General features: G+C 67.2%; 48 protein-coding genes (2 of these 48 cut by a window edge). 23 read left to right on the forward strand and 25 right to left on the reverse strand.

Annotation, left to right across the window (positions count from 1 at the left end; all coding sequences use genetic code 11):
• Positions 1–699: the 5' end (the start) of a bifunctional 2-methylcitrate dehydratase/aconitate hydratase gene (locus tag R5H19_RS10260; protein ID WP_318158892.1), read on the reverse strand. Its footprint begins 753 nt before the window's first position; only the first 699 of its 1,452 coding nucleotides appear in the window; the start codon lies at positions 697–699; its stop codon lies beyond the left edge, outside the window.
• Positions 700–983: 284 nt separating this feature from the next.
• Here R5H19_RS10260 and R5H19_RS10265 point away from each other — a divergent pair, with 284 nt between their 5' ends.
• Entirely contained in the window at positions 984–1,673 is a 690-nt protein-coding gene (locus R5H19_RS10265; RefSeq protein ID WP_318158893.1) for a TerC family protein, read from the forward strand.
• Between the two features lie 66 nt (positions 1,674–1,739).
• Here the strand turns inward: R5H19_RS10265 and R5H19_RS10270 are convergent, their stop codons facing one another.
• From R5H19_RS10270 to prpB, 7 genes are all read right to left on the reverse strand, one after another.
• The gene (locus R5H19_RS10270) at positions 1,740–3,134 is read right to left on the reverse strand and encodes a transporter (RefSeq protein WP_318158894.1); all 1,395 of its coding nucleotides are present in this window, start codon (positions 3,132–3,134) and stop codon (positions 1,740–1,742) included.
• A 64-nt stretch (positions 3,135–3,198) separates the two neighbouring features.
• Positions 3,199–3,627 (reverse strand): hypothetical protein, encoded by a 429-nt coding sequence (locus R5H19_RS10275; RefSeq protein ID WP_318158895.1) that lies wholly within the window; start codon positions 3,625–3,627, stop codon positions 3,199–3,201.
• 95 nt (positions 3,628–3,722) lie between these two features.
• The gene (locus R5H19_RS10280) at positions 3,723–4,427 is read right to left on the reverse strand and encodes a C39 family peptidase (protein WP_318158896.1); all 705 of its coding nucleotides are present in this window, start codon (positions 4,425–4,427) and stop codon (positions 3,723–3,725) included.
• Complete coding sequence (locus tag R5H19_RS10285; RefSeq protein WP_318158897.1) at positions 4,424–4,792, reverse strand: hypothetical protein; 369 nt, start codon at positions 4,790–4,792, stop codon at positions 4,424–4,426. The genes R5H19_RS10280 and R5H19_RS10285 overlap by 4 nt, the downstream gene beginning before the upstream one ends.
• A gap of 149 nt (positions 4,793–4,941) precedes the next feature.
• Positions 4,942–5,901, reverse strand: coding sequence for a hypothetical protein (locus R5H19_RS10290; protein ID WP_318158898.1), 960 nt, complete (start codon positions 5,899–5,901; stop codon positions 4,942–4,944).
• 438 nt (positions 5,902–6,339) lie between these two features.
• Entirely contained in the window at positions 6,340–7,485 is a 1,146-nt protein-coding gene (gene prpC / locus R5H19_RS10295; protein WP_318158899.1) for a 2-methylcitrate synthase, read from the reverse strand.
• A 126-nt stretch (positions 7,486–7,611) separates the two neighbouring features.
• A complete protein-coding gene (prpB, locus tag R5H19_RS10300; RefSeq protein ID WP_318158900.1) occupies positions 7,612–8,496 on the reverse strand; it encodes a methylisocitrate lyase in 885 nt (294 codons plus the stop codon).
• A gap of 153 nt (positions 8,497–8,649) precedes the next feature.
• Here prpB and R5H19_RS10305 point away from each other — a divergent pair, with 153 nt between their 5' ends.
• The 3 genes from R5H19_RS10305 (at position 8,650) to ahpF (ending at position 12,460) form a co-directional block, all read left to right on the forward strand.
• Positions 8,650–9,966 (forward strand): dicarboxylate/amino acid:cation symporter, encoded by a 1,317-nt coding sequence (locus R5H19_RS10305; RefSeq protein WP_318158901.1) that lies wholly within the window; start codon positions 8,650–8,652, stop codon positions 9,964–9,966.
• Positions 9,967–10,117: 151 nt separating this feature from the next.
• A complete protein-coding gene (ahpC, locus tag R5H19_RS10310; protein WP_318158902.1) occupies positions 10,118–10,681 on the forward strand; it encodes an alkyl hydroperoxide reductase subunit C in 564 nt (187 codons plus the stop codon).
• A 180-nt stretch (positions 10,682–10,861) separates the two neighbouring features.
• The gene (gene ahpF / locus R5H19_RS10315) at positions 10,862–12,460 is read left to right on the forward strand and encodes an alkyl hydroperoxide reductase subunit F (protein ID WP_318158903.1); all 1,599 of its coding nucleotides are present in this window, start codon (positions 10,862–10,864) and stop codon (positions 12,458–12,460) included.
• Positions 12,461–12,533: 73 nt separating this feature from the next.
• On the opposite strand, the gene prpE is transcribed toward ahpF, so the two are convergent.
• The 3 genes from prpE to R5H19_RS10330 form a co-directional block, all read right to left on the reverse strand.
• Positions 12,534–14,429 carry a propionate--CoA ligase gene (gene prpE, locus R5H19_RS10320; RefSeq protein ID WP_318158904.1) on the reverse strand — a complete coding sequence of 632 codons (1,896 nt, stop codon included), beginning with the start codon at positions 14,427–14,429 and terminating at the stop codon, positions 12,534–12,536.
• Positions 14,430–14,583: 154 nt separating this feature from the next.
• The gene (locus R5H19_RS10325; RefSeq protein ID WP_318158956.1) at positions 14,584–15,570 is read right to left on the reverse strand and encodes a malate dehydrogenase; all 987 of its coding nucleotides are present in this window, start codon (positions 15,568–15,570) and stop codon (positions 14,584–14,586) included.
• Positions 15,571–15,661: 91 nt separating this feature from the next.
• Positions 15,662–16,861: a pyridoxal phosphate-dependent aminotransferase gene (locus R5H19_RS10330; protein WP_318158905.1), complete on the reverse strand. Its 1,200-nt coding sequence runs from the start codon at positions 16,859–16,861 to the stop codon at positions 15,662–15,664.
• Positions 16,862–17,022: 161 nt separating this feature from the next.
• Here R5H19_RS10330 and R5H19_RS10335 point away from each other — a divergent pair, with 161 nt between their 5' ends.
• On the forward strand, positions 17,023–17,277 hold the full coding sequence (locus R5H19_RS10335; protein ID WP_318158906.1) for a GlsB/YeaQ/YmgE family stress response membrane protein: 255 nt from the start codon (positions 17,023–17,025) through the stop codon (positions 17,275–17,277).
• A 23-nt stretch (positions 17,278–17,300) separates the two neighbouring features.
• Here R5H19_RS10335 and R5H19_RS10340 read toward each other — a convergent pair whose 3' ends face one another.
• The 3 genes from R5H19_RS10340 to R5H19_RS10350 form a co-directional block, all read right to left on the reverse strand.
• Positions 17,301–17,726 carry a YidB family protein gene (locus R5H19_RS10340; RefSeq protein ID WP_318158907.1) on the reverse strand — a complete coding sequence of 142 codons (426 nt, stop codon included), beginning with the start codon at positions 17,724–17,726 and terminating at the stop codon, positions 17,301–17,303.
• A gap of 162 nt (positions 17,727–17,888) precedes the next feature.
• The gene (locus R5H19_RS10345; protein WP_318158908.1) at positions 17,889–18,398 is read right to left on the reverse strand and encodes a peptidylprolyl isomerase; all 510 of its coding nucleotides are present in this window, start codon (positions 18,396–18,398) and stop codon (positions 17,889–17,891) included.
• A 75-nt stretch (positions 18,399–18,473) separates the two neighbouring features.
• The gene (locus R5H19_RS10350; protein ID WP_318158957.1) at positions 18,474–20,264 is read right to left on the reverse strand and encodes a 3-hydroxybutyrate oligomer hydrolase family protein; all 1,791 of its coding nucleotides are present in this window, start codon (positions 20,262–20,264) and stop codon (positions 18,474–18,476) included.
• A 152-nt stretch (positions 20,265–20,416) separates the two neighbouring features.
• Here R5H19_RS10350 and R5H19_RS10355 point away from each other — a divergent pair, with 152 nt between their 5' ends.
• Both R5H19_RS10355 and R5H19_RS10360 read left to right on the forward strand, forming a co-directional pair.
• Positions 20,417–21,076: a response regulator transcription factor gene (locus tag R5H19_RS10355; RefSeq protein ID WP_318158909.1), complete on the forward strand. Its 660-nt coding sequence runs from the start codon at positions 20,417–20,419 to the stop codon at positions 21,074–21,076.
• A 282-nt stretch (positions 21,077–21,358) separates the two neighbouring features.
• Positions 21,359–22,399, forward strand: coding sequence for a cytochrome-c peroxidase (locus R5H19_RS10360; protein ID WP_318158910.1), 1,041 nt, complete (start codon positions 21,359–21,361; stop codon positions 22,397–22,399).
• 188 nt (positions 22,400–22,587) lie between these two features.
• On the opposite strand, the gene R5H19_RS10365 is transcribed toward R5H19_RS10360, so the two are convergent.
• The 3 genes from R5H19_RS10365 to R5H19_RS10375 form a co-directional block, all read right to left on the reverse strand.
• A complete protein-coding gene (locus R5H19_RS10365) occupies positions 22,588–25,896 on the reverse strand; it encodes a PAS domain-containing hybrid sensor histidine kinase/response regulator (RefSeq protein ID WP_318158911.1) in 3,309 nt (1,102 codons plus the stop codon).
• A 148-nt stretch (positions 25,897–26,044) separates the two neighbouring features.
• Positions 26,045–27,067 carry a PHB depolymerase family esterase gene (locus tag R5H19_RS10370; RefSeq protein WP_318158912.1) on the reverse strand — a complete coding sequence of 341 codons (1,023 nt, stop codon included), beginning with the start codon at positions 27,065–27,067 and terminating at the stop codon, positions 26,045–26,047.
• 163 nt (positions 27,068–27,230) lie between these two features.
• Entirely contained in the window at positions 27,231–29,453 is a 2,223-nt protein-coding gene (locus R5H19_RS10375; RefSeq protein ID WP_318158913.1) for a TonB-dependent receptor, read from the reverse strand.
• 198 nt (positions 29,454–29,651) lie between these two features.
• Between R5H19_RS10375 and R5H19_RS10380 the strand changes: the two genes are divergently transcribed.
• Both R5H19_RS10380 and typA read left to right on the forward strand, forming a co-directional pair.
• The gene (locus R5H19_RS10380) at positions 29,652–31,049 is read left to right on the forward strand and encodes a GntP family permease (RefSeq protein WP_318158914.1); all 1,398 of its coding nucleotides are present in this window, start codon (positions 29,652–29,654) and stop codon (positions 31,047–31,049) included.
• 217 nt (positions 31,050–31,266) lie between these two features.
• Positions 31,267–33,093: a translational GTPase TypA gene (gene typA / locus R5H19_RS10385; protein ID WP_318158915.1), complete on the forward strand. Its 1,827-nt coding sequence runs from the start codon at positions 31,267–31,269 to the stop codon at positions 33,091–33,093.
• A gap of 205 nt (positions 33,094–33,298) precedes the next feature.
• Here the strand turns inward: typA and R5H19_RS10390 are convergent, their stop codons facing one another.
• On the reverse strand, positions 33,299–34,237 hold the full coding sequence (locus tag R5H19_RS10390) for a LysR family transcriptional regulator (RefSeq protein ID WP_318158916.1): 939 nt from the start codon (positions 34,235–34,237) through the stop codon (positions 33,299–33,301).
• Between the two features lie 263 nt (positions 34,238–34,500).
• On the opposite strand from R5H19_RS10390, the gene acnA reads away from it, so the two are divergent.
• A complete protein-coding gene (gene acnA / locus R5H19_RS10395) occupies positions 34,501–37,251 on the forward strand; it encodes an aconitate hydratase AcnA (RefSeq protein WP_318158917.1) in 2,751 nt (916 codons plus the stop codon).
• Positions 37,252–37,457: 206 nt separating this feature from the next.
• Here the strand turns inward: acnA and R5H19_RS10400 are convergent, their stop codons facing one another.
• Positions 37,458–37,901, reverse strand: a complete 444-nt coding sequence (locus R5H19_RS10400) for a hypothetical protein (protein ID WP_318158958.1) — start codon at positions 37,899–37,901, stop codon at positions 37,458–37,460.
• Between the two features lie 142 nt (positions 37,902–38,043).
• Here R5H19_RS10400 and R5H19_RS10405 point away from each other — a divergent pair, with 142 nt between their 5' ends.
• Positions 38,044–39,729 (forward strand): long-chain-fatty-acid--CoA ligase, encoded by a 1,686-nt coding sequence (locus R5H19_RS10405; protein WP_318158918.1) that lies wholly within the window; start codon positions 38,044–38,046, stop codon positions 39,727–39,729.
• Positions 39,730–39,793: 64 nt separating this feature from the next.
• On the opposite strand, the gene R5H19_RS10410 is transcribed toward R5H19_RS10405, so the two are convergent.
• On the reverse strand, positions 39,794–40,162 hold the full coding sequence (locus R5H19_RS10410; protein ID WP_318158919.1) for a PilZ domain-containing protein: 369 nt from the start codon (positions 40,160–40,162) through the stop codon (positions 39,794–39,796).
• A gap of 961 nt (positions 40,163–41,123) precedes the next feature.
• On the opposite strand from R5H19_RS10410, the gene R5H19_RS10415 reads away from it, so the two are divergent.
• The 4 genes from R5H19_RS10415 to arsC are packed head-to-tail and all read left to right on the forward strand — an operon-like array spanning position 41,124 to position 44,647.
• Positions 41,124–41,975 carry a ScpA family protein gene (locus R5H19_RS10415; protein ID WP_318158959.1) on the forward strand — a complete coding sequence of 284 codons (852 nt, stop codon included), beginning with the start codon at positions 41,124–41,126 and terminating at the stop codon, positions 41,973–41,975.
• Positions 41,976–42,025: 50 nt separating this feature from the next.
• Positions 42,026–42,847 (forward strand): SMC-Scp complex subunit ScpB, encoded by an 822-nt coding sequence (gene scpB, locus R5H19_RS10420; RefSeq protein WP_318158920.1) that lies wholly within the window; start codon positions 42,026–42,028, stop codon positions 42,845–42,847.
• Positions 42,844–44,271 carry a pseudouridine synthase gene (locus R5H19_RS10425; RefSeq protein WP_318158921.1) on the forward strand — a complete coding sequence of 476 codons (1,428 nt, stop codon included), beginning with the start codon at positions 42,844–42,846 and terminating at the stop codon, positions 44,269–44,271. The genes scpB and R5H19_RS10425 overlap by 4 nt, the downstream gene beginning before the upstream one ends.
• A 31-nt stretch (positions 44,272–44,302) precedes the next feature.
• Positions 44,303–44,647: an arsenate reductase (glutaredoxin) gene (gene arsC / locus R5H19_RS10430; protein ID WP_318158922.1), complete on the forward strand. Its 345-nt coding sequence runs from the start codon at positions 44,303–44,305 to the stop codon at positions 44,645–44,647.
• A 110-nt stretch (positions 44,648–44,757) separates the two neighbouring features.
• On the opposite strand, the gene R5H19_RS10435 is transcribed toward arsC, so the two are convergent.
• From R5H19_RS10435 to R5H19_RS10445, 3 genes are all read right to left on the reverse strand, one after another.
• Positions 44,758–45,558: an amidohydrolase gene (locus R5H19_RS10435; RefSeq protein WP_318158960.1), complete on the reverse strand. Its 801-nt coding sequence runs from the start codon at positions 45,556–45,558 to the stop codon at positions 44,758–44,760.
• Between the two features lie 2 nt (positions 45,559–45,560).
• Positions 45,561–46,703, reverse strand: a complete 1,143-nt coding sequence (locus R5H19_RS10440; RefSeq protein ID WP_318158924.1) for a pyridoxal phosphate-dependent aminotransferase — start codon at positions 46,701–46,703, stop codon at positions 45,561–45,563.
• Between the two features lie 61 nt (positions 46,704–46,764).
• Entirely contained in the window at positions 46,765–47,739 is a 975-nt protein-coding gene (locus R5H19_RS10445; protein WP_318158925.1) for a LysR substrate-binding domain-containing protein, read from the reverse strand.
• A gap of 114 nt (positions 47,740–47,853) precedes the next feature.
• On the opposite strand from R5H19_RS10445, the gene R5H19_RS10450 reads away from it, so the two are divergent.
• Both R5H19_RS10450 and R5H19_RS10455 read left to right on the forward strand, forming a co-directional pair.
• A complete protein-coding gene (locus R5H19_RS10450) occupies positions 47,854–48,438 on the forward strand; it encodes an FMN-dependent NADH-azoreductase (protein ID WP_318158926.1) in 585 nt (194 codons plus the stop codon).
• A gap of 136 nt (positions 48,439–48,574) precedes the next feature.
• Positions 48,575–50,242, forward strand: coding sequence for an amidohydrolase (locus R5H19_RS10455; RefSeq protein WP_318158927.1), 1,668 nt, complete (start codon positions 48,575–48,577; stop codon positions 50,240–50,242).
• Positions 50,243–50,299: 57 nt separating this feature from the next.
• Here the strand turns inward: R5H19_RS10455 and R5H19_RS10460 are convergent, their stop codons facing one another.
• Positions 50,300–51,085 carry an SDR family oxidoreductase gene (locus R5H19_RS10460; RefSeq protein ID WP_318158928.1) on the reverse strand — a complete coding sequence of 262 codons (786 nt, stop codon included), beginning with the start codon at positions 51,083–51,085 and terminating at the stop codon, positions 50,300–50,302.
• A 210-nt stretch (positions 51,086–51,295) separates the two neighbouring features.
• Here R5H19_RS10460 and R5H19_RS10465 point away from each other — a divergent pair, with 210 nt between their 5' ends.
• The 5 genes from R5H19_RS10465 to R5H19_RS10485 are packed head-to-tail and all read left to right on the forward strand — an operon-like array spanning position 51,296 to position 54,567.
• The gene (locus R5H19_RS10465; RefSeq protein ID WP_318158929.1) at positions 51,296–51,625 is read left to right on the forward strand and encodes a hypothetical protein; all 330 of its coding nucleotides are present in this window, start codon (positions 51,296–51,298) and stop codon (positions 51,623–51,625) included.
• A 3-nt stretch (positions 51,626–51,628) separates the two neighbouring features.
• Positions 51,629–52,003 carry a GntR family transcriptional regulator gene (locus tag R5H19_RS10470; protein WP_318158930.1) on the forward strand — a complete coding sequence of 125 codons (375 nt, stop codon included), beginning with the start codon at positions 51,629–51,631 and terminating at the stop codon, positions 52,001–52,003.
• Positions 52,000–52,857: an ABC transporter ATP-binding protein gene (locus tag R5H19_RS10475; protein ID WP_318158931.1), complete on the forward strand. Its 858-nt coding sequence runs from the start codon at positions 52,000–52,002 to the stop codon at positions 52,855–52,857. Before R5H19_RS10470 ends, R5H19_RS10475 begins: the two co-directional genes overlap by 4 nt.
• Positions 52,854–53,828, forward strand: a complete 975-nt coding sequence (locus R5H19_RS10480; protein WP_318158932.1) for an ABC-2 transporter permease — start codon at positions 52,854–52,856, stop codon at positions 53,826–53,828. Before R5H19_RS10475 ends, R5H19_RS10480 begins: the two co-directional genes overlap by 4 nt.
• 34 nt (positions 53,829–53,862) lie before the next feature.
• The gene (locus R5H19_RS10485; RefSeq protein ID WP_318158933.1) at positions 53,863–54,567 is read left to right on the forward strand and encodes a hypothetical protein; all 705 of its coding nucleotides are present in this window, start codon (positions 53,863–53,865) and stop codon (positions 54,565–54,567) included.
• 103 nt (positions 54,568–54,670) lie between these two features.
• On the opposite strand, the gene R5H19_RS10490 is transcribed toward R5H19_RS10485, so the two are convergent.
• The gene (locus tag R5H19_RS10490; RefSeq protein ID WP_318158934.1) at positions 54,671–56,050 is read right to left on the reverse strand and encodes a class II fumarate hydratase; all 1,380 of its coding nucleotides are present in this window, start codon (positions 56,048–56,050) and stop codon (positions 54,671–54,673) included.
• Between the two features lie 104 nt (positions 56,051–56,154).
• On the opposite strand from R5H19_RS10490, the gene purB reads away from it, so the two are divergent.
• Positions 56,155–57,069 carry the 5' portion of an adenylosuccinate lyase gene (gene purB / locus R5H19_RS10495; protein ID WP_318158935.1) on the forward strand. 453 nt of this gene lie beyond the right edge of the window, so the window shows 915 of its 1,368 coding nt (coding positions 1–915); its start codon is at positions 56,155–56,157; its stop codon lies beyond the right edge, outside the window.

The raw sequence follows: 57,069 nt of genomic DNA on the forward strand, positions 1-57,069 counted from the left end.
ACGGCGGCAGGCGTCGCCGGCGGCCCAGCTCTTGCGCGGCCCGGTGTTCGGCGCGTGGCGATAGGTGCGCAGCGCACCGTTGTCGATCCAGCTGTGCGACACGGCGGTGGTGATCTGCTCCTTGTCGCCGCCGAGCATGGCCGTGGCCACCGCGGTGGAAGCCAGGCGCACCAGGATCACGTGATCCTGGCCGACCCGGTTGAAGCTGTTCAGCAGCGCGTAGCAACCCTGGATCTCGTGCGCCTTGATCGCGTAGCCGAGCACGTCGCGTACGCTGAGCGCGTGGCCGCCTTCGCGCTCCGCCTTGCGGCCGAGGTAGTCGCCGACCGCCAGGATGCTGCCCAGATTGTCCGACGGATGTCCCCATTCGGCGGCCAGCCAGGTGTCGTTGAAATCCAGCCAGCGGATCTGCGTGCCGATGGCGAAAGCGGCCTGCATCGGGTCCAGCTCGTGGCTGGTGCCCGGCACGCGCGCGCCGCCCGGCAGCGTGGCGCCCGGCACCACGGGGCCGAGGTGCTTCACGCACTCGGGGAACTTCATCGCCATCATCGCGGTGGCCAGCGAGTCCAGCAGCATGTAGCGCGCGGTATCGTAGGCCTCCTTCGAATCGATCTGGTAGTCGACCACGTAATCGGCGATGTCGACCAGCGGCTGGTCGGGATCGGGGCGGACGGCGGAACGGATGTCGTGCGCACTCATGACAGAATCTCGCGGCAGGGAAAACCGCCATTTTAGCCGACTGCAGCGGCAAGAGTGTCCGCTGCGAGGCTTGACCCCGAGCATGCCGCGCCCCGACAATCCCTGCTCGCCCAAAAGGGAGTAGTTCCCGCAGCAGATTCGCCTGCAGCGGTGCAGTGATCGTCAACACGAGCGAAGCATCGCTCCGGTCACTCGGCAGTCGTCCTGCGAACGAGACTTTTGCGGTGGTCACGGGCCGCGCGCGTCCGTGCCCACTGCATCGTCCGACGCGCACGGAACCAACCATGGACTTCACCGCCCCCGACTTCCTCTCCGGCCTGCTGGCCATCATCCTGCTCGACCTGGTGCTGGCCGGCGACAACGCCATCGTCATCGCCATGGCCGCCAGCCGCCTGCCCAGGGAACTGCAGAAGAAGGCAGTGTTCTGGGGCACGTTCGGCGCCGTCGCGGTCCGTTTCGCGCTGACTGCCGTCGTGGTCTACCTGCTGAAGCTGCCGGGATTGATGCTGGCCGGCGGCGTGCTGCTGCTGCCGATCGCCTGGAAGCTGTTGAACCACGGCGACGAACACGGGCCCGACATCAAGGCCGGCAACACGTTCTGGAGCGCGCTGCGCACCATCATCGTCGCCGACGCGTTGATGGGCCTGGACAACGTGCTGGCGATCGCCGGCGCCTCGAAGGGCCACCTGCTGCTGGTCATCCTGGGCCTGCTGATCAGCGTGCCGCTGGTGGTCTGGGGCTCGACCCTGATCCTGAAACTGATCGACCGCTTCCCCGTCATCATGTACATCGGCGCTGCAGCGATCGCGATCACCGCCGGGCGCATGATCACCCACGACCACCTGCTCAGCGGCTGGTTCGAGGCGCACCGCTGGGCGATCTACGGCCTTGACGCGCTGGCAGTGGCCGGCATCTGCGGTGGCGGCTGGCTGGTGCAGCGGCGACGGCAGCGCCTGAAGCTCTCCTCCGGCTGAGACATCGCCGGGCGCATCGACGCCACGGGGCCATGGCCACACCCGCCGAAGGCCGTTGGGCCGCGCTCAGTACATCATCGGCACCCTGACCGTCACGGTGGCATCGGGCGTGTCGCGGGTGACGCCGACGCCGAGCGTGAAGTTCATGCTGCGCTTGTCGCTGAAACGATAGGAACCGCCGAGCAGCAAGGTGCCCAGCACGCTCTTGGCGGAGCCGGACACGGTCTGGCCATTCTGCTTGGTGATGCCGACGAAACTCTGGTCGTAGCCGATGCTGATCGACGCCTTGTCGTTCAAGGCCAGGCCCATGCCGACGCTGACATCGACGATGTCCCCTACCCGCACCGTGCCGAGCGGCTCCTTGCCGCCGAGCAGCACGGTGCGGCTGACGTCGTGGCGCGGGAAATTGTGCAGGTAGCTGAGGTTGCCGAAAAACACCACCGGGTCGGACGGGTACAGCCAGGTGACGCCGGGTTGCAGCGAATAGAAGCCCGAACCGGTCGGCAACTGCAGCGGCAGTCCGGTGCCGGTGGCGTTTTGCACGCAGCGCTGGACGCAGTCGGTGGTGACTTCGAACGGATCCCTGCCGGTGCGCGACTTGAAGCGCAACCAGCCGATGTAATACGGCTTGTCCGCGCCGCCGTCATTGATCTGGTAACGGGCGGTGGCTTCGACGTCGCCGATGCCGTGACCGCTGCTGGTGAAGACCTTGTCCGTGGCACTGCCGGTGAAGATCTCGCGACTGATCGTATCGGTGTGGCCGTAGACATACGGTATCCGCAGTTCCATCTCCAGCCGGTTGCTGAGTCCGTAGCGCAGCGCGACCGCGCCGGTTTGCGTGGTCGTCTTGACCTGGCGCGCGTCGATCAGGCCGATCAGGATCGCCGGGATCACCGTGTAGCCGATCAGCGCGACCCGTTCCGCCGACGAGTAACCGAACTGATAGGAAGGCTCCACCACCAGCTTGCCGCGCGGGGTCAGTACGCCCGGCTGGTTGAAAATCGGTGCCACGGCCGGCGGCCGCTGGTCGCGCTCGGGCGCCTGCCCCACCGTACGATCCGGCGTCTGTCCGGACGGTACGGCATCAGCGGATACTTCACCCGCCGGCATCGGCAGCGCGCTGGCGCCCGGACCGCCTGCGTGGATGTTGCCGGCCCGCTGCTGCTCGAGCGTATCGAGCCCGACCGCCCGCCGCAGTGCGCGGTAATCCGCCTGCTGCGACGCAAGCTCGCGCTTCATGGCCTCGATCTGCGCGTTCTGGGCAGCCAGTTCGGTGCGCATCGCGGCGATGCGCGCATCCTGCTCGCGCATGCTCTGGCGGATCACCGCCGACAGCTCGCCCGAACCTGTCGGCGGCAGCACCTCGGGCGACGGCGGATCCTGCGCGCTGGCCACTCCGCCGAGCAGCAACAACCCCGCACAGCCGGTCGAGCATCTGCTTCGCCATGATTTGCGCGACATCGCGTTTCCTCGCTGATCGGATGGCGCCTTGCGGCGGCGCAGACCCGGCTACGTCATGTCCAAGTCAGTGCCCGAGCGATCCGATCAGGCCGGCCTGCAGGCTTTGCTGCAGGTTCAGGCTGCGGAAGGCGAGCTGGCTGTTCACTGCGGCATTGATCGTGGTCAGGCTGCGGATGTCCTGGTTGTCGAGGCTGTTCTGGATCACCGTCGCGGCCGTCACCTGGTTGAACGCGGACGTATCGACGCTGTTGCCCGCGCCGTTCCGGATCACCTCGACCGTACCCGTGGCGGCTGCCAGGGCCGCGGCCTGGTCGGGCGTCATCCGGCCGATGTCCGGCACCTGCACGCTGCTGCTGGCCACCAGGTTGCCGTTGATGTAGACGGCGCGCTCGATGCCGAAAGACGCTAGCAACCCGTGGCCGAAGTCGAATCCGCCGCGGACCGCATCGAGGCGATGTTCGCTCACGGCAGCCGGCCAGTACGCCAGCGCCATCGGCGGCTCCTGCGCATGTGCAACGCCGACCATCAGTGCCAGGCCGGCCAGCGCGCGGAAACAGGAAAACTCGATCCGGACATTCATGACGGCACTCAGATGTCTCCCGGACCGCGCTTGGGCAGGGTGATGTTGCCCAGGCCGGTGCGGTCGATGGCGGAATGGATGGGTGCCATCGGCGCAGCGCGCCAGTCGTCGCGGCTGTTGAATACCGCCAGGGCACGTCGGTTATGGACCACGAATACCAGGCGGTTCTTCCACGCCGCTTCGAACTGCGCGCGCGGAATCGAACGCGTGCCACGGGCGGGATCGCCCAGCAGGACGCGGCCCGCGCGCATGCCCTTGATCACCACGAAATGGTGGTAACCCCCTTCGTCGATCAACACGATCGCAGGCAGCCCTTCTTCCTGCAGCTTGTCCAGCGGCACCTCGAAACCGTCGGCTTCAAAACCGTTGGCTTGCAGGAAGCGCTTGATGTCGAGCAGCGAGAAGCCTTCCCGGTTGATCTTCGGCTGGTTGCCGTGCGCATACATCTGCGCAAACGCCTGCTGCTCGTCTACCGGGTAGCCGTACTGGTAGGTGAGCAGGGTCGCCACGGCCGCCGAGCCGCAGCTGAAATCGTATTTCTGGCGAATCGTGTTGCGGTAGCGGATTTCCTTCAGGCTGGTCAGGTGCAGGCCGTAGCTGCCGCCCTGCACGCCGGGCAGCGCGACCGACGAGGCTGCCAGCGGCGCCGAGGCCAGTAGCCCGGCGACGAACGCCGGGGCCAGCCAATACACATGGCGCAACCAGCCCGTCATGGCTGGAACTGCACATTGAGGATGGTGGCGTTCTGGATCAGCACGCCGTTGCCGGTGTTCTGGATCAGCATCGGCACGCCGGCAGCGCCGTTGAAGGCACCGTTGCCGATCACGTTCGATCCGGTCACCACATGGTCGACGGTGTTGTTTGTCACCGTGCCGTTCAGGGTGATGGTTTCGCTGACCTCATTGCCGCCACTGGACCTCGCCAGGGCCTTGCTGTCCACGCTGCGGCCCCATCCATCAAGCCAGACAGGCCTGGCGGAAGGCGTCGCCACGGTGGTTGCCGCAGACGGGGCCGCCGGCTGCGTCGCGGCTGCATTCCACATCATCGTGCCAAGCAACAACATCGCGGACCACGACATGAGATGGACTGTTCGCATGGTGCTGTCTCCTGTCCCCATGTCGACTGCGTGCGACGAGGCATCCGCGAACGCCGACCGCATCGGCACCCGAAACGCTCTGCCAGGGAAGCGCGGTGGAGCGTCATGCGCCCCACCACGCCATGCTTCGATCACGGACCAATGTTGAGATTGGCCTGGACGTTCACGCTCTGCTGGACCAGCGAGCCGACGCCGCTGTTCTGCGCCATGACCGTGACACCTGCGGCCGCCGCGGCCGCGCCGTCCATGTGGTTGGACATGTCGAACGTGCCGGCATCCACCATGTTCGAACCGCCCGCACCGCCGGTACCACCGGCGCCGGCAAGGCCTTCACCACCGGTCCCGGACGCGCCGCTTCCACCCGCTCCGCCCATACCACCGGTGCTGTCCGCTGCACCACTGCTGCCTCCGGTCGAGGTCGCCGCGCCGCTGCTTGCAGTCGCCGCACCGCTGCTGCCTGCTCCACCGGCCCAGGTGCCATTGCCGCCGGTCGCCGTTCCGCCGGTGCTGGATGCTCCGCGCGAACGGGCCCGCGCATCGGCGTAGTTGTCGCCGCTGGAATCGCCGCCTTTCGCGTTGCTGCGTGCGTCGACATAGCCGCTGTCGGCCCCCGACCCGCCGGCATAACCGCTGTGCGAACGGGCATTCCCGCCGTCACCGCCCGAGCCACCGCGGCCACCAGAAGCCCAGCCGCCGTAGCCGTCACCGCCAGAGCCGCCCCGGCCTCCATTGGCATCGCCGGAATTCCGGGCTACGTTGCCGATGTCGTGCGCGCGGATGTCGGTCACCATGCCGTCGAGGCGACTCATCGCAATCGCCTTGTTGGTGTTGAACGAGGACGCTATCGACGAACTCGCCGTGCCACCGTTGTTGGCGGCCGCGCTGCCCTGTCCATCGGCGTAGGAATCGCCGTTGTTGTTGCGCTGACGTGAATGGGTGGAACTGTCGGTCGAACTGTCGTTAATCTGGGTGGCTGAGGAGTGCCGTTGCGCAGTCGCTCCGGCCCCGCCGGTCTGGGTATCGTCGGCCAAAGCGGGGAGCGTGAATCCCAAGCCGATGCATATCGCTGTCATCAAAAGAGTCTTTCGCATGTCTGTTCTCCGGAACGATGCGGTGATCCCCCTGTTTTGGCTCGCTTTGCAGCAACTATCCCCGAGGCAACTTTTGAGCCAGCGGGAAGATTTCATCCTCCCCGGTACGATCCCGTGCAAAATCAATCCACTGGCCGATAAACCTGCCAGTGAACTGCAACCGGGTTCACCTCAAAGGGCACGGCAACCGCTTCGCTCCTGCAACAGCCATGGCCGCTGTCGGGCCGATACCCCGCATTCCAGCGCGGTTAGCTACGTGAACGGAGAGGAAACAGGGTGCTTAACAGCTGTAACAGGAGTGATACAGCGCGAAGGTTTCATGCGCACCAAGGTCGAAACTGACCGTACCGCGAGTCAGTTTCGGTTCAAGCAACCTTCACCTCGCTGACACGAAAAAGGGAGCCTCGCGGCTCCCCTTCGCATCGAAAAAATGTCTGTCTAGCGCTTGTCGATCGACACATAGACCTGGTCTTCCGGGCCGGTGTAGTTGGCGCTGGGGCGGATGATCTTGCCGTCCTGGCGCTGCTCGATCACGTGCGCGCTCCAGCCGGCCGTGCGCGAGATCACGAACAGCGGGGTGAACATCGCGGTGGGGACGCCCATCATGTGGTAAGCGCTGGCGGAGAACCAGTCGAGGTTGGGGAACATCTTCTTGACCTCGCCCATCACCTTCTCGATCCGCTCGGAGACGTCGAACAGGGTCGGGTTGCCGCCGTCGGTGCACAGCTTGCGCGAGACTTCCTTGATGATCTCGTTGCGCGGATCGGACACCGTGTACACCGGGTGGCCGAAGCCGATGATGATTTCCTTGCGCTCGACGCGGGCGCGGATGTCGGCCTCGGCATCGTTCGCGTTGCGGTAGCGCGCGATGATCTCCATCGCCACCTCGTTCGCGCCGCCGTGCTTCGGGCCGCGCAGCGCGCCGATCGCGCCGGTGATCGCCGAATACATGTCCGAACCGGTGCCGGCGATCACGCGCGCGGCGAAGGTCGATGCGTTGAACTCGTGCTCGGCGTACAGCACCAGCGACTTGTCCAGCGACTGCGCATGCAGGTCGCTGGGCTTCCTGCCATGCAGCAGGTGCAGGAAATGCGCCGCGATCGAATCGTCGTCGGTCTCGGTCTCGATGCGCTTGCCGTTGTGGCTGAAGTGGTACCAGTACAGCAGCATCGAGCCGAAGCTGGCCATCAGGCGGTCGGCGATGTCGCGCGCGCCGGTGACGTTGTGGTCGTCCTTCTCCGGCAGCACGGTGCCCAGCACCGAGCAGCCGGTGCGCAGCACGTCCATCGGGTGGGTGGCGGCCGGCAGCAGCTCCATCGCGGCCTTCACCGGCGTCGGCAGGCCGCGCAGACGCTTCAGCCGGGCCTTGTAGTTCTGCAGCTCGGTCCAGTTCGGCAGCACGCCGTGCACCAGCAGGTAGGCCACCTCCTCGAAGCAGCCCTTGGCGGCAAGGTCGTGGATGTCGTAGCCGCGGTAGTGCAGGTCATTGCCGCTGCGGCCGACCGTGCACAGCGCGGTGTTGCCCGCGGCCACGCCGGACAGGGCGACGGATTTCTTGGCCTTGGGCAGGACTTGTTCGCTCATCGGAAATCTCCAGGTGCAGGTTTGTTCTTTCGACTCCGGCAGGAGCCCGCTGGCGGGCGATGCTCCTGCTCTGATGCGCCCGAAGGCAGAGCATCGCCCGCCAGCGGGCTCCTACCGCAATGGTGGTCAGCTTTTCTGCGAGAACAGCGCGTCGAGCTTGTCCTCGTAGGCGTGGTAGCCGAGGAAGTCGTACAGCTCCTCGCGCGTCTGCAGGGTGTCGATGATGTGCTTCTGGGTGCCCTCGCGGCGCACGGTTTCGTAGAAGTGGAGTGCCGCCTTGTTCATCGCGCGATAGGCGCCGCAGCAGTACAGCGCGATGTCCACGCCGGCTTCGCGCAATTCGTCGATGGTGAAGAACGGGGTGGAGCCGAACTCGGTGAGGTTGGCCAGGATCGGCACCCTCACCGCGGCCTTGAACCGGCGGTAGTCGTCCAGCGTCTTCATCGCCTCGGGGAAGATCATGTCGGCGCCAGCCTCGACGTAGGCCACCGCGCGCTCGATCGCCGCATCGATGCCCTCCTTCGCCGCCGCATCGGTGCGCGCCATGATCACGAAGCCGGGATCGGTGCGCGCGTCCACCGCCGCCTTCACGCGGTCCACCATCTCCTCCTTCGGCACCACTTCCTTGCCCGGGCGATGACCGCAGCGCTTCTGGCCCACCTGGTCCTCGATGTGCACCGCGGCCACGCCGACGTTGATGAAGGAACGGATGGTACGTGCGATGTTGAACGCGCCACCCCAGCCGGTGTCGATGTCGACCAGCAGCGGCAGCCCGGTGGCGTCGACGATGCGGCGCGCGTCGGTGAGCACGTCCTCCATCGTGCTGATGCCCAGGTCCGGCACGCCCAGCGAATTGGCGGCCACGCCGCCGCCGGACAGGTACAGCGCCTTGTAGCCCACGCGCCTGGCCATCAGGCCGGCGTAGGCGGTGATCGCACCCATCACCTGCAGTGGCTGTTCGGCGGCGAGCGCTGCGCGAAAACGTGCGCCGGGAGACGCTGAGTGTGCCATGTGACCTCCGTCAAAGCGGCCATTTTAGCCCATGCCCGTGCGCAACCGGGATGGGACCTTCGACCATGCGTGGTGCAGTCCCCCGCGATGGCGCCGGACAGCGGGGCGAGTTCCCGCGTGACGAATCCGTCGCCACCCCGTACATTCAGCCGGATGAGCACATCGACTCCTCTCGCAAAACGCATCCTCTGGGGCCTGGTGATCGGCGTGGTTGCCGCCGTGGTCACGCTGGCCATCGGCCAGTGGCATCCCGCCACGCTGGCGCTGATGCAGAAAATCTCCGGCGCGGTGTTCGACCCGTTCGGGCAGATCTTCCTGCGCATGCTGTTCTTCGTGGTGATCCCGCTGGTGTTCAGCTCGCTGGCTTCCGGTGTGACCCAGCTCGGCCGGCTGGACCGGCTCGGCCCGCTGGCCGGGCGGACCTTCCTATTGTTCTTCCTCAACATGGGCATCGCGGTGGCGATCGGCCTGGCGATGATGAACACGGTGCAACCGGGCCACCACCTGGACGAACAGGCGCGCACCCAGCTGATGCAGGAGTACGGCGGCAGCGCGCAGCAGACCATCGCAAAGAAGGCGGCCCAACCTGGCATGAGCTTCGCCACGCTGGTGGAGATGTTCATGCCGCGCAACCTGCTCGGCGCGGTGGCCGGCCCCAGCCGCGACGCGCTGGGCGACGTGTTGCCGCTGATCCTGTTCGCGATCCTGGTCGGCGCCGCCGCCACCCAGTTGCAGGAGAAGGAGCGCAAGCGGGTGCAGATGGCGCTGGACACCATCACCGACGTGATGACGAAGATCGTCGGCTTCGCCCTGCAGCTGGCGCCGTACGCGGTGCCGGCGATGATCTACAGCGTGATCGTCAAGGTCGGCGTGGACGTGCTGCTGGCGTTGTCGGTGTTCGTGGTCGGCTGCAGCGTGGCGCTGGCGCTACATCTGTTCGGCACCATGTCGCTGTGGATCCGCTACCTGGCTCGACGCTCGCCGCGGGAATACTTCCGGCAGATCCGCTCGCTGCTGGTCGCCGCGTTCTCCACCAGTTCCAGCAACGCCTGCCTGCCCGCCTCGCTGGCGGTGGCGCACGACGAGCTGAAGCTCAATCCCAGCACCGCCGGCTTCGTGCTGCCGCTGGGCGCGACCATGAACATGAGCGGCACCGCCCTGTTCGAAGGCTGCGTGGTGCTGTTCGTGGCGCAGGCGTTCGGCGTCGAGCTCACCCTGAGCCACCAGGCCATCCTGATGCTGCTGTCGGTGCTCAGCGCGGTCGCCGTGGCTGGCATCCCCGGTGGCTCGCTGCCGATGATCGCCGGCCTGCTGGCGACGTTCGGCATCCCCCCCGAAGGCATCGGCATCATCATCGGCGTCGACCGCATCCTCGACATGATGCGCACCACGGTGAACGTGGGCAGCGACATCGTCACCGCCACGGTAGTCGACTACCAGTTGCGCGACCGCCTCGCCGCCACGCCGTAACCCCGGCGCAGACCTGGACCTTGTTTCGCACGGCACCGGCCCAATCATAGGCTAAGACAATCGACACAATGTCAACAATCAATTGGATTGATTGCAAAGCAGCCCCTAACATCTCTTCTCGACCTTTCAACCACCACGGGAGCAACACCAGATGTCCCTGATCAATACCGAAGTGAAGCCGTTCAAGGCCCAGGCATTCAAGGCCGGCCAGTTCATCGAAGTCACCGACGCCGACCTCAAGGGCAAGTGGTCCGTCGTGTTCTTCTACCCGGCCGACTTCACCTTCGTCTGCCCCACCGAGCTGGAAGACCTGGCCGACCATTACGCCGAGTTCCAGAAGCTTGGGGTAGAGATCTACAGCGTCTCGACCGACACGCATTTCTCGCACAAGGCGTGGCACGACACCTCCGCCGCGATCAAGAAGATCGGCTACACCATGATCGGCGACCCGACCCATGCGATCAGCCGCAACTTCGAGGTGCTGATCGAGGACGCCGGCCTGGCCGACCGCGGCACGTTCGTGATCGACCCGCAGGGCAAGATCCAGATCGTCGAGATCAACGCCGGCGGCATCGGCCGCGACGCGTCCGAGTTGCTGCGCAAGGTGAAGGCCGCGCAGTACGTCGCCAGCCACCCGGGTGAAGTCTGCCCGGCGAAGTGGAAGGAAGGCGAGAAGACCCTGGCCCCCTCGCTGGACCTGGTCGGCAAGATCTGATTCCCCGCTTCACCCGCGACACCGGACCCGGGCGCGCCGCGCCCGGGTCCTCCCGAGGACGCTTGTGCCAGCGGCCCGTGCCACGCTGACGCCCTCCCCCGCGTCAGCCTCCCCCTCCCCCACGGCACCGGCCGCTGCCACAAGCCTCTCTCCCTTCCCATCCCCACCGGAGTGGTCACCATGCTTGATGCCGCCATCAAGGCCCAACTCGCGGGCTACCTGGAAAAACTCACGCAGCCGATCGAACTGGTCGCGTCGCTGGACGACAGCGCCAAGTCGCGCGAGCTGGAAGAGCTCTTGAACGAAATCGCCGCGATGAGCGACAGGATCAGCCTGCGCCGCGACGACAGCGAGCCGCGCAAGCCCTCGTTCGCGATCAACCGCGTCGGCACCGACATCGGCGTGCGCTTCGCCGGCATCCCGCTGGGCCACGAGTTCACCTCGCTGGTGCTGGCGCTGCTGCAGGTGGGCGGCCATCCGTCCCGGGCCGCGGCCGAAACCATCGAGCAGGTGCAGAACCTCGATGGCGAGTTCCGCTTCGAGACCTACTTCTCGCTGTCCTGCCAGAACTGCCCGGACGTGGTGCAGGCGCTCAACCTGATGAGCGTGCTGAACCCGAACATCCGGCACGTCGCCATCGACGGCGCGCTGTACCAGGACGAGGTGGATGCGCGCCAGATCATGTCGGTGCCCACCGTGTACCTGAATGGCGAACTGTTCGACCAGGGTCGCATGAGCCTGGAGCAGATCGTGGCGAAGCTCGACACCGGCGCGGAGCAGCGCGCCGCCGAGGCGATCAAGGTCAAGGACGCGTTCGACGTGCTGGTGGTCGGCGGCGGCCCGGCCGGTGCGGCGGCGGCGATCTACGCCGCGCGCAAGGGCATCCGCACCGGCGTGGCCGCCGAGCGTTTCGGCGGCCAGGTGCTGGACACCATGGCGATCGAGAACTTCATCTCGGTGGACTACACCGAAGGCCCCAAGCTGGGTGCCGCGCTGGAAAACCACGTGCGCAACTACGACGTGGACATCATGAACCTGCAGCGCGCCACCAGGCTGGTGCCTGCCAGCGAATCGGCCGACGGCCTGGTCGAGGTGCAGCTGGAGAACGGCGCCAGCCTGAAGGCGAAGTCGGTGGTGCTCGCCACCGGCGCGCGCTGGCGGCAGATGGGCGTGCCCGGCGAAGACCAATACCGCAACAAGGGCGTGGCCTATTGCCCGCACTGCGACGGCCCGCTGTTCAAGGGCAAGCGCGTGGCGGTGATCGGCGGCGGCAACTCCGGCGTGGAGGCAGCGATCGACCTGGCCGGCATCGTCAGCCACGTCACCCTGGTCGAGTTCGACAGCAAGCTGCGCGCCGACGAGGTGCTGCAGCGCAAGCTGCGCAGCCTGCCCAATGTCGAGGTGATCGTCAGCGCGCAAAGCACCGAGGTGCTGGGCGACGGGCAGAAGGTCACCGGCCTGGTCTACAAGGATCGCGTCGACGGCATGATGCACAGCCTCGAACTGGAAGGCATCTTCGTGCAGATCGGTCTGCTGCCGAACACCGAATGGCTCAAGGGCACGCTGGAATTGTCTCCACGCGGCGAGATCGTGATCGACGCGCGCGGCCAGACCTCCCTGCCCGGCGTATTCGCCGCCGGCGACGCCACCACGGTGCCGTACAAGCAGATCGTCATCGCGATGGGCGCCGGTTCCACCGCCGCGCTGAGCGCGTTCGACCACCTGATCCGCAGCCCGGTGGCGGCCACCAAGACGCCAAAGGAAGCAGTGGCTGCCTGATCGCCCGAGATCATCCGGACAGAAAAACAGACGGGACGGCTTCGGCCGTCCCGCGTTTGTCTGATAGTTCCCTTCAGCTGCCCTGGTCGGGCCCGCGCTCCAGCGCACGGCGGATATCGTCCAGCGCTCCCGGATCGTCCAGCGTGGACAAGTCGCCCGGGTCGCGCTGCTCTGCCAGCGCCTGCAGCGAGCGGCGCAGCAGCTTGCCGGAACGGGTCTTGGGCAAGGCATTCACCACGTAGACGCGCGACGGTTTCGCCACGCCGCCAAGCTGGTCGACCACGCGCTGCTGCATTGCCTTGGCCACCGCGCCGGTGCCGCCGCCGGCGTCCTGCTTCAGCGTGGCGAACACGATCGGCACCTGTCCCTTCAACTCGTCCTTCACGCCGATCACCGCCGCCTCGGCCACCGCCGGGTGGCTGGCCACCGATTCCTCGATCTCGCGCGTGCCCAGGCGATGGCCGGCCACGTTGATCACGTCGTCGGTGCGGCCGAGCACGAACGTGTAGCCGTCCTCGTCGCGAACCGCCCAATCCAGCGAGCTGTACAGCAGCTCCTTGAAGTGGCTGAAGTAGCTGTGCACGTAGCGATCGTCGTCGCGCCACACGGTGGTCAGGCAGCCCGGCGGCAGCGGTGGCTGGAACACCAGCACGCCCTTGCTGCCGGCGGCGACTTCCTTGCCGGTGTTCTCGTCGATCACCTTCATCCGGTAGCCCGGCGCCGGCAGGCCGGGCGAGCCGAACTTCACCGGCTTCAGTTCCAGCCCCGGCATCAACGTGACCGCCGGCCAGCCGGTCTCGGTCTGCCAGTAGTTGTCGATCACCGGCACGCCAAGCGCGCCGGTGATCCACTGCGCGGTCGGCTCGTCCAGCGGCTCGCCGGCCAGGAACAGCCACTTCAGCTTCGACAGGTCGTACTTCTTCAGCCAGCTCTCGTCCTGCTTTTTCAGCACGCGGATCGCGGTGGGCGAGGAGAACATCGTGCGCACGCCGTACTGCTCGCACAACCGCCACCAGATGCCTGCGTCCGGCCGCGTCGGCAGGCCTTCGTACAGCAGGCTGGTGGCGCCGCCGATCAGCGGGCCGTAGACGTTGTAGGAATGACCCACCGCCCAGCCCACGTCCGAGGTGGCGAACATCACCTGCCCCGGCGCGATGTCGAACACCTGGCGGATCGACAGCGCCATCGCCACCGCATAACCGCCCACGTCGCGCTGCACGCCCTTCGGCTTGCCGGTGGTGCCGGAGGTGTACAGCAGGTAGCTCGGTTCGTTCGACTCCAGCCACGCCACCGGCACCTCGGCATCCTCGTGACGTGCGCGCAGCTCGGCGTAGTCGAGGTCGCGCCCGGCCACCCGGGTCATCTGCGGGTCGAGCCTGCGATCGACGATCAGTACGTGCGGCGGCGGGGCGGAGGACTCGTTCAGCGCGGCGTCCACCAGCGGCTTGTACGGAATCACGTTGCCTGCGCGCATGCCGGCATCGGCGCAGACCAGCAGCTTCGGCTGCGCGTCGTCGATGCGCAGCGCCAGGTTGTGCGCCGCGAAACCGCCGAACACCACCGAGTGGATCGCACCGATGCGCGCGCAGGCCAGCATCGCGAACACCGCCTCGGCGACGTTCGGCAGGTAGATCACCACGCGATCGCCCTTGCCCACGCCCAGCGACCCTAGCACCGCGGCAAACACGTTCACCTCGCGATGCAGCTGGCGGTAGGTGAACTCGCGGGTGATGCCGGTCTCGCTGGAGACTGCCACCAGCGCCAACTGCTGCGCGCGCTCGGCCAGGTGCCGGTCCACCGCGTTGTAGCAGAGGTTGGTGGTGCCGCCGACGAACCAGCGCCGGAACGGCGGGTTCGACTGGTCGAGGATCTGCTGCGGCGGCGTATGCCAGTGGATCAGCCGCGCCTGCTCGGCCCAGAATCGTTCCGGCTCGTCGACCGACTGCCGGTAGAAATCCTCGTAACGCATGGGCGGGCTCCGGGGCTTCGTTGGCGCAAGCCTAGAACACGATGCCGGCGGCATCATCGCGACGATGGTCGTAGTCGCCGGGCCAGGAGCGGTCCGGGCAGAAACCAAGAGGGCGGCCCATGGCCGCCCTCTTTCGCCTGCGATGAACCGGCGCTTACTTCTTGGCGAACAGATGCTCGACGCCGGCGCGCTCCTCGCGCAGTTCCTTGTCGGTGGCGTCCATGCGGGCGCGCGAGAAGGCGTTGATTTCCAGGCCCTGCACGATGGCGTACTTGCCGTCCTTCACCGTCACCGGATAGCCGTAGATCACGCCCGGGGCGATGCCGTAGGAGCCGTCCGACGGGATGCCCATCGAGACCCAGTCACCCTCTTCCGTGCCCAGCGCCCAGCTGCGCATGTGGTCGATCGCGGCCGAGGCGGCCGAGGCGGCCGACGAAGCCCCGCGCGCCTTGATGATCGCCGCGCCGCGCTGCTGCACGGTGGGGATGAAGTCGCTCTCGTACCAGGCCTGGTCGACCAGCGACAGCGCGGCCTTGCCGTCGACGGTGGCATGGTGCAGGTCCGGGTACTGGGTGGAGCTGTGGTTGCCCCAGATGGTCATCTTCTTCACGTCGGTGTTGTGCTTGCCGGTCTTCTCGGCGAGCTGGCTCTTGGCGCGGTTATGGTCCAGACGCACCATCGCGGTGAAGCACTTCGGATCCAGGTCCGGCGCGTTCTGCTGGGCAATCAGCGCATTGGTGTTGGCGGGATTGCCGACCACCAGCACTTTCACGTCGCGCTTGGCATGCGCGTTCAACGCCTTGCCCTGCGGGCCGAAGATCGCGCCGTTCGCCTCCAGCAGGTCCTTGCGTTCCATGCCGGGGCCACGCGGACGGGCGCCGACCAGCAGCGCGTAGTCGACGTCCTTGAAGGCGACGTTGGCGTCGTCGGTGGCGACCACGCCGGCCAGGGTCGGGAACGCGCAATCGTTGAGTTCCATCACCACGCCCTGCAGCGCGGGGAGTGCCGGGGTGATTTCCAGCAGATGCAGGATCACCGGCTGATCCGGGCCCAGCATGTCGCCGGCAGCGATGCGGAACAGCAGGGCGTAGCCGATCTGGCCGGCAGCGCCGGTGACGGCAACTCGAACGGGGGCTTTCATCATGTGATCTCCGTGAATGGAAAATGGGGAACCGCGGATCGGAAGAACCGCACGGGTCGATTTCCCATGCCCGACTCCCGATCCGCGTTTTTCAAGTCAGCTCGGCGAAGAACTGCTGGATGCGTTGCAGGCCCGGCTGCAATTGCGCGGTCAGGCAGGTATAGGAAATGCGCATCGCACGCGGCTCGCCGAAAGCGGAACCCGGCACGCAGGCCACACCCTTGGCTTCCAGCAGCGCGGCGCAGAACTCCACGTCGTTGCTGATCTTCGTGCCGCCGTGGCTCTTGCCGAACGCCGCGGAAATGTCGGGGAACGCATAGAACGCCCCCTGCGGCCGCGGGCACGCCACGCCGGGAATCGCCTCAAGCGCAGCGACCACGAGGTCGCGCTTGCCGGCGAATTCGGCGCATTTCGCCCGCGGCACGTCCTGCGGGCCGGAAAGCGCCGCCACCGCCGCCGCCGTGATCACTTCCGGCAAGCTGGTGATGTGGTTGGAGTTGAGCGTGGTGATGGCCTTGGCCACCGCTTCGGGGCCGGCCATCAGGCCCACGCGCCAGCCCGGCATGCCATAGGTCTTGGAGGCCGAGTCGACGAAGATCACCCGATCGCGCAACTCGGGCCTGGCGAACACGAAGTTGTGGTAGCCGATGCCGTCGAACACCATCGAGTTGTAGATGTCGTCGGTGATCACCCAGGTGTCCGGGTGCTTCACCAGCACATCGGCCAACGCGGCGATCTCCCCGGCGGTGTAGACCATGCCGGTGGGGTTGGACGGGTTGTTGAACAGGAACACCTTCGGCTTGCGTGCCAATGCGGCGTCGAGTTGGGTCGGGGTGAGCTTGTAGTTCTGCTCCGGCCCGCAGTGCATCACGTTGATCTTCGCGCCCACGATGTCGGCGATGTCGCGGTAACTCGTCCAGTACGGCGCGGCGAAGCAGATCTCGTCACCCTCGTCCAGCAGCGCCTCGGCCAGGTTGTACAGCACCTGCTTGGCACCGATGCCGATCGACAGGTTCATCCTGCTGTAGCCGCTGAAGCCCAGTGCCTCGATGTGCTTCAGGAACGCATCCAGCAACGGCTCGGCGCCACGGTTGCTGCCGTACTGGCCGGAGTCGTGCGACAGCGACTCGCGCGCGGCGGCGTAGACGTGCTCGCCCGGCAGGAAGTTCGGTACGCCGATGGAGAAGCTGATGATGTCGCGGCCGGCAGCCTTGAGCTGCTTCGCCTTCTCGGCAATCACCATGATCGCGCTGGGTTTGGCGCGGCCGACACGCTGGGCGAGCTTGGGCATGGGTTTCTCACGCAGGGGAAGGAAGCAAAGGCGCCCATTTTATCACGCCGCCCGAATCCGGCGCCGGCCGCTGCCCGTACACGCCAGGACGACACGGCCACGGCATCATGGGCGCGCCCGCACCCTGGGCACCGTGACCCCATCCCGCGAAGGAGATCCGCATGCACTGGCTTTGGGTATTCGTGATTGGGCTGGTCGTCGGCCTGGTGGCCAAACTGCTGACGCCGGGCAGGGACCCGGGCGGCTTCATCGTCACCGCCCTCATCGGCATCGCTGGTTCGTTGCTGGCGACCTGGGCCGGCCAGAACGTGTTTGGCTGGTACCAGGCCGGGCAGTCCGCCGGCTTCGTCGCCTCGGTGATCGGCGCCATCGTGTTGCTGCTGTTGTATCACCTGGTCAGGCGCAAGTCGGCCTGACCGCCGCCCCGGTGGGGCGACTTTCAGCCGAGCAGCTTGCCGGCCAAGCCTTCGAGCATGCCCAGGTTGAAGCCGCCGTCTTGCCCCTGCGCCGGCAATTGGCCGTCCGGCGTCATGTGGTCGACCGCCTGCGGCAGCACTCGCGACAGCCCGCCCAGCAAGGCATTCGGGTCCACGCCCAGCCTGCCCGCGGCCTCCTGCACCAGCGCCCCAAGACCGCCGTTTTGCAGCGCCTGGCCCAACTGGTCGGCTGACACCGGCTGGTTCGCGCCGGTACCGACCCACGACTGCACCGCACCGCCCAGCCCGTGCTGCTGCAGCATGCCGACCAGGCCCTGCACGCCGCCTGCCTTCTCGATCAATTGCCCCGCAACGGCAATCAGCGAACCGGCGCCGGCCTGCGCTCCCTGTTGCCCCTGGCCGCCGAGCAGATCATTGAGGAATGACATCGTCGTTCTCCCTGGAGGGTGATGGAGCGGATGTGCAGCCCGCCGATCATAGGTCGCCTCGAAATCCGCCATGACAACGCCGCGTGAAGACCGACCGGGAACGGCCACAAAAAAACCGCCGGCGGCCGGCCGGCGGTTTCCTGTCGCCCGATGGCGCCCGGCTCAGCCGCGCCGGTCGAGCACCGCGTTCCACTCCGCCACGCGGTCGGCCTGCGCCGCCAGCAGCGCATCGACGTCGCCTTCCACGCTGACCTTCTCGATCGTGTCGCCCTGCCGGATCGCGTTGACCACGTCCATGTCGGCCGCGTCGACCACTTCGCCGAACACGCTATGCTTGCCGTCCAGCCAGGGGGTGGGACCGTGGGTGATGAAGAACTGACTGCCGTTGGTGCGCGGGCCGGCGTTGGCCATCGACAGCACGCCCGGCTTGTCGTGGCGCAGCGACGGATTGAACTCGTCCTCGAACTTGTAGCCCGGGCCGCCGCGGCCGCTGCCCTCGGGGCAACCGCCCTGGATCATGAAATCGGCGATCACGCGGTGGAACGACAGGCCGTCGTAGTAGCCGCGGCGGGCCAGGTTGACGAAGCTGGCCACCGTGACCGGCGCCTTGTCTTCGTGCAGGCGCAGATGGATCGGGCCGCGGTTGGTGGTGAAGGTGACGTGGATGGTCATCGCGAATCCTTGGGTGTGAATACGGCGGCACGCCGGGCACCGGCGTGCGAGCGATCAAGGATAACCCAGCGCCATCTACAGACCCAGCGTGCCCCGCTCCAGCGGAGCGGGGCCGCGCGGCCGTGCGGCCGGCACCGGCGCGTCGAGCGGCCACGCGCTGCCTTCGTACAGATGCGCCCACAAGCGGTCCAGCGCCGCATAGCCATACGGCAGCAGCGGCACGTAGCGCTCGCCGAAGCCCGGCAGCGCCAGGAACGCGTCGAAGTGCTGCGCGTGCGGCACCTTCCAGTAGATCGGCCGACGCCCTTCGTCGCGCAGCCAGGCCACGTACGGCTCGGAACTGAACGCGGTGGGTAGCAGGCCGTCGCCGGCGCCGTGCAGCACCCATAGCGGCAGAGTCTTGCGCGGCAGCCGCGCCGCGGTAGCCGCGACCGAGGCATGCAGCATCTGCGCTTCGTGGTCGTCACCGGTCCACAGCGCGCGCAGGCATTCGCTGCCGACCAGGGTGGGGTCGGTCGAGACATTCATGCCGCCGAACAGGCCGATGCCATTGCCCGGCGGAATGCCCGAACCGTCCGCCCACCAGGCGGCGCGCGTCATCGGATCGGCCACGCCGGGCAATCCGCCCGCGCCGATCGCCGCGTAATGAAAGCCGCACGGCATGTTGGCAGCGCCACGGCGCAGGTAGGCCGAAGCGTAACCGGCGGCGATTGCCCGCCACAGGTCGAAGGCGGTCGTACTGGCCGCGGTCTGCATCGCCTCGTCGGTCCAGCCGCGCGCGTACAGGTATTGCCGCGCCTGCTCCGCCTGCGCGGCCACGGTGTTGCCACCGAGCTTGCCCTGCGCGCGCAGGCTGGCGCAGCGGATCGGCCAAGCCGGCAACGGCACGCCGCGCGGCCCGCGGGCCAGCGGTACCGGGGCGAAATGCTCCGCACTCAGTGCGCACGGCAGCCACACCGCCGCCTCGGTGACGTAGTCGTACAGCGCGCGGCCGTGGCCCTTCACGTGCACGTTCGGCTCCAGCGCCACTACACCGGCGAAGAAGTGTTCCTGGTCCAGCCCCGCCGCCTGCAGCACGGCGCCGCCACCATTGGAGATGCCGACGGCGATGATCTTCGTGTTCTCTGGCGTGAACGGCGCCTCGACGGGGAAGGCGCGGTCGAGCATGGCCAGGCCGAACTGCGCCGCCTGGATCACATGGCGACCCCAGTCGCCCTCGGGGTTGTCGCCCGAATGCGCATGCTTGATCGCGACACCCGCGGTGGGCGATGCCGGCGGCGGCTGGAATTCCAGCTCCGCCTCACCGCGTTTGGCGCGACGACCGTCCAGCGCCACGCCGCTGTCGTCGGCGTAATCGAAATAGCCGGCGCCGGTGCCCTTGTCGGTATAGGCCACCGCGCAGCCGCGCGGCAGTCCCCACGCGCCGGCCAGCGAAATCGCGCCGTAGATGCCGCGCGAGCCGGACGAGGCGGTCACCACCAGGCAGCGCTTGCTGCGGTCGAAGCCGTCCGGCAACTGCAGCAGCACGCGATGCGGCGAGCGCGCACCGGGGATGCGCGCGAATGCCTGGTACTCGCGTCCCGGCACGTCCGGCACGCCGCCGTACACGCGGCCGTAACCGCCCAGCGGGCCGAGGTCGGCGATGCCCTTCCAACTGGTCTGGATCGCGCGCCGGCGCAGCTCCTCCGCGGCGGGATGCAGCGGATTGGCGAACGGCGAAGGCGGCCCGGCCAGCCCTGCCAGGCCCAGGCCCGCGCTCAACAGGTCATCGTGGCCGCGGTGTTCAGTCACCCGCAACTGGCCGTAATCGACTTCATGCATGGCCGATACCTTCCTCGTTCCGTGGCTGGCACAGGCCGACAGCATGACGGATGCCAGCGCGAACGAGAACAATCGGAGCGAACGTCGGGCGAGAGTCTGCATGCGGCCACCATAGCAAGCGCGGCAGCGCTCGCCATCGTACGAAAGTCCATGCGGGGAACTCGACGCGGCGCGCGCCGCCCGCTAACTTCGGGCTCATGACCAATCTGCTGATTGCCGACGACCACCCGCTGTTCCGCGCTGCACTGCGGCTGGCGGCAAGCGATAACCTCGGCGACTGCAGCGTGCGCGAGGCAGCCGACCTGCCCGGTGTGCTCGCCGCGCTGGCTGCCGAGCCGGATACCGACCTGGTCCTGCTCGACCTGCACATGCCCGGCAGCCGGGGCCTGTCCGGGCTGGCCGCGCTGCGCGGCCAGCACCCGGGCGTGGCCGTGCTGGTGGTGTCCGCCCATGACGACCCGCGCATCGTGCGCCGCGTGCTCGACCATGGCGCCGCCGGCTTCATCCCGAAGAGCGCCAGCCCCGCCGAGATCGGCGCGGCGATCCGCAGCGTGCTCGACTGCGGCAGCTGGCTGCCGCCCGGACTGGCCGAGGCCGTCGCCACCCTGCCCGTCGACCCGGCCGACACCGACCTCGCCAGCCGCCTCGCCCGCCTCACCGAGCAGCAATCCCGCGTGCTCGCCCTGCTTGCCGAGGGGCTGCTCAACAAGCAGATCGCCGACCGCCTGGGCATCCAGGAACGCACGGTGAAAGCGCATGTCACGGCGATCTTCGAAAAGCTCAAGGTGCGCAATAGAACGCAGGCGGGGATGGTGCTGCGGGCGCTGGAGCTCGGGGAGCCGGCCAGAACAGGTTGAGCTTCCGACCGCATCGAATTCAACCGCCGCGCGCCGGCCGGTCCGCCAGACGGGCAGTCCGAACGCCCTGCGATATCCAGCCGACTTGTTGATGCGGATCAACTGAGCGCCGGGAGGGCTGCGCGATCATCCTGCGGCATGTGGTGGACGCCGCCCCCCCGCGAGCGGTTGTCGACCATGCTGCCGGCCGGCCCTGGAGGGCCCTCTGTCCCGGCATGACATCCACCGATGCCACTCCATTTCACGCGGGGCCGTCGCGCAAGCGAGCAAGGAGGTTTCTCCATGTACTCGAAAGCGGTCGCATCCCTGATTGCCCTTGCTTGCTGTGCGCCAGGCGCGGCCTGGTCGCAGTCGGCCCTGATGAAACAAGCACAGGGGCTGTTCAAGCCGATACCCGCCAGTGCGCCGCCGCTGCCGGGCAATAGTTCGACACCCGCCAAGCTGGCCCTGGGCAAGATGCTCTACTTCGAACCCCGGCTCTCCGAAAGCCACACCATCAGCTGCAATTCCTGCCACATGGTCGGCATGGGTGGCGTCGACCTGCAGGAAACGTCGCTGGGCCATCGCTGGCAGCGTGGCGGGCGCAACGCGCCGACCGTCTACAACGCCGTGTTCGATATCGCCCAATTCTGGGATGGACGGGCGAAGGATCTCGAACAACAGGCCGGCGGGCCGCTGGTCAATCCGGTCGAAATGGGCACCACGGAAACCCATGTCGTCGAGCAACTCAAAGGCATTCCAGGCTATGCCACCGCGTTTGCCAAGGCCTATCCCGGCGCATCCGACCCGATCACGCTCGACAACGTCCGCAAGGCCATCGCAGTGTTCGAGGCGACCTTGATCACGCCCGATGCACCGTTCGACCATTACCTCGCGGGCGACGACAAAGCGCTCGATGCCGCTCAACAAGAGGGACTGGCGCTGTTCATCAGCAAGGGCTGCGCCGCCTGCCATAACGGCGTCAACATCGGCGGCGGCATGTACGCCCCGTTCGGAGTCGTCGAGCGCCCCGGCGCCGAGATTCTGCCGCCGGGCGACAAGGGACGTTTCGCGGTGACCAAGACCGTCAGCGACGAGTACGTGTTCCGGGTGCCCTCGCTGCGCAACATCACCCTTACCGCCCCCTATTTCCACACCGGCAAGGTCTGGGATCTGCGGCAGGCGATCGCGATCATGGGCAGCAGTCAGCTTGGCGCCACGCTGACCGACGACGAGGTCGGAAAGATCCAGACATTCCTCGGCGCACTGACCGGCCAGCAGCCTGCTGTCACGCTGCCGATCCTGCCGCCGAGCGTGGCAACGACCCCGCGACCCAAGCCGTAGAGCGTGGCGCGGGCATCCTGCCGTGACCGCCGATGGAGCCGAGCGGTCGGCGCCGCCGTTCATGGTCGGGCGCCCACGCGCCATCGGCGGACAGGCCGGAAGCCTCGACGATGAGCCCAGCAACCCGGTCACGCCAGGCAGCCACAAGGCCCACAAGGCCATCCCGCCTGGGCCACGGCGTCCGCCAGTCACGATCTCGGCATGCCTATCACCACCCGCTGCAGCACCTGTCGCAGCGCCAGCGGCTTGAGCGGCTTGTAGAGCACGCCGATGCCGATCTCCAGCAACCGCTGGCGCAGTTCACCGTCGCGGTCGGCGGTGAGCATCACGGTCGGCACGTCGGCGTGGCGCGCACGCAGCAGTTCCCATGCCTCCAGCCCGGTGTGCCCGCCGTCCAGGTGGAAGTCGAGGATGTGCAGGTCTGGTCGCCACGGCGCCGCCAGCGCCTCGGCGGAATTTCGTGCCGCGTGCACGTGCCAGCCCCAACTGGTCAACAGGTTGCCGAGCGCGGCGAGTGCGGCCGGTTCGTTGTCGAGCACCAGCGCACGGCCGACCGGCAAGGAGCGCGGCGTGTCGGCGGGTGGCGGCAGTCGGATGGCGGCACATGCCAGCGGCACGTCGAGATGGAACACGCTGCCGCGGCCGGGCCGTGAGCGCAGGCCGAGCGGGTGGCCGAGCAAATCGGCCATGCGCTGCGCGATCGACAACCCCAGCCCGAGTCCCTGCCCGCCTGCGGCGCTGCCGCGGCGGAATTCCTGGAAGATCAGGCGCTGTTCCTGGAGCGCGATGCCAGGGCCGTTGTCCCACACCTCGATGCGCAGTTGCGCGCCGCGTCGGCGCACGCCCAGCAACGCACGCCTGCCTTCGGCGTAACGCAGCGCGTTGGAGAGGAAGTTCTGCAGCACCCGGCGCAGCAACTGCGGGTCGGAGCGCACCCAGGCACGCGTGGCGACCACGTCCAGTCGCACGCCGCGATCCAGCGCGATGGCGCGGAACTCGGCGGCCAGAGGGTCGAGCACCTCGGCCAGCGCAAACGCGCGCGGCTGCGGATGCAGGCGGCCACCTTCGAGCCGGGCCACGTCGAGCAGGCCGGTGAGCAGGCCTTCGGTGGCGGCCAGCGCGCCGTTGAGGTGCTGCGCGGTGGCAGCATCGCTGCCGCGCTCGGTGAGCGCATGGGCGAACAGCTGCGCTGCATGCAGCGGTTGCATAAGGTCGTGGGTGACCGCGGCGAGGAAGCGGCTCTTCGCCTCGTTCGCGGCCTGCGCTTCGGCCGAGGCCGCGGCAAGCTCGCGGGTGCGTTCTTCCACGCGAAGTTCCAGCGTCTCGTTGACACGCTTCAGCGCCGCCTCGGCCTGACGGAACGCGGTGACGTCGGTGAAGGTGGCCACGAAACCGCCGCCGGGCATCGGGTTGCCGCGGATCTCCACGACGGTGCCGTCGGGGAAGCGCCGCTCCGACAGGTGACGGGTGCCGGCGCGCATGTGCTCCAGCCGGCGCTGCACGCGCGCATCCGTTTCACCGGGACCGAGCATGCCGGCGTCGATGTTGTGGCGGGTCAGTTCGGCGACCGGGCGGCCTACCTGCAGCAGTTCGGGAGGGTAGTTGAACAGGCGCGCATACGGGCTGTTCCAGGCGACCAGACGCAGCTCGGCGTCGACCACGCAGATGCCCTGGCTCATGTTCTCCAGCGCCGCCTCCAGCACGCGCTGGTTGAAGCGCAGGTCCTGTGCCGCCTCGCCGACGATCGCCACCACCGTGTCCAGGTCGTCGCGGCCCTGCCGATGCACCACCTCCAGCAGGAGCCGCGCCGAGGCGGCGCCGATCACCGCAGCCAGTTCGTGCTCGACCTCTGCGACCCGCGCGCTGCCGGCAGGCCCCACGGCCGGTGCGCTGGCAAACAGGTGCTCGACCCGTTCCGACGGCAGGAAGCGCATCGCCAGCGCGCGCAGCTCGACCAGGCCCACGTCGCCCACGCTGACCGCGCGCGCCGCCCGGCCAAAACGCGAACCGGCGACTGCCAGCATCACCACGATATTCACCAGCAGGCTCACCACCACGGCGCGGCCCAGCCGGTTCCAGTTGCCCAGCCCGAGCAGGCCATCCGGTGCCAGCCAATGCAGGCCGAACGGACCGTCGTGCAGCCATGCCGGCGCCACCGGCAACAGGGTCGGCAGCACCGCGTAGATCCACACCAGGGTGCCGGCGGCGAGCCCGGCCATCACCGCACGCGAACCCAGCTGCGGCCGATACACCGCCGCCAGCAGCGCCGGGGTGAGCCCGGCCAGCGCGGAGAACGAGATCGCGCCGATATCGGCCAGCACCTCGTTGCGCGCCAGCACGCGGCTGTACGCCCACGCCAGCAGGATCAGCACCAGGATCGCCACTCGCCGATGGTTCAGCAGTTCGCCGCGCAGGTCGCCGTGCTCGTCGCGACCCCAGCCGGCGCGCACGCGCAGCGGCGCGATAAAGTGGTTGACCACCATCAGGCTCAGCGCCAGCGTGGCGATCACCACCATGCTGGTGGCTGCGCTCAGGCCGCCGAGAAATGCGATCAGCGCCAGGCCATGCTCGCCGCGCGCCAGCGGCAACGCCAGCACGTACATGTCCGACGACACCCCGCTCGCCCCCAGCCATGCATCGCCCAGCCGCGCCAGCGGCAGTATCGGCAACGAGATCAGCAGCAGGTACAGCGGGAACAGCCAGCGCGCGGTGCGCAGCTGCCCGTCGTTGCGGCACTCCACGATGCCCGCGTAGAACTGATGCGGCATGGTGAACATCGCCAGCGCGCCGAGCAGGATCAGCGCCGGGAAACCGCCGCTGTCCGGCGGCGGCGGAATGTAACTGGGCAAGCCTGTCGGCAAGGCGGTGAACAACAGCGTGCCCAGCGCCAGCATCGCACCGAGCTTGAACAGCGACTCGAATGCCATCGCCAGCACCAGCCCGCGGTTGTGCGCCATCGTCGACGCGCGCCGCGTGCCGAACAGCATCGCGAACAGCGCCATCAGCAACGCCACGTACAGCGCGCTGTCCTGCCACGGATTGGATTCGGCCAGCTGGCCGTGGCTGAGGATGCCGTAGCTCATCGCCACCGCTTTCAGCTGCAACGCGATGTACGGCACGATGCCGATCACCACCACCGCAGTGACCAGCGCCGCCAGCCCGGAATGCCGGCCCAGCCGCACCGCGATCAGGTCGGCCAACGAGCCGGCGTTGTATTCGCGCACCAGCTGCACCAGCCGGCCGAGGAACTTCAGCGCGAACAGGTACATCAGGATCGCCCCGACAAACGTCGGCGGCAGCCACCAGCCCGAACGGCTGGCCTGGGTCACCGTGCCGTAGAACGTCCACGAGGTGCAATGGATCGCCAGCGAGAGCGCATACACGATCGCCCAGCGTTTCTCGAACAGCTGCGGTCGACGCTCGCCGAGCAGGGCCACGCCGAACAGCAGGGCGAGCCAGCACAGCGCGGCAAACGCGATGACGCTGGCGCTCAGCATGGCATTCGCACTGGCGGGAGGGACTTCAGTCGCGACAGCTCGCGATACCGTTGTTGTTTTGAAGCGAAGAGCTTTCGTGTGGCAAAAGCATCGCGCACAAGATGCACCCCCACAGCCAGCCGGCTACGTGAGCGGCGGGGCGCAGCCATCAACGCCCCGCTGGCAGCCCCAGCGCACGCACCGCGTTCACCACCCAACGCAACTGCACGCCTTGGCGGCTGTCGTAGTCGGCTCCGGAATATCCCCACCAGTCCCAGCATGCCTGCGGATTCAAAGGCGCGAAACTTGCGCGGGTCTGAGGATATAGCACCGCCACCGCGTAGACGTCGGCCCAGCGGTTGAAGCCGGCGTCCTCGACGAAGGCCTTGCCCACCGCGGCAGCGTTCTGCTTGCAACCGTGGAAGGCCACCACCAGCCCACAAGGCTTGCCGGCAAGGCAGGCCGGCGGCAGGTAGACATAGCCGGTGTCGGCCAGGAACGCGTCGGCGCCGCCGGGGCGCAGCGCGTCCTGGTCGAACGCGCGCAGTTCGCCCTGCGCCCTGCCCGCCGCATGCGCCGGCTTGCCGAACATCTGCGCGAAGATCTCGCCCGCCGCATCGAAGCCGCAGTGGCCGAGGTACGGCGCCACCGACTTGCCGCAGTCGTCGCCCTTGCCTGCCACCGGCAGGTTGTGCGCGAACGCGCGGCCGCCGTCCTCATGCACCTGCATACCCTTCAGCGCCGGCGTGGCGTCGCGCAGTTGCCGGTAGAACTGCACGCCCGCCTCGGCCACCGCCGGTGCTACCAGCGCATCGTCCTTGCCGTGCAGCAGGTAGACGCGGCCGTGGGCGAGATTCTTCAACGCACCGATGTCGCCGGATGCCGAACGACTGGTCGCGCCGGCCACCAGCGCACCAACATCAGGCGCCGGCACACCCTTCATGCAGCTGCCCAACGCCATGTCCAGCTTGCCGCCGGCGCAACCGAACGGACCGCCGGCCACGATGGCCGCGTTGGGGAACAGTTCCGGGTACGCCAGCTGCACCTGTGCGGCCATGTACGCGCCGGAGGAAAGGCCGACCACCGCGGTGCGCGAGGCATTGATCTTGAGGGTCGGCAGTGACGGCGCACCAGCCGCGCAGGCCAGCGGCGCGAGCAGCAGCAGGGTCAGCAGGCCGAGGGTCTTGCGCATGCATTTTCTCCGTTGGCAGACCGGCAGGTGTCCAGCAGGCTCATGGAGCCGCATGGGCGCGGCCGGGACCGCTATGTCATTCGCCACGGCTCGTGCCGGCAATGGAAAAACGCCCCGCGGGAGCAAGTTGGCGCTCGCGCGGGGATGGGGAGAAGCAACCGCGTCAGAACCGGTATTTCGCGCTCAGCGTGACCATCCGCGGCGCGCCGTAGAAACCGGTGTAGATGCCCAGCGCACCGACGTTGTAGCCGGTGGTGCGGTAGGACTTGTTGGCCAGGTTGCTGCCCTGCAGGCTGAGCGACCAGGGCTGGTTGATCTGCCAGATCACGCCGGCGTTCCACAGGCCGTAAGCGGGCTGGGCGATCAGCGGCGACAGCGTGGTTTCCGGGTACACCATGGACTGGTAGGTGTAGTTCACCCGCGCGGTGATGCTGCCGCCGTCGGACAGCGGCGTGGTGTTCTCCAGCGACAGCCCGCCGGACCACTTCGGCGCGTTGGTGAACTTCTGCTGGTCGGCGATGTTGACGCCGCGGGTCATGTACTCGGTGTACTTGGTGTGAAGGTACGCGACGTTGCCGCTCAGCGTCCAGTTCTCGGCCGGCTTCCAGGCGAACTCCTCCTCCACGCCGTCGATGTGGCCCTTGCCGGCGTTGGTGAAGTCGCCGAAGAAACCCTGGCTGCCGTTGGGCAGCGTGTAGGAACTGAACACCGACAGCTGGATGTTCGAGTACACGTTGTGGAAGACGGCCGTATTCATCATCAGCGCGCCGTCGAAGAAGGACATCTTGCTGCCCAGCTCGTACGACTGCACCTTCTCGTCGTCGATCGGACGGCACGAGCTAGGCACCGCCACGCAGTTGGCGCGGATGTTGTAGCCGCCGGAGTGGAAGCCTTCGGAATAGCTGGCGTACAGCTTGACCTGGTCGTTCACGCTCCAGTCCAGCGAGACCTTGGGCGAGACGTTGCTGGTGGCGTGCGAGCCGCTGAAGTCGGCCAGCGTGCTGGTGCGGGTGGTGAAGGTCTCGTCCGAGAAGCCGAAGTTCTGGATCAGTGCGGTCTTGGTCTCATGGGTGTAGCGCAGGCCCACGTCCAGGCTCCAGCTGGGGTTGATGTCCCAGGTGAAGTCGCCGTAGCCGGCCCAGCTCTTGGTGCCCATGCGTCCGCCGGTGCTGCCGTACTGCGACAGGCCCAGCGTGGAATACGGCGGCGAGCCGAGGAAGATGTTGTGGATCTCGCCGTCGGCACGGCCGTCGAAGTAGTACGCGCCGAACACGCCGTGCAGGCTGCCGCCGGCGTCGTAGTTGGCCTGGAATTCCTGGCTGAACTGATGGTCGGTGTAGACCGCGTTCACGTCGGCGATCTTCTCCGGCAGCGTGTCGAAGTCGATGTTGGTGTCGGTCGAGGAACCGCGCACGGCAGTCACCGACTTCAGCGTCCAGTTCGGGCTGGCGATCCAGTTCATCGTCAGCGCGCTGCCGTACAGCTTGGTGTGGTTGAGCTGGGCGAAGCCGCTGCGGGTATCGAAGTCGCTGGACAGCGGCTGGTAGGTCGGGGCAAGCACGTTCGCCGTGAGCATCTTGGCGCCGCGCGGGTTGGAATTGTCGCGCACGCCATCCACGGACAACTGCGCGTTGAACTGGTCGGAGGGGAAGAAGCCGAGGGTGGCGCGCGCCGCGTTGGTGTTCTTGTTGCCGTTGCGGCTGCCGGTAAGGATGTCCTTGCCGAAGCCGTCGTTGTGGCTGCTGGCGTAGGCGATGCGGCCGCGCCACACCTGGTCCGCGCTGGCGCCGCCCAGGCTGGCCTTGACGTCCTTCTCGCCGTGAGTGCCGACAGTGGCCTCCACCGAGCCTTCGGTCTTCACCGGCAGCGGGTTGGAGACGTACTTGATCGCGCCACCGATGGTGTTCTTGCCGTACAGCGTGCCTTGCGGACCGCGCAACACCTCGATGCGGCTGACGTCGAACACGTCCAGCACCGCGCCTTGCGGACGCGCCAGGTAGACGTCATCCAGATAGATGCCCACACCCGGGTCGAAGCCCCAGGTCGGGTCGGCCTGGCCGACGCCGCGGATGTAGGCGGTGAGCGTGGTGTTGGAGCCGCGCGCGGCGTAGATCTGCAGCGACGGCACCTTGCCCTGCAGGTCGGCGAGGTTCTGCACGTTCTGCCTTTCCAGCGCCTGCGCGGTGAAGGCGCTGACCGCGATCGGCACGTCCTGCAGGGTCTCCTCGCGCTTGCGTGCGGTGACCGTGATCTGGTCGAGCTGCTTGACCTGGCTCGGCTGCGCAGGTGCGTTGCCCGCGGCAGCGGCCTGCTGCGCGTACGACGGCACCGCGTACAGCAAGCCGGTGGCCAGGCCGATCGCCAGACTCAGATACGTACGTTTCATGTTTTCCCCTTTCCCCGTGGTGTGGTCGGCAGCGAGCGCAGCCATCGATGATGGATGCTGATGAAACGAGCTTAGGCATCCGCCGGGACGCGAACACTTGTACCTTCGTACAGTGCCGCCAGCGCGCACCGCTGCGGATACTCCGCAGCCATCGTCACGGCCGGCGTCGCTGGCCGGGCTCATTTCGGGGGTTCACGGATGGCTTTTCTGATCGTGCTGGCCGCGCTGTGCTTTCTGATGTTCGCGGCCTATCGCGGCTACAGCGTCATCCTGTTCGCGCCGATCGCCGCGCTGGGCGCGGTGCTGCTGACCGATCCGTCGCTGGTGGCGCCGATGTTCACCGGCCTGTTCATGGACAAGATGGTCGGCTTCCTCAAGCTGTACTTCCCGGTGTTCATGCTGGGCGCGGTGTTCGGCAAGCTGATCGAGCTGTCGGGTTTTTCCAAGGCCATCGTGGCGGCCACCATCGGCCTGGTCGGGCGCAGCCGGGCGATCCTGTCGATCGTTCTGGTGTGTGCGCTGCTGACCTACGGTGGCGTGTCGCTGTTCGTGGTGGTGTTCGCGGTGTACCCGTTTGCTGCCGAACTCTTTCGCCAGTCCGACATTCCGAAACGGCTGATCCCCGGCACCATCGCGCTGGGCGCGTTCACCTTCACCATGGATGCGTTGCCGGGCACGCCGCAGATCCAGAACATCATCCCCACCGCGTTCTTCGGCACCAACACCTGGGCGGCGCCGTGGCTGGGCACGATCGGCGCGGTGTTCATCCTGGCCGTCGGCCTGACCTACCTGGACTGGCGCCGGCGCAAGGCCGCCGCGGCCGGCGAAGGCTATGGCGACAACCTGCTCAACGAGCCAGCCCCGTTCGAAGGCGGCAAGCTGGCGCATCCGCTGGTCGCGCTGCTGCCGCTGGTGCTGGTCGGCGTATGCAACAAGCTGTTCACCGACCTGATTCCGCGCATGTACGGCGAGACGCAATCGTTCCTGCCCAGCGTGGTCGGCAACGCCAAGCCGGTGGTGCAGGAGGTGTCCAAGGTCGCCGCGATCTGGGCGGTCGAGGGCGCCTTGCTGGTCGGCATCCTGTGCGTGCTGGTATTCGCCTGGCGGGCGGTGACCGCGCATCTCGCCGCCGGCAGCCAGGCCGCAGTCGGCGGCGCGCTGCTGGCCTCGATGAATACCGCCTCCGAGTATGGTTTCGGCGCGGTGATCGCCGCCCTGCCCGGCTTCAAGCTGGTGGCCGACGCGCTGCACACGATCCCGAACCCGCTGCTCAACGAGGCGGTCACCGTCACCGCGCTGGCCGGCATCACCGGCTCGGCTTCCGGCGGCATGAGCATAGCGCTGGGTGCGATGGCCGAGACCTTCATCGCCAACGCGCACGCCGCCGGCATTCCGATGGAGGTGCTGCACCGGGTCGCCGCGATGGCCTCCGGCGGCATGGACACGCTGCCGCACAACGGCGCCGTGATCACCTTGCTGGCGGTGACCGGGCTGACCCACCGGCAGTCCTACCGCGACATCTTTGCCATCACCGTGATCAAGACCCTGGCGGTGCTGGTGGTGATCGGCGCCTACTACGCCCTCGGCGTAATGTAAGAGCCCGCTCGCGGGCGATGCTCTTGCCCCCGGATCTTCACCGAGGTATCCAGAGCAGGAGCATCGCCCGCGAGCGGGTTCCTGCGGGTTCGGTCAGGCAGCGGCAGGTGAACGATCGATCGAAATGACGGGCAAGTTGCCGCACAAGTCCGTATAATCGGTCAATTCGCCTTTCAAAAACCTGCGTGACGGCCTCAGCGCCGCCCAAGTCGATCCCATGTCCATCGAAAAACTGCGCAACATCGCCATCGTCGCCCACGTCGACCACGGCAAGACCACCCTCGTCGATTGCCTGCTCAAGCAGTCCGGCACGCTCAACGAACGCACCGTGCTGGCCGAGCGCGTGATGGACTCGAACGACCAGGAAAAGGAACGCGGCATCACCATCCTGGCCAAGAACACCGCGATCACCTGGCGCGGCAACCGCATCAACATCGTCGACACGCCCGGACACGCCGACTTCGGCGGCGAGGTGGAGCGCGTGCTGTCGATGGTCGACTCGGTGCTGATCCTGGTCGACGCGATGGACGGGCCGATGCCGCAGACCCGCTTCGTGACGCAGAAGGCGTTCGCGATGGGCTTCAAGCCGATCGTGGTGATCAACAAGGTCGACCGCCCGGGTGCCCGCCCCGAGTGGGTCGTCGAGCAGGTGTGGGATCTGTTCGACCGTCTCGGCGCCACTCCCGAGCAGATGGACTTCCCGATCGTCTACGCCTCGGCGCTGAACGGCTACGCCGGTCTCGACGAGAACGTGCGCGAAGGCGACATGACCCCGCTGTACGAGGCGATCATGCAGCACGTGAGCAAGCCGGACGTGGACCCGGACGGCCCGTTCCAGATGCGCATCAGCCAGTTGGACTACAACAGCTTCGTCGGCGTGATCGGCATCGGCCGCATCCAGCGCGGCACGCTGAAGAAGAACATGCCGGTGGCGGTGATCGACCGCCACGGCAAGAAGCGCCAAGGCAAGGTGCTGCAGGTGCTCGGCTTCATGGGCCTGGAACGCATCGAGCAGGAGACCGCCGAAGCGGGCGACATCGTGGCCATCTCCGGCATCGCCGAGCTGACCATCTCCGATACCGTGTGTGCGCTGGACACGCCCGAGGCGCTGCCCGCGCTGACCGTCGACGAGCCGACCATCTCGATGACCTTCCAGGTCAACAACTCGCCGTTCGCCGGCAACAAGGACCTCTCCGGCGGCAAGTTCCTCACCAGCCGCCAGCTCAAGGATCGCCTGGAGCGCGAGCAGGTGCACAACGTGGCGCTGAAGGTCGAGCAGGGTTCGGATGCGGACAAGTTCCTGGTGTCCGGCCGCGGCGAGCTGCACCTGTCGGTGCTGATCGAGAACATGCGCCGCGAAGGCTACGAGCTGGCCGTGTCACGCCCGGAAGTGATCGTCAAGGAGATCGACGGCCAGAAGATGGAGCCGTACGAACAACTGGTGGTCGACGTGGAGGAGACCCACCAGGGTCCGGTGATGGAACGCCTGGGCATGCGCAAGGGCCAGCTGAAGAACATGGAGCCGGACGGCAAGGGTCGCGTGCGCCTGGAGTACATGATCCCGGCACGCGGCCTGATCGGCTTCCAGAACCAGTTCAAGACCCTGACCCAGGGTACCGGTCTGCTGTTCCACGTGTTCGACCACTACGGCCCGAAGGAAGAAGGCCAGATCGCCAAGCGTCCCAACGGCGTGATGATCGCCAACGCCGGCGGCACCACCCCCGCCTATTCGCTGGGGCCGCTGCAGGAGCGCGGCCGGCTGTTCGCCGCCGAGGGCGACTCGGTCTACGAAGGTCAACTGGTCGGCATCCACGCCAAGGACAACGACCTCACGGTGAACGTGATCAAGCCCAAGCCGCTGACCAACATGCGCGCCGCCGGCAAGGACGACGCGATCCAGCTGACCCCGGCGATCAAGTTCTCGCTGGAGCAGGCGCTGGACTTCATCGACGACGACGAACTGGTCGAAGTCACCCCGAAGGAAATCCGCCTGCGCAAGAAGCACCTCACCGAGATCGATCGCAAGCGCGCCTCGCGCAGCTGAGCCATCGCCTCATGTGATCGAACAGAAGGCCGCCGCAAGGCGGCCTTCTGCATGAGCGCCTCCATTTGCCGGAGCAACCTTGCGCGCTACCCACGCTTCGCAGGGCAGGCACCGCCCGCGGCCTTGCAGCGTCAAGGCCGCAAGCAAAAACCGGCGGGCATTGCCCGCCCGACACGCGCACGGCCGAAGGAAGTCTCCACTCGGTTCAGGTGGCCTTGGCACCCCGCACGCGCAGGCCCGGCCGTTGCCGCGCCAGCTTGCGCAGCAGCTCGGCGAACGCCTGCAGGTCGTCGTGCCACGGCGAGGCGTCACGCCAGTACAGCGCGATCTCGCGGCCCGACGCCGGCCCCTTCAGTTTCGCCAACGCCACGTTCGGCATCGAGGCCAGCCGCTCGTGCGCCAGTGCCGGCACCAGCGCGTAGCCGCCGCGCAGGCTGACCAGGGCGGCGAGACTTTCCAGGCTGACGTCCTGCACATGGCCGTGCTCGCTGCCATCGCCCGCGAGGCCATCGGCGTGGCTTTCGGCCATCAGCGTGGCCTCGGCCGGGTCGAGCTGGGCCAACGCAATGCTGCCCCGGTTGGCCAGCGGGTGATCGGCGCGCAGCATCAGTTCCCATGGTTCGAAGAACAACGGGCGCGAGGCGATCCCGCTGGTCGCCGGTGCCGGTGGTGCCAGCACGGCGTCGAGTTCGGCCTCGCGCAGGCGGCGCAGCAGGCCGCGCGGCTTGCCCTCGGAGATGCCCAGCCGTGCGCCCGGGAAATGCTGCGGGAACGGCGCGATCAGGTGCGGCAGCAGGTACGGCCCCAGCGAAGCCGGCACGCCCAGGCGCAACTCGCCGCCGAAGGCGACCTCACCGGCACGGGCGACCTGCTGCAGGTGCTCGGCGGAAGCCAATACGGCATCGATCTGCTGCAGCAGGCGCTGGCCGCCGGCGGTCGGCACGATCTTCCGCCCGCCGCGCTCGAACAGCGGCGCGCCCAGTGCCTGCTCCACCTTCTGCACCTGGTGCGACAACCCGGACGGGCTGATGTGCATCGCCCGCGCCGCGCTGTTGAAGCTGCCGTGGCGATGCACCGCCTGTACCAGCGCAAGGTCGCGCAGCGAGACGGCGGCCAGGCCCATCGAAATCATCGAATGCTGCATGTCATCAAAGGCGTTTGCGTGCGGTGGTCATCGGGCCCATCCTGTGCGGCGAAGTCGCCGTGAGTGTCGGCGCAGTGTACCCGCCGGGCACCACCCGGCAGACTTCCCGCATACCATGCACGCCGTCTTCACGACGGCACGCCGGTTCGCGGCCGCGCGGGGTTTGCGCGATAATTGCATCTTTGCCGTGATGGCCCCATCCCACCATCGCGGCACCGTCGTCGAGTCATCCCAGCCGCAGGATTCAGCCAGGAGCGCTTCCCATGAAAGACACCTTTTCCGTACGCGATACCCTCGAGGTCAACGGCAAGAAGTACGCCTTTGCCAGCCTGACCAAGCTGGGTCAGCGCTTCGACCTGAAGCGGCTGCCGTACTCGATGAAGATCCTGCTGGAAAACCTGCTGCGCCACGAGGACGGCGTCGACGTCACCACCAAGGAAATCGAGGCCGTGGCAAAGTGGGACGCCAAGGCCGAGCCTTCCACCGAGATCGCCTTCATGCCGGCGCGCGTGATCCTGCAGGACTTCACCGGCGTGCCCTGCGTGGTGGACCTGGCCGCGATGCGCGATGCGGTGGTGAAACTGGGCGGCGACGCCACCCAGATCAACCCGCTGACGCCGGTCGAGCTGGTCATCGACCACTCGGTGCAGGTGGACGTGTTCGGTTCCGGGGATGCGCTGGAGCAGAACGTCGAGATCGAATTCCAGCGCAACCAGGAACGCTACAGCTTCCTGCGCTGGGGCCAGAAGGCGTTCAACAGCTTCAAGGTGGTGCCGCCGCGCACCGGCATCGTGCACCAGGTGAACCTGGAGCACCTGGCGCGCGTGGTGTTCACCGGCACGGTGAACGGCGAAAGCTGGGCCTACCCGGACACCCTGTTCGGCACCGACTCGCACACCACCATGATCAACGGCCTGGGCGTACTGGGCTGGGGCGTGGGCGGCATCGAGGCCGAAGCGGCAATGCTGGGCCAGCCCTCTTCCATGCTGATTCCGCAGGTGGTCGGCTTCAAGCTCAGCGGCAAGCTGGGCGAAGGCGTTACCGCCACCGACCTGGTGCTCACCGTGACGCAGATGCTGCGCAAGCTGGGCGTGGTGGGCAAGTTCGTGGAGTTCTTCGGCCCCGGCCTGAAGCACCTGGCGCTGGCCGACCGCGCCACCATCGGCAACATGTCGCCCGAGTACGGCGCCACCTGCGGCATTTTCCCGATCGACCAGGAGGCGCTGAACTACCTGCGCCTGTCCGGCCGCAGCGCGGAGCAGATCGCGCTGGTCGAGGCCTATGCCAAGATGCAGGGCCTGTGGCATGACGAGAACACCCCGGTTCCGGATTTCTCCGCGGTGCTGGAACTCGACCTGGCCGACGTGAAGCCGTCGATGGCCGGTCCGAAGCGCCCGCAGGATCGCGTGCTGCTGAGCGATGTGCAGCGCAATTTCCACGAAGTGGTCGGCCCGCTCACCGCCAACCGCAAGAAGGGCAACGGCGACGTCGAGCGCTATGCCAACGAGGGCGGCTCCGCCGCCATCGGCAATCCGGCCAACGCGATCGGCGAAACCGGCGTGATGGTGGAGAAGGACGGCCAAAGCTTCCGCCTCGGCGACGGCGCGGTGGTGATCGCCGCGATCACTTCCTGCACCAATACTTCCAACCCGGCGGTGATGCTGGGCGCCGGCATCCTGGCCAAGAAGGCCGCGGCGCGTGGCCTCAAGGCCAAGCCATGGGTGAAGACCTCGCTCGCACCCGGTTCGAAGGTCGTCACCGACTATCTGGAACAGACCGGCCTGCTGAAGGAACTGGAAAAGATCAACTTCTACCTGGTGGGCTACGGCTGCACCACCTGCATCGGCAACTCCGGCCCGCTGCCGGTGGAGATCAGCAAAGGCATCGCCGACGGCGACCTGGCGGTATCGGCGGTGCTCTCCGGCAACCGCAACTTCGAAGGCCGCGTGCACGCCGAGGTCAAGCTGAACTACCTGGCCTCGCCGCCGCTGGTGGCCGCCTATGCGCTGGCCGGCACGCTGGACATCGACCTGACCCGCGACGCCATCGGCACCGGCAGCGACGGCCAGCCGGTGTACCTCAAGGACATCTGGCCGACCAACCAGGAAATCTCCGACGCCATCGCCGGTGCGATCAACCCGGCCATGTTCGAGAAGAACTACGCCGACGTGTTCAAGGGCGACAGCCGCTGGAACGCGATCGCCTCGCCGGACGGCGCGGTGTACCGCTGGGACGACTCCACCTACATCAAGAATCCGCCCTACTTCGACGGCATGACGATGGCGCTGGGCAAGGTCGAGGACATCCACGGTGCCCGCGCGCTGGGCGTGTTCGGCGACTCGATCACCACCGACCACATCTCGCCGGCCGGCGCGATCAAGAAGGACAGCCCGGCGGGCCGCTTCCTGATCTCCAAGGGTGTCGAGCCGAAGGACTTCAATTCCTACGGCTCGCGCCGCGGCAACGACGACGTGATGGTGCGCGGCACCTTCGCCAACATCCGCATCAGGAACCAGATGCTGAGCGGCGTGGAAGGCGGCTACACGCTGCACGTACCGTCGGGCGAACAGCTGTCGATCTACGACGCGGCGATGAAGTACAAGGCCGAGAAGACCCCGCTGGTCGTGCTGGCCGGCAAGGAATACGGCACCGGCTCCAGCCGTGACTGGGCCGCCAAGGGCACCCTGCTGCTGGGCGTGAAGGCGGTGATCGCCGAGAGCTTCGAGCGCATCCACCGCTCCAACCTGGTCGGCATGGGCGTGCTGCCGTGCACCTTCAAGGACGGCCAGAACGCGCAGACGCTGGGCCTGAGCGGCAAGGAAACCTTCGACATCACCGGTCTGGACGACGGCAACTCGAAGGAGGCCATGGTCACCGCCACTGCCGCCGACGGCAGCAGGAAGCAGTTCACCGTGAACGTCATGCTGCTGACCCCGAAGGAGCGCGAGTTCTTCCGCCACGGCGGCATCCTGCAGTACGTGCTGCGCCAGCTGGCGGGCAAGAAGGCCGCCTGAGCTCCAACGCAAGTCCGTACACGAAAAACGCCCCGCTCCCCGGGGCGTTTTTTTTGCGCAGGGGTTCGCTGGCGGGCGATGCTTTTTTCGGGATTCGGGATCCGGAGCGAAACCACGTAGGGCGGGCACGGCCCGCCAGCACCCGACTTCGCATCGCGCTTCGACGCCAAGCGGCGGGCCGTGCCTGCCCTACGCGCTTCGTGGCCCTACACCATGTGTTTCCAGTTCGCCGTGTAGCAACGCCACACGCCGTCCTCCTTGCGCCACGCGGATTCGACCTGATAGACGCCCATCTGGTCGGGCAGCAGCTTGCCGCCGCTGGTCAACGTGACGGTGAACGTGGCCACCATGCGTTCGCCGCGGGGTTCGATCGACACCGGCCCCATCGTCACGCCGATGTGCTCGCCACGCAGCGCGAGCAACCGGACCATGCCGGTCAATCCGCGCCGGTCGAGCGCGCCGGCATTGCCGTCGAAATCCTCGCTCAACGGTTCGCCCACGCCGCTGGCCGAGCCAGCTTCGGCTGCCTGCGCAACGGCAGCGATCGCTTCGCGAACCTGCTCTTCATCGGGCGTGCGATGGCAGGCCGACAGGGCCGCCGCGAGCAGCACGACGACCAGCAAGAAACCGGCTTTTTTCAGTCCAATCATGGGCGGAACTCGCTGCAGTGCGGCTTGCCGCTGTACGCGGGCGTATGCTCCAATCGTTCGGCGCATGGTCCATGATGGGTGCGAAGTCATCAAGACGCCATCATCCGTCCCATCGTCATCGACAAAACAGGGAACCCAAAGCATGAGCAACGAACGTCCGTGGCTGGACAACTATCCAGCCGGCGTGCCTGAACAGATCGACGTCAGTCAATATGCTTCGGTGCCGGCGGTACTGGAAGAAGCGTTCACTCGCTTCCGCGACCGCCCGGCGTTCGCCAGCTTCGGCCGCCAGCTCAGCTACGGCCAGATCGACGAGATGAGCCGCCAGTTCGCCGGCTATCTCACCGGCGTGCTCAAGCTCGGCAAGGGCGACCGCATCGCGCTCATGATGCCGAATGTGCTGCAGTACCCGATCGCCCTGTTCGGCGCGCTGCGCGCCGGCCTGGTGGTGGTCAACACCAATCCGATGTACACCGCACGCGAACTGAAGCATCAGCTGGAGGATTCCGGGGCCAAGGCGATCGTGGTGCTGGACAACTTCGCCGCCATCCTGCAGCAGGTGGTGGCCGAAACCGAGGTGCAGCACATCATCACCACCGGCATCGGCGACCTGCTCGGCTTCCCAAAGGGTGCGCTGATCAACTTCGTGCTGAAGCACGTGAAGAAGATGGTGCCGGCGTTCGAACTGCCGCAGGCCGTACGCTTCCGTGACGCGCTGGCTCGCGGTGCGGCACACCCGCTACAGCCGGTGGTGCTGGGCCACGACGACATCGCCTTCCTGCAATACACCGGCGGCACTACCGGCGTGGCGAAGGGCGCCATGCTGACCCACGGCAACATGGTGGCGAACATGCTGCAGGCCGCCGCCTGGATCGGCGAAGACCTGGTCAAGCCCGGCGAAGAGGTGATCATCACCGCGCTGCCGCTTTACCACATCTTCTCGCTGACCGCGAACGGCCTGGTGTTCATGCGCCTGGGCGGGCTCAACTGGCTGATCACCAACCCACGCGACATGCCCGGCTTCGTCAAGGAGCTGCGCAAGTCCGGCTTCACCGCGCTGACCGGCGTCAACACGCTGTTCAACGGCCTGCTCAACACGCCCGGCTTCGCCGAGCTGGATTTCTCGAAGCTGCACCTGACCCTGGGCGGCGGCATGGCGGTGCAGCGTGCCGTGGCCGAGCGCTGGAAGAAAATCACCGGTTGCACCCTGGCCGAGGCTTACGGCCTGACCGAAACCTCGCCCGCGGTCTGCATCAACCCGCTCGATCTCAAGGAGTACAACGGTTCGATCGGCCTGCCGGTGCCGTCCACCAACGTGGCGATCTGGTCGGAGGACGGCCAGCCGCTGCCAGTCGGCGAGGTGGGCGAACTGATGGTGCAGGGCCCGCAGGTCATGAAGGGCTACTGGAACCGTCCGGACGAGACCGCCAAGGTGCTCGATGCCGACGGCTGGCTGCACACCGGCGACATCGCGAAGATGGACGCGAACGGCTACTTCTACATCGTCGACCGCAAGAAGGACATGATCCTGGTGTCCGGCTTCAACGTGTACCCGAACGAGGTCGAGGACGCGGTGATGGCGCACCCCGGCGTGCTCGAGGTGGCCGCGGTCGGCGTGCCGGACGAGCATTCCGGCGAAGTGGTGAAGCTGTTCGTGGTGCGCAAGGACCCGAGCCTCACCGAGGAGGCGCTCAAGCAGTTCTGCCGCGAGAACCTCACCGGCTACAAGCGGCCCAAGCTGATCGAGTTCCGCGACAGCCTGCCCAAGAGCAACGTGGGCAAGATCCTGCGTCGTGAGCTGCGTGACGAGAAGAAAGCCACGGCCTGAACCCCTCACTCATCCGTCGCCGGAAACGCCCGCTCATGCGGGCGTTTTCGTGCCGCGTGCCTGCTCAACCGTCCTTCCAGTACTCCAGGATATCGGCGTAGCCGCCCAGCAGGTTCCACAGCGGCACCTGCTTGTCCTCGGGAATGCGGCTGTACGAAAAACCGATGTGATGATCGGAAATGCGTGCCACCGCCGCTTCGAGGTGGATGTGCAGGTTGTTGCCGAAGATCATGTCGAGCACCCAGTTCTGCCCGACATGGCCCGACCAGCCCAGTGGCCGGCGCAGCAGCGCGCCGGTAGCCGAGATGTCGACCAGCTCGGTCGGATGCGACTCGCCGTTGCTGCTCATCAGCACCGTCGTCTCGATCTGCATGCGCGCCGGGCGCAATTGCTCCGGGCCGCCGCCATCCTGTCCGCTTTTGTCGATCGTCATCAGTTCCACCGCATGTTTGCATTTGCGCCCCGAGGAGGGCACTGCGTCCAACGTCGTCCCGAGATCCTTCCGCTGCACCATGGCCGGCCAGGATGGTCAGCCATTGTCGAAGCAACCACCGTGCCACCCCATGTTTCAAGCCACGCCTGGTGCCTCTTCGGCCCCAATGCATCTCGCGCACCGTGCCATGGTCCAACCAGGCGGGGAAGCGCGACCGGGACCGCGCCGCCATCGTGGGGCATGCGCCAGCGCCTGCCAGGCATCACCGGACATGACGCTGACACGAGCCCGACTCAATCCGACGCATTAGGTCACATGCCGCCCTTGCCGCACTTCCGGCACGCCGGTTCCCCCGACCCAATCCGCGTATTGTGCCTGCCGGAAGCGTCCGTGCGAAACCGGCGAGCAGCGCAACCGGCAGCCTGCGAACCGCCGTGGCAATCGTGGTCTGCGCTGGACTTGGCGCCGGCTTGCCGCTACTCTTGGCCCACGCGTGGCTCCATGGAAATGTTTGCCGAGCACCTCCGGCACCCCTTGGTATCCATTCGACTGCTCTCGAATCGACCAGTGAACAGCCGGTGGCGTTGTTTCCCGCCTTCTCTGGCTTGGCGTCCCTGCCGCGGCTGACAACCCGCAGTCGACGCGCGATGGTCGCTGACGACCTGCCTGACCGAACCGCCATCGAGTGGCTTCGTCATGCCCGTCGTGACGATGGCGTCCGCCGCGCCTCGACCGGACAAGTGTGAAGAACGCAGTACCCCGGGAACACCGCCTCACCGCCGTGTTCCGAGTACGGACATCCGATGCCGCGTCGGCATGGGGATTTCCGATCATGTTGAACGCACTGCAGCCGCCGAAGGCGGCCCCATGACATGCATTGATGAGCACTGAGCCCGTCGAGCCACAGAGCCCGGTCACCGCACCGCAGGAAGCGTTTGCGTCGGTACCTCAACAGCAGGAAATGCCGCTGGCCATCGTGCGCGGCCAACCGATGCTGCAGATGCCGCAGGATCTGTACATCCCGCCGGACGCGCTCGAGGTCATCCTGGAGGCGTTCGAGGGGCCGCTGGACCTGCTGCTGTACCTGATCCGCCGGCAGAACCTGGACATCCTGGATATCCCGGTCGCCGAGATCACCCGGCAATACATGGCCTACATCGAGCTGATGCGGGACGTGATGCGGCTGGAGCTGGCCGCCGAATACCTGTTGATGGCCGCGATCCTGGGCGAGATCAAGTCGCGGCTGTTGCTGCCGCGGCCGCCGGCCGAGGAAGGACTGGAAGAAGATCCCCGCGCCGAACTGGTGCGGCGTCTGCAGGAGTACGAACGGTTCAAGCGTGCGGCCGAGGACATCGAGGCGATGCCCCGGCTGGAGCGCGACACCGCCGTAGTGCACGCCGACGTGGGCGAGCGCAACGTGATCAGGCTGCCGCCGCCGCTGGAGCTGACCGAGCTGCTGCTGGCCCTGAAGGACGTGATGCACCGGGCCGAACTGTTCGGGCATCACGCGATCAAGCGCGAGACGCTCAGCGTGCGCCAGCGCATGGGCGAATTGCTGAGCCGGCTCGACGACAGCAGCTTCCACCGCTTCGAGAGCCTGTTCGACATCAGTGAAGGGCGGCTCGGCGTGGTGGTGACCTTCCTGGCGATGCTGGAGCTGGCCAAGGAGATGCTGATCGAGATCGTCCAGGAAGAACCGCTGGCGCCGATATACGTGAAGGCGAAGGTGAGCCACGCCGAAGAAATCGCCGACGCGCCGGCGGGCGACACACAGGCGGGCGAATCGGCACTGACCGAAGCGTCCGGCGAATGAACGACATCCACTGAACGATACCGCTCAAACCGGCATCCGAACCCAAGGTCATGCAGATCGAGCAACTCAAACCCATCATCGAGGCCGCCCTGCTGGCCGCGACCCAGCCGATGACCGTGCAGCAGCTCGGCGAGCTGTTCAACGAGGCCGACGAGGTCAGCCGCGAACAGATCGCCAAGGCGCTCGAGGCGCTGGCCGAAGATTGCGCCGGCCGCGGCATCGAGTTGAAGGAAGTGGCCTCCGGCTTCCGCTACCAGGTGCGCCAGGACGTGCACCCGTGGATCTCGCGGATGTGGACCGAGCGGCCCAGTCGCTACTCGCGCGCCCTGCTGGAAACGCTGGCACTGATCGCCTACCGCCAGCCGATCACGCGTCCCGAGATCGAGCAGATCCGTGGCGTGGTGGTGTCCTCCAACATCATCAAGACGATGGAGGAGCGCGAGTGGATTCGCGTGGTCGGCTACCGTGACGTACCCGGCAAGCCGGCGCTGTTCGGCACCACCCGCGCGTTCCTCGACTACTTCAACCTGAAATCGCTGGACCAGCTGCCGCCACTGTCGGAGATCCGCGACCTGGAAGACCCGCAGCTGCGCTTCGAACCCGATCCCCTGCCCGCCCGCGTCGTGCGCGACCTGCCGATCGACCCGGACGAGGAACTGCTGCACGAACACGATGCCGTCGACACGACAGCCGACGAATACGCCACCGCCGCCGCCACCGAAGCGCTGGCCGCCCCCGAATCCGGCGATGCCGGCTCCGCCACGAGTCAGCCCGCCGAAACCCCGACAACCACTGCCGACGAGGCAGCGAACCCCGCCGCGGACGCCGAACCCGACGCCGCCGAGCAAGACCCCGAGGAGTACCGCGCATGAATGCGCCGCAAAAATCCGTTTTGTCCCTGAAGCGCGAACCGCGCGCCGGCAGCGACGCCCCCGCGCTGGAAGAACGCCTGCACAAGGTGCTGGCCAATGCCGGCCTCGGCTCGCGCCGCATGCTGGAGCAGCGCATCCAGTCCGGCGAAGTCGAGCTGAACGGCGCCCCCGCCGAAATCGGCATGAGCGTGAAGGCCGGCGACCGCGTGATCATGGACGGCAAGCAGTTCGTCGTGGCCACCGACAGCCGTGACGACACCGAAGTGCTGGTCTATCACAAGCCCGAAGGCGTGCTGACCACCCGCGACGATCCCGAAGGCCGCCCCACCGTGTTCGAGCAGCTGCCGCGCCTGAAAGGCGCGCGCTGGGTCGCCGTGGGCCGGCTCGACATCAACACCACCGGCCTGCTGCTGCTGACCACCGACGGTGAACTGGCCAACGCGCTGATGCATCCCAAGAGCGGGCTCGAACGCGAGTACCTGTGCCGCGTGCACGGCGAAGTGCCCGACGAGATCATCGAAAAGCTCAAGGCCGGCGTGGAACTGGACGACGGCCCGGCCCGCTTCGACGAAATCGCCGTGATCAGCCGCGGCGGCAGCCACAGCTGGTTCCGCGTGGTGATCCGCGAGGGCCGCAACCGCGAAGTGCGCCGGCTGTGGGACTCGCAGGGTTTCCTGGTCAGCCGGCTCAAGCGCATCCGCTACGGCGGCATCGAGTTGCCGCGCCACCTGCGCCGTGGCGAATGCGAGGCGCTGGATGCCGAAAGCGTCAAGCAACTGCGCCAGACCAGCGGCCTCGGCGCCGCACAACCGGTACTGACCCTGAGCCCGGTGCTGCACCAGCGTCGCGCCAACCGCAACGTCACCGAGTATCGCCCCGAGCGCGGCGCCGGCACCGCCTGGACCGGCGGCCAGGACGAGGCACGCGAGCTGCGCGCCTACGACCGCATCCGTGAGGAACCCGTGCGCGGCCGCAAGCCACCACGGCGCGGCGGCAAGGAAGTCAACGGCAACCTGGCGCAACCGGAACGTGGTGCCGGTGGCGGCAAGCGCAACAAGAGCCGACGCGTGGCACCGGGCCAGGAGCTGCCTTCAGTACGCACATGGTTCGCCGGCGAAAGCCGCGACGGCGCCGCTGCCCGCCCCGGTGCGCCGCGCGGCAACGCCCGCGGCCACCGCAACCCGGGTGGCGCACGTGGCGGCGAAAGCCCTGTCGCCGGCGGCATGTACGGCGGCTTCGGCGGCAACCGGGGCAGCCGGCCGCCAGCCCAGGGCAACCGTGCACACGGCAACCCGGCGCGGCCGCAAGGCTCCGGTGGCAACCGCCCGGCCGGCCGACCGCAGGGCCAGGGTGGCGCCCGCCACGGCGGTCCGACCGGCGGTCGCCCGCGCGGCCGCGGCGGCAACCGCTCGGGCAATCGCTGAGCCCTCCATGACGACGAAAGGTGGCCGAACAATGGTGCGCATCTATCACAACAACCGCTGTTCCAAGTCACGCGCCACGCTGGCCCTGCTCGAGGAACGCGGGGCGGCGGTCGAGGTAATCAACTATCTCGACACCCCGCCCACCGCCGCCGAACTGGCTGCACTGCTGAAGCAGTTGGGCATGACCGCGCGCCAGCTGCTGCGCACCGGGGAGGACGAATACCGCACGCTGGGGCTGGACAACCTCGCGCTCGGCGAGAACGCCCTGATCGCCGCGATGGTGGCGCACCCGAAGCTGATCGAGCGGCCGATCGTGGTGGCCAATGGCAAGGCCGCGCTCGGCCGCCCGCCGGAAGCAGTGCTGGCAATACTCTGAGCCAGCCTGTAGCCCCGCTGCATGCGCTTGATTCTTCGGTTCATGAGGGCGCCTTTTCCTGGGGGAAAAGGCGCCAATTCATTTCAGGACGGGTCAACGACGAAGGGTGATCAACCCGGGTCGAGCGAGAACGCGTCGGCGTCCATCCACGCCGGGAAACGTTCGCGATGCGCCAGCAACGGTGCCGGATCGAGCACGACGGTCACCACCTGCTCCTGCGCGCCCAGTTCCACCAGCGGCTCGCCGACCGGGTCGATCACCGCACTGTCGCCGGCATAAGGAATCTCGTTGCCGTCCACGCCGACCCGGTTCACGCCGACCACGTAGCCGAGATTCTCGATCGCGCGCGCGCGCAGCAGCGTACGCCACGGGCCGCGCCGCGGCGTGGGCCAGTTCGCCACGAACACGGCCAGGTCATAATCCATGCCGCCAGCGGCGGATTCCAGCCGGCGGTTGCGCAACCACACCGGGAAGCGCAGGTCGTAACAGACCTGCGGCAGGATGCGCCAGCCCTTCAGCTCCACGATCAGCCGCTCGCTGCCACCGCCGTAGCGGGTATGCTCGCCCGCCATGCGGAACAGGTGGCGCTTGTCGTACTGCTCGAAACTGCCGTCCGGTCGCGCCCACAGCAGGCGGTTGTAGACGACGCCGTTCTCGCGGATCGCCAGGCTGCCGCAGACCACCGCATCGACTTCGACCGCCAGCGCGCGCAACCAGGCCACACCCTCGCCCTGCATGGTTTCTGCGCTGATCTCGGTGTCGTTGCTGAAGCCGGACAGGAACGTCTCCGGCAACACGATCAGGTCGCTGCCTTTCGCCTGGCGCACCAGCGCGCCGTAGTAGTCGCGGTTCGCCAGCGCGTCGTGCCAGCGGGTGGCCCCCTGTACCAGCGATGCGCTCAGTGGCTGCAGGCTCACAGCCGGCACAGCCGCTCGGCGGCCGCCTCCATGGTGGCGTCGCTCTTGGCGAAGCACAGCCGCAGCAATCGCGTGCCCGGCGCACACTCGTAGAACGGCGTCAGCGGAATCGCCGCCACACCGCCATGCTCGACCAGCCAGCGGCTGAAGGCGAGATCGTCCTCATCGCGGATCGCCGAATAATCGACCAGTTGGAAGTAACCGCCCGGCACGTCGAGCAGCTTGAAGCGCGAGGGTTGCAGCAGCGCGCGGAAACGGTCGCGCTTGGCCTGGTAGAACGCCGGCAGTTCCAGGTAGTGCTGCGGCGTGCTGGCCATGAACTCGGCGAATGCCGCCTGCGCCGGGTGGAAGGTGCAGAAGGTGAGGTACTGGTGCACCTTGCGGAACTCCGCCGACAGCGCCTTCGGCGCCACCGCGTAGCCGACCTTCCAACCCGTGCAGTGGTAGGTCTTGCCGAACGAGGAGACCACGATGCTGCGCTCGGCCAGCTCCGGGTGGCGCAGCACGCTCTCGTGTTGCGCGCCGTCGTAGACGATGTGCTCGTAGACCTCGTCGGACAGCACCACGATCCCCGTATCGCGCACGATCGCCGCCAACTCGTCCAGGTCGGCTGCGGACAGCACCGCGCCGGACGGATTGTGCGGGCTGTTGATCATGATCATGCGGGTCTTCGGCGTCACCGCATCGCGCACGCGCTGCCAGTCGATCGCGAACGCCGGCAGGGTCAGCGGGATGTGCACGGCGCGCGCGCCCTGCAGCTCGATCGCCGGCTCGTAGCAGTCGTAGGCCGGGTCGAACACGATCACTTCCTCGCCCGCGCGCACGGTGGAGGCGATCGCCGCGAAGATCGCCTCGGTGGCGCCGGAGGTGACCGTGATGTCGGTATCGACGTCGAGCTTGCGGCCGTACAGCCGCCCGGTCTTCAGCACGATCTGCTCGCGCAGGGCCGGCGTGCCGTGCATCGGCGCGTACTGGTTGCGCCCTTCGTTCATGGCTCGGGTCAGCGCGTCGCGCAGCCCCTGCGGCGGCTCGAAGTCCGGGAAACCCTGGCCCAGGTTGACCGCCTTGTGCTGCAGCGCGAGTTGGCTCATCACGCTGAAGATGGTGGTGCCGACTTTGGGAAGCTTGGTCGCGATCATCGTTTGGCCGTATAAATGTCCGTAGACCCGGCAGCGTACTGCATCGGGGCATCCGCGCGCATCACGCCGCGGGAAGTTCGTCCAGCGGGCGCCGCTTGCACTGCTCGTGCTTCAGCAAGGTAGTGGCCGGCAACCGTTCTGCCAGGAAATCGACCAGCGCACGCACGCCAGGCAGCATGCCGCGCCGGCTGGGATAGACGAAGTGCATGGTGCCCTCGGGAACGCTCCACTCCGGCAGCACCACCTCCAGCTCTCCCTTGTCGATCGCCGGCGCACAAACAAACTCCGGCAGCAGTGCCACGCCCATGCCGCGGCGCGCGGCCTCCAGCAGCATGGTGAAGTCGCCGGTGATCAGCCGCGCCTGCATCTCCACGCTGGTCTGTTCGCCGTGGGCGCCGATCAGTTCCCACACCTGCGCGCCTTCATGCTCGTTCAGCGACAACGCCGGCAGCCTGGCCAGTTCGTCCGGCCGCTCCGGTCGCCCCAGCGTCTGCAGCAGCGCGGGGCTGGCCACCAGCGTGTTGCGCGACTGCCCGAAGGTGCGGATCACCAGGTTCGCATCGGTATCCAGCTTGGTGCGCACGCGGATCGCCAGGTCGAAGCCCTCGCCCACCACGTCGACGCGGCGGTTGCTGGACAGCACCCGCACCTGCACTTTCGGGTACTGCGCCATGAAATCGGGCAGCACGTGTGCCAGTATCGTCTGCACCAGCGACACCGGACAGCTCAGCCGCACCACGCCGCGCGGCTCGGCGCGCAGCTCATCCACCGCGTCCTGCGCTGCCTGCGCTTCTTCCAGCACCGCGCGGCAATGCGCATAGAAGCGCTCGCCGACCTCGGTCACCACGAAACGCCGCGTGGTCCGCTGCAGTAGGCGCACGCCGAGGCGTTCCTCCAGTTGGGCCACGCGCTTGCTGAGGCGCGACTTCGGCACGCCCAGCGCCCGCCCCGCCGCGGAAAAGCCGCCGTGCTCGACCACCGCAGCGAAGAAATACAGGTCGTTGAGGTCCTGCAGCGCACCGCTGAGTATCGCCATGGTTGTTTCCACGCGGGAACGATAAGTTCGATAAATCCTAGCTTATCGCCGGATTGTTCAAAACATATTCTTTAGCCCAACGCCGGATCACCGGCATCGTTCGGAAACACCTCCATGAAACTCTTGCATATCGATTCCAGCGCCCTGGGCAGCTATTCGGTTTCGCGCCAGCTGAGCGCTGACATCGTGGCCGGGCTGAGGGCCGCCACGCCCGGCTCCGCCGTCCGCTACCACGATCTGGCGGCCCAGCCGCTGCCGCACTGGGCCCCGGTAGCCGACGCCAGCGACCCCGCTGCCTTGCTCGGCACCGAGATGCTGGAGGAGTTCCTCGCCGCCGACGTGGTAGTGATCGGCGCGCCGATGTACAACTTCGCCATCCCCAGCCAGCTCAAGGCCTGGCTCGACCGCATCCTGGTCGCCGGCAAGACCTTCCGCTACACCGCCAACGGCCCCGAAGGCCTGGCCGGCGGCACGCGGGTGATCATTGCCTCCAGCCGCGGCGGTTTCTACGGCAAGGATGCGCCGGCCGCGGCGATGGACTTCCAGGAACCCTACCTGCGCGCCGTGTTCGCCTTCATCGGCATCAACGAGGTGGAGTTCGTGCGCGCCGAGGGCATCGCGGTCGGCGAGGAACAGAAGCTCGCGGCGCTGGCCTCGGCCCGCCAGAGCATCGGCACGCTGATGGCCGAAGCGGCCTGATCCGCGCAACACCGGCTGACGCCCTGCCCCGCGCAGAAGGCGTCAGCCGCAGCGCCCACCACGGCGCGGGCGCCGCAGTGGAAAAACCGCGCGCGTGCCGACACACTGCCGGTTCCATCGTCATGGGGAACCGCGCATGAACCGCTTGCTCCATCTGCCACTGCTGGCCCTGCTGGCGTTCGCGCCAGCGGTGCAGGCTGCTGACTTGCTGGTCAGCAACGTCAACGGCTACACGCTGGACAGCCACGGCAAACTGCAGCACTTCCAGGCCCTGCTGGTCGACCAGGGCAAGGTGGTGGCCACTGGCAACAATGCCGATCTGGCCGCGCGCGCCGGCGGCGCCAGAGTGGTGGACGGCCACGGTCGCACCCTGCTGCCGGGCCTGATCGACGCCCACGGCCACGTGCTCGACCTCGGCTACGCCCGCACCAGCGCCGACCTTACCGGCACGCAGTCGCTGGCCGAGGCACTGGCCAGGGTAAAGGCCTATGCTGCGGCGCACCCCGATGCGAAGTGGATCGTCGGCGGCGGCTGGAACCAGGAAATCTGGAAGCTCGGCCGTTTCCCCACCGCAAAGGAACTGGACGCCGTGGTGCCCGATCGTCCCGTGTGGCTGAGCCGCGTCGACGGCCACGCCGCCTGGGCCAACACCGCCGCGATCAAGCTGGCCGGCGTCACCGCGGCCACCCATGACCCGTCCGGCGGCCGCATCGAGCGCGATGCCCACGGCAACCCGGCCGGCGTGTTCGTGGATGGTGCCGCCGATCTGGTCGGCGACAAGGTGCCGGCGCCCACCGCGCAGGAACGGGCCGCCGCGCTCGACGCCGCGCTGACCGAGATGGCCAGCGTCGGCCTCACCGGCGTCGCCGACGCCGGCATCGACCTCGACACCTACCGGCTCTACCGCGAGTATGCCGCTGCGCACAAGCTGACCGCGCGCATCTACGCGATGATCCGCGACACCGGCGCCGCATTCGACGCCATCAGCCAGGACGGTCCGCTGATCGGCTACGGCGGCGACTTTCTCACCGTGCGCGCGGTGAAGCTGTTCGCCGACGGCGCGCTGGGCAGCCGCGGCGCGGCGATGCTCAAGCCATACAGCGACGATCCGCACAACCGGGGCCTGCTGTTCCTGAAACCCGACGAACTGACCGCGAAGATCGACAAGGCCTTCGCCAGGGGTTACCAGGTGGCCATCCACGCCATCGGCGACGGCGCCAATCGCGAGGTGCTGGACAGCTTCGCCGCCGCCTACAAGACCCACCCCGACGCCATCGCGCTGCGCAACCGCGTGGAGCATGCGCAGATTGTGTCGCTGCAGGACATCCCCCGCTTCGTGCCGCTCAAGCTGATCGCCTCGATGCAGCCCACCCACGCCACCTCCGACATGAACATGGCCGAGGACCGCATCGGCCACCAGCGGATCGCCGGCGCCTATGCGTGGCAACGCTTCCTCAAGCAGGGCACGCTGATCGCCGGCGGCTCGGATTTCCCGGTGGAATCGCCGAACCCGTTCTACGGCCTGTACTCGGCGGTGACCCGCGAGGATCACCAGGGCCAGCCGCCCGGCGGCTGGTACCCGGACCAGGACATGACGCTGGTCCAGGCGCTGCGCGCGTTCACCCTCGACGCGGCCTACGCCGGGCACGCCGAGCACACGCTGGGCACGCTGGAGCCGGGCAAGTGGGCCGACTTCATCCTGGTCGACCACGATATCTTCAAGGACCCGGCAAGCAAGCTCTGGAGCACCCGGGTGCTGCAGACCTGGGTAGGCGGGAAGCAGGTCTACGCCGCCAAGGACTGACGCGGCAGGAGGCGGGCGGAAAGGCCGGCGCTTGCGCCGGCCTTTCCGTCGGTGGGCTCAGATCGCCGAAGTCCTGCCGCCGTCCATCGGGATGATCGCGCCAGTGACATAGCTGGCCCGCGCCGAGGCCAGGAACAGCGCCACCTCGGCGATCTCCTCGGGTTCGGCCAGGCGTCCCAACGGAATGCCGGCAAGCTGCCGCGCCCGCAGTTCCTCGCGCGACAGACCGGTGGCGCGCATCTCGGCATCCAGCCCTTCCTCGACGCGACCGGTGCGGGTGATGCCTGGGTTGATCGCGTTGACCCGCACGCCCTTGCCCGCGTAGGCGCTGGCGTAGCCCACCGTGGCCAGCATCAGCGCAGCGTTGGCCGAGCCGCCGGCGATGTGCTGCGGATTGGCCTGTCGTCCGCCCTGCCCGATCACGTTGACGATGCTGCCGCGCCCGCGCGCACCCATGCGGCGGATCGCCGGATCGATCGCGTGCATGTAGCTCAGGTATTTCGCCTGCATCGCGGCCAGCACGGCGGTCGCGTCCAGCTCGGCCGGCGGAGTGCGGCGCGCGGCGCCGGCGCAGTTCACCAGTACCTCGATCGGGCCGTGGTCGCGCTCGATGCACTCGATCACCCGTCCCGCCGCCACGCTGTCCTTGAGGTCCGCCGCCTGCACTGCCAGCGCCAGTCCGGCAGCGGCGAGCTGGCGCTGCGCCGCCTGCAGGTTCGCCGGGTCGCGCGCGATGCCGACCACCGTGGCGCCTTCGCGCGCAAACGCACTCGCGCAGGCCAGCCCGATGCCCTTGCTGGCGCCGGTGACCACCACCACGCGGCCACTCAATTCGAGATCCATGCGCTGCTCCGTCGAGGCTGAAGACCTCCCATTGAACCATGTCGGCTGCCGCCAGCGCGGTTGCGGCCTTGCCGGATCGCGCCGTGGCGCGGTTTCGACGCATAGGCCATCAGTCATGTTGCGAAATCGCCATGCGCCTATTGACGGCTCGGAATATTGTGTTATAGTTCACTACAACACCACTCAACGAGGTCACTAAGGAGGCCTGTCATGAAAGCGCAGAATCTGATCGCCAGTGTCGCCGCCGTCCTGCTCACCGCCGCCAGCCTGAGTGCCGTCGACTACAACGTCGCCAGTCAGCCGGCCCGGGCCAACCACACCCGCGCCGCCGTCACCGAGCTGGCGCCGGTCCAGGTCAGCCCCAGCGCCGCCGAAATGCGCAGCGCTGTCCTGCTCGCCGACCTCGGCAACGCCTCGGTCCCGGCGATGGTCATCACGGATTCCGGCAGCAACGCGGAGCCGTTCCGCCTGCTCGGGTCGCAACTGGCCATGCCCTACTATTCGTTTGGCAGCAAGTTCGGCCGCATCAGCAAGGAATAAGACATGACCATGACCTGGAACGACAGCGTCCCGATCTATCGCCAGCTGCAGCAACGCGTGGTGGCGATGATCCTGGACGGCGCCTTGAACGAGGGCGACCCGCTGCCGTCGGTACGCCAGGTGGCCGCGGACTTTCAGATCAACCCGCTGACTGTGTCGAAGGCGTACCAGGAACTGGTCGACGAACAACTGGTGGAAAAACGGAGGGGCCTGGGCATGTTCGTCATCGAAGGCGCGCGCGATGCGCTGCTGAAATCGGAACGCGAGCGCTTCCTGCGCGAGGAGTGGCCGGCACTGTTTGCCCGGCTGCAGCGACTGGGGCTGGACCTGAAGACGCTGCTGCGCGAAGCGGCCACCAACAAGGAGGAAAAATCATGAGCGCGGTGATCACGGCCAGCGGCCTGAGCAAGCGGTACAAGTCGGCACTGGCGCTGGACAACGTCAGCTTCCGGATCGAGCCCGGCCGCATCGTCGGCCTGATCGGCCCCAACGGTGCCGGCAAGACCACCGCGCTGAAGGCGATCCTGGGTCTCACCGACTTCACCGGCGAACTGAACGTGCTGGGCTTCGACCCGCGCAAGCAGCGCGACAAGCTGATGGGCGAGGTGTGCTTCATCGCCGACGTGGCCGTGCTGCCGCGCTGGATCAAGGTGCGCCAGGCGGTGGACTTCGTCGCCAACGTGCACCCGCGCTTCGATCGCGCCAAGTGCGAGGCGTTCCTGGCCCGCACCAAGCTCACGCCCGACCAGCGCGTGCGGCAGATGTCCAAGGGCATGATCGTGCAGTTGCACCTGGCGCTGGTGATGGCGATCGACGCCAAGCTGCTGATCCTGGACGAGCCCACGCTGGGCCTGGACATCCTCTACCGCAAGCAGTTCTACCAGAGCCTGCTGGAGGACTACTTCGACGAGAACAAGACGATCATCGTCACCACCCACCAGGTGGAGGAAGTCGAACACATCCTCACCGACCTGATGTTCATCCGCGACGGCAGGATCGTGCTGGATGCCGACATGGACGCGGTCGGCGACCGCTTCATCGAGGTGATGGTCGGGGCCGACAAGGCCGACGCCGCGCGCCAGCTGAAACCGCTGGACGAACGTCAGGTCTTCGGCAAGAGCATTTTTCTGTTCGACGGCGCGAACCGCGCGACGCTGGAGCAGCTGGGCGAAACCCGCCGGCCCTCCATCAGCGACCTGTTCGTCGCCACCATGAAGGGAACCTACGCATGAAAACCACTACCTGGAAAACCATGTACTGGCTGGTGAAGCGCGAATTCTGGGAGCATCGGGGCGGCTTCTTCTGGGCGCCGATCATCACCGGTGGCGTGTTCCTGCTGCTGAACATCATGGGCATCATCACCGCCGAGGTCGTCGGCGCCCGTCACGGCATCAACTTCGGCGCCAGCGGCGGCCTGCAACGCGTCATCGCCGACATGGACGCCGGCGACCTGAGCAAGGTCGGGCTCGCCCTGGACGTGGCGATGTACTCGGCGATGGGCCTGTTGATCGTCGTGCTGGGCTTCGTGGTGTTCTTCTATTGCCTCGGTGCGCTGTACGACGACCGCCGCGACCGCAGCATCCTGTTCTGGAAGTCGCTGCCGATCTCCGACGCCAGCACCGTGCTGTCCAAGATCATCAGCGCCACCGTGCTCGCGCCGGTCGTTGCCGTGATCACCGGCATCGTCGTGGGCATGCTGCAACTGCTGATCCTGGCGGTCACGCTGTCTTTCCATGGCGTGAACGTATGGCAGCTGCTGGTGCTGGCCCACCCGTTTCGTGTCATGTTCAACCTGGTCGGCTACATCCCGCTGTATGTGCTGTGGGCACTGCCCTCGGTAGGCTGGCTGCTGCTCTGCTCGGCCTGGGCACGCAGCAAGCCCTTCCTGTGGGCCGTGGCCTTGCCGGTAGCCACCGGCCTGCTGGTCAGCTGGTTCGGCATCATGGGGCTGTTCGACCTACCGACCACCTGGTTCTGGAAGAACATCGTGCAGCGTGGCCTGCTCAGCGTGTTCCCCGGCACCGGCAGCGTGTTCGGTCACCAGGGCAACTTTGCGGTCAGCGGCAACCCCGCGATGGATTTCATGGACCTGGGCAACACCTACCAGTTGCTGGCATCGCCCAACCTGTGGATCGGCGCGGTGGTCGGCCTGGGCCTGCTCGCTGGCGCGGTCTGGTTCCGCCGCTGGCGCGACGACAGCTGATTTCCCGATCGAATTCGAGATGAGGAGAGCATCCATGAAATCCGCCACCTTCAGCGCACTCGCCCTGATCCTGCTGCTGCCGCTGGCCGCCTGCGGCCAGTCCGGACGGGACACCGCCCCTTCGGGCGCCGCCAGCGACGTGGCCCAGGCCGCAAGGGAAGTTCGCGAGCAGACCTCTTCCTCGGTGATCGCCGCCGAGGTCCGCAAGGGCATCGAGCAGGCCAAGAAGGAGCTGGTCAGCAAGGACATCAGCCTGGGCAGCATCCACGTCGGCAGTGGGCCGAAACCGCACGACGATTCCCGCCCGAAGGCGGTGATCACCCCGCAGGGCACACTGGTGATCGCCGGCAAACCGGTCGCGGCCACGGCGGAGCAGCACGCCATGCTGGTGGATTACCGCCAGCAGATCATCGGCATCGCCGAGGCCGGCATGGACATCGGTGCACAGGGCGCGGACATCGGCATCAGCGCGGCGAAGCAGGCCCTCTGGGGCGCGTTCACCGGCAAGAGCGACCAGGAGATCGAGGCCAGCATCAAGCCGCAGACCGACCAGATCCAGGCCGCCGCCATGGCCTTGTGCAAACGCTTGCCGGACATGCTGGCCTCGCAGCAGAAGCTTGCCGCGGCCATGCCCGAGTTCAAGCCCTACGCCACGATGACGCAGAAAGACGTCGACGACTGCGGCAATGACATGAAGGACAAGGACGGCAAGAAGGGCTTTGCCGTGTTCTCCGACTGAGGAACGACTCCGGAGGAGTGAGAAGCGCAAGGAGAGCAGCGGATGCCGGCTGCTGCTCTTTCCTCACTCCTCCACACCCGTTTCCCTGCCCGCCGGTGAGCGGTCAGCCGTGGATGCCGCCCTTGGTCAGCGCCATCGGGTCGAGCAGATCCTTCAATTCGGCTTTCGACAGCCCGGTGGTCTCCAGCGCCACCTCCATGATCGGCCGGTGCTGCTTGTACGCCAGCTTGGCGGTGGCCGCGCCCTTCTCGTAGCCGATCACCGGATTCAGCGCGGTGACCAGGATCGGGTTCATCGCCAGCGCCTGGTTCACCCGCGCCTTGTTGACCTTGAAGCCGGCGATGGACTTGTCGGCCAGCAGCACGCTGACGTTGCTCAGTACTTCGATCGACTGCAGCAGGTTGTGCGCGATCAGCGGCAGCATCACGTTGAGCTGGAAGTTGCCGGACTGGCCGGCAATGGTGATCGAGGCGTCGTTGCCGATCACCTGCGCGGCGACCATCGCCACGGCCTCGGGGATCACCGGGTTGACCTTGCCCGGCATGATCGACGAACCCGGCTGCAGCGCCGGCAGCTCGATCTCGCCCAGGCCGGCCAGCGGGCCGGAATTCATCCAGCGCAGGTCGTTGGCGATCTTCATCAGCGCGACGGCCAGCGTCTTCAACGCACCGGACAGCTCCACCGCAGCGTCCTGCGCGGCCATGCCCTCGAAATAGTTCTGCGCCGACTCGAACCTCACCCCGGTCAGCTTCTTCAGCTGCGCCGCCATCGCCGGGCCGAACTTCGGGTCGGCGTTGATGCCGGTGCCCACCGCCGTGCCGCCCTGCGGCAGCCGGCGCATGCGCTTCAACGCGTCCTCGATGCGCTCGATCGCAGAGGCCACCTGCGCCGACCAGCCGGACAGCTCCTGGCCGAAGGTGATCGGCATCGCGTCCATCAGGTGGGTGCGGCCGGTCTTCGGCGTGTTCTTCAGCTCGCGGGCGCGCTTGTCGATCGCCTGCTTCAGGTGCTTCAGCGCCGGCAGCAACTGTTCGCTGGTAGTCAGCGTGGCGCTGACGTGGATCGCGGTGGGGATCACGTCGTTCGAGCTTTGCCCGTAATTGACGTGGTCGTTCGGATGCACCTTCGCGCCGGCCGCCACCGCCAGGTGGGCGATCACCTCGTTGGCGTTCATGTTGGTGCTGGTGCCCGAGCCGGTCTGGAAGATGTCTATCGGGAACTGCGCGTCGTGCTGGCCGTCCGCCACCGCCAGCGCCGCCTTGCGGATCGCAGTGGCCTGGCCTTTCTTCAAGTGGCCCAGCGCCAGATTCGCCTCGGCGGCGGCAGCCTTGATCAGGCCCAGCGCGCGAATGAACGCACGCGGCAGGCGCAGGCCGGAGATGGGGAAATTGTCGATCGCGCGCTGGGTCTGTGCGCCGTACAGTGCGTCGGCGGGTACTTTCAACTCGCCCATGCTGTCGTGTTCGATGCGGAAGCCGCTCATGGCCCTGTCCTTCTGGAGATGGAAAACCGGCCAACTATAGGCCGTCGGGCATCGGGCCACCGTCAATGTAAAATGGCCGTTTCCCCGTGCCGGAACGCGCCCCGATGTCCAACCACGCCCTCACCGCCCTGTCACCGCTGGACGGCCGCTACGCCGGCAAGGTCGAGCCGTTGCGCCCGATCTTCAGCGAATTCGGCCTGATGCACCGCCGCGTGCAGGTGGAGATCGAATGGCTGCTGGCGCTGGCCGCCGAACCGGGCATCGCCGAGCTGCCGCCGTTCACGGCCACCCAGATCAAGCAGCTGCAAACCATCGCCGACAGCTTCGCGATCGAGGAAGGCGCGCGCATCAAGACCATCGAGGCCACCACCAACCACGACGTGAAGGCGGTGGAGTACTTCATCAAGGAGCGCATCGGCGCCGATCCCGCGCTGGCCCAGGCCAGGGAGTTCGTGCACTTCGCCTGCACCAGCGAGGACATCAACAACCTCTCCTACGCGTTGATGCTGCGCGATGCGCGCGAGCAGGTGCTGCTGCCGGCCTTCGACCGCATCATCGCCAGGCTGCGCGAGCTGGCGCATGCCAACGCCGCGCTGCCGCTGCTCTCGCGCACCCACGGCCAGACCGCCTCGCCCAGCACGCTGGGCAAGGAACTGGCGAACGTGGTGGCGAGGCTGGAACGTCAGCGCAGGCAGCTCGCCGCGCTGGAGATCCCCGGCAAGATCAACGGCGCGGTGGGCAACTACAACGCCCACGTCATCACCTACCCGGAGATCGACTGGCGCGCGTTCTCGCAGCGCTTCGTGCAGAGCCTGGGGCTGGACTGGAACCCGTACACCACGCAGATCGAACCCCACGACGGCGTGGCCGAATACTGCGACGCGGTGCGACGCGCCAACACCATCCTGATCGACCTGGCGCGCGACGTGTGGGGCTACATCTCGCTGGGCTACTTCAAGCAGAAGCTCAAGGAGGGCGAGGTGGGCTCGTCGACCATGCCGCACAAGGTCAACCCGATC

The organism is Rhodanobacter sp. KK11 (assembly GCF_033345435.1).
In the GTDB taxonomy this organism is placed as follows: domain Bacteria; phylum Pseudomonadota; class Gammaproteobacteria; order Xanthomonadales; family Rhodanobacteraceae; genus Rhodanobacter.

Bases quoted from the DNA above. Each gene is read 5' to 3' on its own strand.
- R5H19_RS10265 (WP_318158893.1), top strand. From the start codon at position 984: ATGGACTTCACCGCCCCCGACTTCCTCTCCGGCCTGCTGGCCATCATC.
- R5H19_RS10270 (WP_318158894.1), bottom strand. From the start codon at position 3,134: ATGTCGCGCAAATCATGGCGAAGCAGATGCTCGACCGGCTGTGCGGGG.
- R5H19_RS10275 (WP_318158895.1), bottom strand. From the start codon at position 3,627: ATGGCGCTGGCGTACTGGCCGGCTGCCGTGAGCGAACATCGCCTCGAT.
- R5H19_RS10280 (WP_318158896.1), bottom strand. From the start codon at position 4,427: ATGACGGGCTGGTTGCGCCATGTGTATTGGCTGGCCCCGGCGTTCGTC.
- R5H19_RS10285 (WP_318158897.1), bottom strand. From the start codon at position 4,792: ATGTCGTGGTCCGCGATGTTGTTGCTTGGCACGATGATGTGGAATGCA.
- R5H19_RS10290 (WP_318158898.1), bottom strand. From the start codon at position 5,901: ATGCGAAAGACTCTTTTGATGACAGCGATATGCATCGGCTTGGGATTC.
- prpC (WP_318158899.1), bottom strand. From the start codon at position 7,485: ATGAGCGAACAAGTCCTGCCCAAGGCCAAGAAATCCGTCGCCCTGTCC.
- prpB (WP_318158900.1), bottom strand. From the start codon at position 8,496: ATGGCACACTCAGCGTCTCCCGGCGCACGTTTTCGCGCAGCGCTCGCC.
- R5H19_RS10305 (WP_318158901.1), top strand. From the start codon at position 8,650: ATGAGCACATCGACTCCTCTCGCAAAACGCATCCTCTGGGGCCTGGTG.
- ahpC (WP_318158902.1), top strand. From the start codon at position 10,118: ATGTCCCTGATCAATACCGAAGTGAAGCCGTTCAAGGCCCAGGCATTC.
- ahpF (WP_318158903.1), top strand. From the start codon at position 10,862: ATGCTTGATGCCGCCATCAAGGCCCAACTCGCGGGCTACCTGGAAAAA.
- prpE (WP_318158904.1), bottom strand. From the start codon at position 14,429: ATGCGTTACGAGGATTTCTACCGGCAGTCGGTCGACGAGCCGGAACGA.
- R5H19_RS10325 (WP_318158956.1), bottom strand. From the start codon at position 15,570: ATGAAAGCCCCCGTTCGAGTTGCCGTCACCGGCGCTGCCGGCCAGATC.
- R5H19_RS10330 (WP_318158905.1), bottom strand. From the start codon at position 16,861: ATGCCCAAGCTCGCCCAGCGTGTCGGCCGCGCCAAACCCAGCGCGATC.
- R5H19_RS10335 (WP_318158906.1), top strand. From the start codon at position 17,023: ATGCACTGGCTTTGGGTATTCGTGATTGGGCTGGTCGTCGGCCTGGTG.
- R5H19_RS10340 (WP_318158907.1), bottom strand. From the start codon at position 17,726: ATGTCATTCCTCAATGATCTGCTCGGCGGCCAGGGGCAACAGGGAGCG.
- R5H19_RS10345 (WP_318158908.1), bottom strand. From the start codon at position 18,398: ATGACCATCCACGTCACCTTCACCACCAACCGCGGCCCGATCCATCTG.
- R5H19_RS10350 (WP_318158957.1), bottom strand. From the start codon at position 20,264: ATGCTGTCGGCCTGTGCCAGCCACGGAACGAGGAAGGTATCGGCCATG.
- R5H19_RS10355 (WP_318158909.1), top strand. From the start codon at position 20,417: ATGACCAATCTGCTGATTGCCGACGACCACCCGCTGTTCCGCGCTGCA.
- R5H19_RS10360 (WP_318158910.1), top strand. From the start codon at position 21,359: ATGTACTCGAAAGCGGTCGCATCCCTGATTGCCCTTGCTTGCTGTGCG.
- R5H19_RS10365 (WP_318158911.1), bottom strand. From the start codon at position 25,896: ATGCTGAGCGCCAGCGTCATCGCGTTTGCCGCGCTGTGCTGGCTCGCC.
- R5H19_RS10370 (WP_318158912.1), bottom strand. From the start codon at position 27,067: ATGCGCAAGACCCTCGGCCTGCTGACCCTGCTGCTGCTCGCGCCGCTG.
- R5H19_RS10375 (WP_318158913.1), bottom strand. From the start codon at position 29,453: ATGAAACGTACGTATCTGAGTCTGGCGATCGGCCTGGCCACCGGCTTG.
- R5H19_RS10380 (WP_318158914.1), top strand. From the start codon at position 29,652: ATGGCTTTTCTGATCGTGCTGGCCGCGCTGTGCTTTCTGATGTTCGCG.
- typA (WP_318158915.1), top strand. From the start codon at position 31,267: ATGTCCATCGAAAAACTGCGCAACATCGCCATCGTCGCCCACGTCGAC.
- R5H19_RS10390 (WP_318158916.1), bottom strand. From the start codon at position 34,237: ATGCAGCATTCGATGATTTCGATGGGCCTGGCCGCCGTCTCGCTGCGC.
- acnA (WP_318158917.1), top strand. From the start codon at position 34,501: ATGAAAGACACCTTTTCCGTACGCGATACCCTCGAGGTCAACGGCAAG.
- R5H19_RS10400 (WP_318158958.1), bottom strand. From the start codon at position 37,901: ATGATTGGACTGAAAAAAGCCGGTTTCTTGCTGGTCGTCGTGCTGCTC.
- R5H19_RS10405 (WP_318158918.1), top strand. From the start codon at position 38,044: ATGAGCAACGAACGTCCGTGGCTGGACAACTATCCAGCCGGCGTGCCT.
- R5H19_RS10410 (WP_318158919.1), bottom strand. From the start codon at position 40,162: ATGACGATCGACAAAAGCGGACAGGATGGCGGCGGCCCGGAGCAATTG.
- R5H19_RS10415 (WP_318158959.1), top strand. From the start codon at position 41,124: ATGCCGCTGGCCATCGTGCGCGGCCAACCGATGCTGCAGATGCCGCAG.
- scpB (WP_318158920.1), top strand. From the start codon at position 42,026: ATGCAGATCGAGCAACTCAAACCCATCATCGAGGCCGCCCTGCTGGCC.
- R5H19_RS10425 (WP_318158921.1), top strand. From the start codon at position 42,844: ATGAATGCGCCGCAAAAATCCGTTTTGTCCCTGAAGCGCGAACCGCGC.
- arsC (WP_318158922.1), top strand. From the start codon at position 44,303: ATGGTGCGCATCTATCACAACAACCGCTGTTCCAAGTCACGCGCCACG.
- R5H19_RS10440 (WP_318158924.1), bottom strand. From the start codon at position 46,703: ATGATCGCGACCAAGCTTCCCAAAGTCGGCACCACCATCTTCAGCGTG.
- R5H19_RS10445 (WP_318158925.1), bottom strand. From the start codon at position 47,739: ATGGCGATACTCAGCGGTGCGCTGCAGGACCTCAACGACCTGTATTTC.
- R5H19_RS10450 (WP_318158926.1), top strand. From the start codon at position 47,854: ATGAAACTCTTGCATATCGATTCCAGCGCCCTGGGCAGCTATTCGGTT.
- R5H19_RS10455 (WP_318158927.1), top strand. From the start codon at position 48,575: ATGAACCGCTTGCTCCATCTGCCACTGCTGGCCCTGCTGGCGTTCGCG.
- R5H19_RS10460 (WP_318158928.1), bottom strand. From the start codon at position 51,085: ATGGATCTCGAATTGAGTGGCCGCGTGGTGGTGGTCACCGGCGCCAGC.
- R5H19_RS10465 (WP_318158929.1), top strand. From the start codon at position 51,296: ATGAAAGCGCAGAATCTGATCGCCAGTGTCGCCGCCGTCCTGCTCACC.
- R5H19_RS10470 (WP_318158930.1), top strand. From the start codon at position 51,629: ATGACCATGACCTGGAACGACAGCGTCCCGATCTATCGCCAGCTGCAG.
- R5H19_RS10475 (WP_318158931.1), top strand. From the start codon at position 52,000: ATGAGCGCGGTGATCACGGCCAGCGGCCTGAGCAAGCGGTACAAGTCG.
- R5H19_RS10480 (WP_318158932.1), top strand. From the start codon at position 52,854: ATGAAAACCACTACCTGGAAAACCATGTACTGGCTGGTGAAGCGCGAA.
- R5H19_RS10485 (WP_318158933.1), top strand. From the start codon at position 53,863: ATGAAATCCGCCACCTTCAGCGCACTCGCCCTGATCCTGCTGCTGCCG.
- R5H19_RS10490 (WP_318158934.1), bottom strand. From the start codon at position 56,050: ATGAGCGGCTTCCGCATCGAACACGACAGCATGGGCGAGTTGAAAGTA.